The organism is Comamonas odontotermitis, from assembly GCF_014207855.1.
GTDB lineage: Bacteria > Pseudomonadota > Gammaproteobacteria > Burkholderiales > Burkholderiaceae_C > Comamonas > Comamonas odontotermitis_A.
On the sequence record NZ_JACHKZ010000012.1, the window covers coordinates 57,206 to 112,495 of the forward strand.

Annotated in this window: 56 protein-coding genes and 1 riboswitch (2 of these 57 only partly in view); of the genes, 23 read left to right on the forward strand and 33 right to left on the reverse strand. The window is 61.0% G+C overall.

Annotated elements, in window-relative coordinates; genetic code table 11:
• The 4 genes in view from HNP33_RS11195 to HNP33_RS11210 are tightly spaced (at most 32 nt apart) and all read right to left on the reverse strand, a layout consistent with a single transcriptional unit that may run on beyond the window.
• Nucleotides 1-6 carry the beginning of an ABC transporter substrate-binding protein gene (locus tag HNP33_RS11195; protein WP_233464490.1) on the reverse strand. Its footprint begins 1,020 nt before the window's first position, so only the first 6 of its 1,026 coding nucleotides appear in the window; the start codon lies at nt 4-6; its stop codon lies off the left edge, out of view.
• Nucleotides 3-596, reverse strand: coding sequence for a bifunctional adenosylcobinamide kinase/adenosylcobinamide-phosphate guanylyltransferase (locus HNP33_RS11200; RefSeq protein WP_184708418.1), 594 nt, complete (start codon nt 594-596; stop codon nt 3-5). The genes HNP33_RS11195 and HNP33_RS11200 overlap by 4 nt, the downstream gene beginning before the upstream one ends.
• Nucleotides 597-606: 10 nt before the next feature.
• A complete protein-coding gene (locus HNP33_RS11205; RefSeq protein ID WP_184708416.1) occupies nt 607-2,061 on the reverse strand; it encodes a cobyrinate a,c-diamide synthase in 1,455 nt (484 codons plus the stop codon).
• Nucleotides 2,062-2,093: 32 nt separating this feature from the next.
• The gene (locus HNP33_RS11210; protein ID WP_233464495.1) at nt 2,094-3,887 is read right to left on the reverse strand and encodes a TonB-dependent receptor domain-containing protein; all 1,794 of its coding nucleotides are present in this window, start codon (nt 3,885-3,887) and stop codon (nt 2,094-2,096) included.
• 188 nt (nt 3,888-4,075) lie between these two features.
• Nucleotides 4,076-4,325: riboswitch (cobalamin riboswitch) on the reverse strand.
• 36 nt (nt 4,326-4,361) lie between these two features.
• Here HNP33_RS11210 and HNP33_RS11215 point away from each other — a divergent pair.
• From HNP33_RS11215 to HNP33_RS11230, 4 genes are all read left to right on the forward strand, one after another.
• Complete coding sequence (locus tag HNP33_RS11215) at nt 4,362-4,580, forward strand: PspA/IM30 family protein (RefSeq protein ID WP_184708413.1); 219 nt, start codon at nt 4,362-4,364, stop codon at nt 4,578-4,580.
• On the forward strand, nt 4,577-4,951 hold the full coding sequence (locus HNP33_RS11220) for a cell division protein ZapA (protein ID WP_184708411.1): 375 nt from the start codon (nt 4,577-4,579) through the stop codon (nt 4,949-4,951). The genes HNP33_RS11215 and HNP33_RS11220 overlap by 4 nt, the downstream gene beginning before the upstream one ends.
• 1 nt (nt 4,952) lies before the next feature.
• Nucleotides 4,953-5,168, forward strand: coding sequence for a hypothetical protein (locus tag HNP33_RS11225; protein ID WP_184708409.1), 216 nt, complete (start codon nt 4,953-4,955; stop codon nt 5,166-5,168).
• 288 nt (nt 5,169-5,456) lie between these two features.
• Nucleotides 5,457-6,272, forward strand: a complete 816-nt coding sequence (locus HNP33_RS11230) for a sulfite exporter TauE/SafE family protein (RefSeq protein WP_184708407.1) — start codon at nt 5,457-5,459, stop codon at nt 6,270-6,272.
• Between the two features lie 98 nt (nt 6,273-6,370).
• Here the strand turns inward: HNP33_RS11230 and hemN are convergent, their stop codons facing one another.
• Nucleotides 6,371-7,753: an oxygen-independent coproporphyrinogen III oxidase gene (gene hemN, locus HNP33_RS11235; RefSeq protein WP_184708405.1), complete on the reverse strand. Its 1,383-nt coding sequence runs from the start codon at nt 7,751-7,753 to the stop codon at nt 6,371-6,373.
• 156 nt (nt 7,754-7,909) lie between these two features.
• Here hemN and fnr point away from each other — a divergent pair, with 156 nt between their 5' ends.
• Complete coding sequence (gene fnr, locus HNP33_RS11240; protein ID WP_184708403.1) at nt 7,910-8,632, forward strand: fumarate/nitrate reduction transcriptional regulator Fnr; 723 nt, start codon at nt 7,910-7,912, stop codon at nt 8,630-8,632.
• Nucleotides 8,633-8,772: 140 nt separating this feature from the next.
• Complete coding sequence (locus HNP33_RS11245; protein WP_184708401.1) at nt 8,773-9,216, forward strand: universal stress protein; 444 nt, start codon at nt 8,773-8,775, stop codon at nt 9,214-9,216.
• A 183-nt stretch (nt 9,217-9,399) separates the two neighbouring features.
• Here the strand turns inward: HNP33_RS11245 and HNP33_RS11250 are convergent, their stop codons facing one another.
• The 7 genes from HNP33_RS11250 to lgt form a co-directional block, all read right to left on the reverse strand.
• Nucleotides 9,400-10,956, reverse strand: a complete 1,557-nt coding sequence (locus HNP33_RS11250; RefSeq protein WP_184708399.1) for a malonate--CoA ligase — start codon at nt 10,954-10,956, stop codon at nt 9,400-9,402.
• A gap of 64 nt (nt 10,957-11,020) precedes the next feature.
• Entirely contained in the window at nt 11,021-11,812 is a 792-nt protein-coding gene (locus HNP33_RS11255) for an enoyl-CoA hydratase/isomerase family protein (RefSeq protein WP_184708397.1), read from the reverse strand.
• 127 nt (nt 11,813-11,939) lie between these two features.
• Nucleotides 11,940-12,962 carry a Bug family tripartite tricarboxylate transporter substrate binding protein gene (locus tag HNP33_RS11260; protein ID WP_418903838.1) on the reverse strand — a complete coding sequence of 341 codons (1,023 nt, stop codon included), beginning with the start codon at nt 12,960-12,962 and terminating at the stop codon, nt 11,940-11,942.
• Nucleotides 12,963-13,245: 283 nt separating this feature from the next.
• Nucleotides 13,246-14,676 carry a malonyl-CoA decarboxylase gene (locus HNP33_RS11265; RefSeq protein ID WP_184708508.1) on the reverse strand — a complete coding sequence of 477 codons (1,431 nt, stop codon included), beginning with the start codon at nt 14,674-14,676 and terminating at the stop codon, nt 13,246-13,248.
• Nucleotides 14,677-14,732: 56 nt separating this feature from the next.
• Nucleotides 14,733-15,401 (reverse strand): GntR family transcriptional regulator, encoded by a 669-nt coding sequence (locus HNP33_RS11270; protein WP_184708395.1) that lies wholly within the window; start codon nt 15,399-15,401, stop codon nt 14,733-14,735.
• 275 nt (nt 15,402-15,676) lie between these two features.
• On the reverse strand, nt 15,677-16,456 hold the full coding sequence (locus HNP33_RS11275; RefSeq protein ID WP_184708393.1) for a transporter substrate-binding domain-containing protein: 780 nt from the start codon (nt 16,454-16,456) through the stop codon (nt 15,677-15,679).
• 133 nt (nt 16,457-16,589) lie between these two features.
• The gene (gene lgt, locus HNP33_RS11280; protein ID WP_184708391.1) at nt 16,590-17,411 is read right to left on the reverse strand and encodes a prolipoprotein diacylglyceryl transferase; all 822 of its coding nucleotides are present in this window, start codon (nt 17,409-17,411) and stop codon (nt 16,590-16,592) included.
• Between the two features lie 358 nt (nt 17,412-17,769).
• On the opposite strand from lgt, the gene dapA reads away from it, so the two are divergent.
• Nucleotides 17,770-18,666, forward strand: a complete 897-nt coding sequence (gene dapA, locus HNP33_RS11285; protein WP_184708388.1) for a 4-hydroxy-tetrahydrodipicolinate synthase — start codon at nt 17,770-17,772, stop codon at nt 18,664-18,666.
• A 38-nt stretch (nt 18,667-18,704) separates the two neighbouring features.
• A complete protein-coding gene (gene bamC, locus HNP33_RS11290; protein ID WP_184708386.1) occupies nt 18,705-19,811 on the forward strand; it encodes an outer membrane protein assembly factor BamC in 1,107 nt (368 codons plus the stop codon).
• A gap of 396 nt (nt 19,812-20,207) precedes the next feature.
• Here bamC and HNP33_RS11295 read toward each other — a convergent pair whose 3' ends face one another.
• From HNP33_RS11295 to HNP33_RS11305, 3 genes are all read right to left on the reverse strand, one after another.
• Nucleotides 20,208-20,624 (reverse strand): hypothetical protein, encoded by a 417-nt coding sequence (locus tag HNP33_RS11295; protein WP_184708384.1) that lies wholly within the window; start codon nt 20,622-20,624, stop codon nt 20,208-20,210.
• A gap of 203 nt (nt 20,625-20,827) precedes the next feature.
• Nucleotides 20,828-21,373 carry a hypothetical protein gene (locus HNP33_RS11300; RefSeq protein WP_233464491.1) on the reverse strand — a complete coding sequence of 182 codons (546 nt, stop codon included), beginning with the start codon at nt 21,371-21,373 and terminating at the stop codon, nt 20,828-20,830.
• Nucleotides 21,374-21,399: 26 nt separating this feature from the next.
• Nucleotides 21,400-22,554 carry a cupin domain-containing protein gene (locus HNP33_RS11305; protein WP_184708382.1) on the reverse strand — a complete coding sequence of 385 codons (1,155 nt, stop codon included), beginning with the start codon at nt 22,552-22,554 and terminating at the stop codon, nt 21,400-21,402.
• A gap of 53 nt (nt 22,555-22,607) precedes the next feature.
• On the opposite strand from HNP33_RS11305, the gene HNP33_RS11310 reads away from it, so the two are divergent.
• Entirely contained in the window at nt 22,608-23,132 is a 525-nt protein-coding gene (locus tag HNP33_RS11310; RefSeq protein WP_184708380.1) for an FKBP-type peptidyl-prolyl cis-trans isomerase, read from the forward strand.
• A 241-nt stretch (nt 23,133-23,373) separates the two neighbouring features.
• Here the strand turns inward: HNP33_RS11310 and HNP33_RS11315 are convergent, their stop codons facing one another.
• Nucleotides 23,374-25,155, reverse strand: coding sequence for a C13 family peptidase (locus tag HNP33_RS11315; RefSeq protein WP_184708378.1), 1,782 nt, complete (start codon nt 25,153-25,155; stop codon nt 23,374-23,376).
• 284 nt (nt 25,156-25,439) lie between these two features.
• On the opposite strand from HNP33_RS11315, the gene hpaR reads away from it, so the two are divergent.
• The 9 genes from hpaR (at nt 25,440) to hpaH (ending at nt 32,304) form a co-directional block, all read left to right on the forward strand.
• The gene (hpaR, locus tag HNP33_RS11320) at nt 25,440-25,871 is read left to right on the forward strand and encodes a homoprotocatechuate degradation operon regulator HpaR (protein WP_184708376.1); all 432 of its coding nucleotides are present in this window, start codon (nt 25,440-25,442) and stop codon (nt 25,869-25,871) included.
• Nucleotides 25,868-26,527 (forward strand): fumarylacetoacetate hydrolase family protein, encoded by a 660-nt coding sequence (locus tag HNP33_RS11325; RefSeq protein WP_184708374.1) that lies wholly within the window; start codon nt 25,868-25,870, stop codon nt 26,525-26,527. The genes hpaR and HNP33_RS11325 overlap by 4 nt, the downstream gene beginning before the upstream one ends.
• Nucleotides 26,524-27,288, forward strand: a complete 765-nt coding sequence (locus tag HNP33_RS11330; protein WP_184708372.1) for a fumarylacetoacetate hydrolase family protein — start codon at nt 26,524-26,526, stop codon at nt 27,286-27,288. The genes HNP33_RS11325 and HNP33_RS11330 overlap by 4 nt, the downstream gene beginning before the upstream one ends.
• Nucleotides 27,289-27,329: 41 nt before the next feature.
• Nucleotides 27,330-28,787: a 5-carboxymethyl-2-hydroxymuconate semialdehyde dehydrogenase gene (hpaE, locus tag HNP33_RS11335; protein ID WP_184708370.1), complete on the forward strand. Its 1,458-nt coding sequence runs from the start codon at nt 27,330-27,332 to the stop codon at nt 28,785-28,787.
• A gap of 72 nt (nt 28,788-28,859) precedes the next feature.
• Nucleotides 28,860-29,831: a tripartite tricarboxylate transporter substrate binding protein gene (locus HNP33_RS11340; protein WP_184708368.1), complete on the forward strand. Its 972-nt coding sequence runs from the start codon at nt 28,860-28,862 to the stop codon at nt 29,829-29,831.
• An 8-nt stretch (nt 29,832-29,839) separates the two neighbouring features.
• Nucleotides 29,840-30,166: an aromatic ring-opening dioxygenase subunit LigA gene (locus HNP33_RS11345; protein ID WP_184708366.1), complete on the forward strand. Its 327-nt coding sequence runs from the start codon at nt 29,840-29,842 to the stop codon at nt 30,164-30,166.
• Nucleotide 30,167: 1 nt separating this feature from the next.
• Nucleotides 30,168-30,986, forward strand: coding sequence for an extradiol ring-cleavage dioxygenase (locus tag HNP33_RS11350; RefSeq protein WP_184708364.1), 819 nt, complete (start codon nt 30,168-30,170; stop codon nt 30,984-30,986).
• A complete protein-coding gene (locus tag HNP33_RS11355) occupies nt 30,986-31,414 on the forward strand; it encodes a 5-carboxymethyl-2-hydroxymuconate isomerase (RefSeq protein WP_184708362.1) in 429 nt (142 codons plus the stop codon). The genes HNP33_RS11350 and HNP33_RS11355 overlap by 1 nt, the downstream gene beginning before the upstream one ends.
• 56 nt (nt 31,415-31,470) lie before the next feature.
• Nucleotides 31,471-32,304: a 2-oxo-hept-4-ene-1,7-dioate hydratase gene (gene hpaH, locus HNP33_RS11360; RefSeq protein WP_184708360.1), complete on the forward strand. Its 834-nt coding sequence runs from the start codon at nt 31,471-31,473 to the stop codon at nt 32,302-32,304.
• Between the two features lie 111 nt (nt 32,305-32,415).
• Here hpaH and HNP33_RS11365 read toward each other — a convergent pair whose 3' ends face one another.
• The 13 genes from HNP33_RS11365 to HNP33_RS11425 form a co-directional block, all read right to left on the reverse strand.
• On the reverse strand, nt 32,416-33,165 hold the full coding sequence (locus HNP33_RS11365; protein ID WP_184708358.1) for an ABC transporter ATP-binding protein: 750 nt from the start codon (nt 33,163-33,165) through the stop codon (nt 32,416-32,418).
• Entirely contained in the window at nt 33,162-35,054 is a 1,893-nt protein-coding gene (locus tag HNP33_RS11370; RefSeq protein WP_184708355.1) for an ABC transporter permease subunit, read from the reverse strand. The genes HNP33_RS11365 and HNP33_RS11370 overlap by 4 nt, the downstream gene beginning before the upstream one ends.
• Nucleotides 35,051-36,079 (reverse strand): branched-chain amino acid ABC transporter permease, encoded by a 1,029-nt coding sequence (locus HNP33_RS11375; RefSeq protein WP_184708353.1) that lies wholly within the window; start codon nt 36,077-36,079, stop codon nt 35,051-35,053. The genes HNP33_RS11370 and HNP33_RS11375 overlap by 4 nt, the downstream gene beginning before the upstream one ends.
• A 149-nt stretch (nt 36,080-36,228) precedes the next feature.
• Nucleotides 36,229-37,377: an ABC transporter substrate-binding protein gene (locus tag HNP33_RS11380; protein WP_184708351.1), complete on the reverse strand. Its 1,149-nt coding sequence runs from the start codon at nt 37,375-37,377 to the stop codon at nt 36,229-36,231.
• Between the two features lie 143 nt (nt 37,378-37,520).
• Nucleotides 37,521-38,129, reverse strand: coding sequence for a TetR/AcrR family transcriptional regulator (locus tag HNP33_RS11385; RefSeq protein WP_184708349.1), 609 nt, complete (start codon nt 38,127-38,129; stop codon nt 37,521-37,523).
• A 65-nt stretch (nt 38,130-38,194) separates the two neighbouring features.
• Nucleotides 38,195-39,280: a 1,2-phenylacetyl-CoA epoxidase subunit PaaE gene (gene paaE / locus HNP33_RS11390; RefSeq protein WP_184708346.1), complete on the reverse strand. Its 1,086-nt coding sequence runs from the start codon at nt 39,278-39,280 to the stop codon at nt 38,195-38,197.
• A gap of 15 nt (nt 39,281-39,295) precedes the next feature.
• Nucleotides 39,296-39,823, reverse strand: a complete 528-nt coding sequence (gene paaD / locus HNP33_RS11395) for a 1,2-phenylacetyl-CoA epoxidase subunit PaaD (RefSeq protein WP_233464492.1) — start codon at nt 39,821-39,823, stop codon at nt 39,296-39,298.
• Nucleotides 39,823-40,602 carry a 1,2-phenylacetyl-CoA epoxidase subunit PaaC gene (gene paaC / locus HNP33_RS11400; RefSeq protein ID WP_184708343.1) on the reverse strand — a complete coding sequence of 260 codons (780 nt, stop codon included), beginning with the start codon at nt 40,600-40,602 and terminating at the stop codon, nt 39,823-39,825. The genes paaD and paaC overlap by 1 nt, the downstream gene beginning before the upstream one ends.
• A 14-nt stretch (nt 40,603-40,616) precedes the next feature.
• Nucleotides 40,617-40,913, reverse strand: a complete 297-nt coding sequence (gene paaB, locus HNP33_RS11405) for a 1,2-phenylacetyl-CoA epoxidase subunit PaaB (RefSeq protein WP_184708341.1) — start codon at nt 40,911-40,913, stop codon at nt 40,617-40,619.
• A complete protein-coding gene (gene paaA / locus HNP33_RS11410; RefSeq protein ID WP_184708339.1) occupies nt 40,910-41,926 on the reverse strand; it encodes a 1,2-phenylacetyl-CoA epoxidase subunit PaaA in 1,017 nt (338 codons plus the stop codon). The genes paaB and paaA overlap by 4 nt, the downstream gene beginning before the upstream one ends.
• Nucleotides 41,927-41,984: 58 nt before the next feature.
• Nucleotides 41,985-43,301 carry a phenylacetate--CoA ligase PaaK gene (paaK, locus tag HNP33_RS11415; RefSeq protein ID WP_184708337.1) on the reverse strand — a complete coding sequence of 439 codons (1,317 nt, stop codon included), beginning with the start codon at nt 43,299-43,301 and terminating at the stop codon, nt 41,985-41,987.
• A gap of 27 nt (nt 43,302-43,328) precedes the next feature.
• Nucleotides 43,329-43,787 (reverse strand): hydroxyphenylacetyl-CoA thioesterase PaaI, encoded by a 459-nt coding sequence (gene paaI, locus HNP33_RS11420; RefSeq protein ID WP_233464493.1) that lies wholly within the window; start codon nt 43,785-43,787, stop codon nt 43,329-43,331.
• 28 nt (nt 43,788-43,815) lie between these two features.
• Nucleotides 43,816-44,646, reverse strand: coding sequence for an enoyl-CoA hydratase-related protein (locus HNP33_RS11425; RefSeq protein WP_184708335.1), 831 nt, complete (start codon nt 44,644-44,646; stop codon nt 43,816-43,818).
• Nucleotides 44,647-44,886: 240 nt separating this feature from the next.
• On the opposite strand from HNP33_RS11425, the gene paaN reads away from it, so the two are divergent.
• Nucleotides 44,887-46,542, forward strand: a complete 1,656-nt coding sequence (gene paaN / locus HNP33_RS11430) for a phenylacetic acid degradation protein PaaN (RefSeq protein ID WP_184708333.1) — start codon at nt 44,887-44,889, stop codon at nt 46,540-46,542.
• 112 nt (nt 46,543-46,654) lie between these two features.
• On the opposite strand, the gene HNP33_RS11435 is transcribed toward paaN, so the two are convergent.
• Nucleotides 46,655-47,572, reverse strand: a complete 918-nt coding sequence (locus HNP33_RS11435) for a Dyp-type peroxidase (RefSeq protein WP_184708331.1) — start codon at nt 47,570-47,572, stop codon at nt 46,655-46,657.
• A 146-nt stretch (nt 47,573-47,718) separates the two neighbouring features.
• Complete coding sequence (locus HNP33_RS11440; RefSeq protein WP_184708329.1) at nt 47,719-48,408, reverse strand: YceH family protein; 690 nt, start codon at nt 48,406-48,408, stop codon at nt 47,719-47,721.
• Between the two features lie 245 nt (nt 48,409-48,653).
• On the opposite strand from HNP33_RS11440, the gene HNP33_RS11445 reads away from it, so the two are divergent.
• The 3 genes from HNP33_RS11445 to HNP33_RS11455 all read left to right on the forward strand — a co-directional run bounded on the left by HNP33_RS11445 (nt 48,654) and on the right by HNP33_RS11455 (nt 52,102).
• Entirely contained in the window at nt 48,654-49,697 is a 1,044-nt protein-coding gene (locus HNP33_RS11445) for a GlxA family transcriptional regulator (protein ID WP_184708327.1), read from the forward strand.
• Nucleotides 49,698-49,790: 93 nt separating this feature from the next.
• Complete coding sequence (locus HNP33_RS11450) at nt 49,791-50,993, forward strand: MFS transporter (RefSeq protein WP_184708325.1); 1,203 nt, start codon at nt 49,791-49,793, stop codon at nt 50,991-50,993.
• A gap of 209 nt (nt 50,994-51,202) precedes the next feature.
• Entirely contained in the window at nt 51,203-52,102 is a 900-nt protein-coding gene (locus HNP33_RS11455; RefSeq protein ID WP_184708323.1) for an alpha/beta hydrolase, read from the forward strand.
• Nucleotides 52,103-52,202: 100 nt separating this feature from the next.
• On the opposite strand, the gene fumC is transcribed toward HNP33_RS11455, so the two are convergent.
• Together fumC and HNP33_RS11465 are read right to left on the reverse strand one after the other, a co-directional pair.
• Entirely contained in the window at nt 52,203-53,594 is a 1,392-nt protein-coding gene (gene fumC / locus HNP33_RS11460) for a class II fumarate hydratase (RefSeq protein WP_184708321.1), read from the reverse strand.
• A gap of 42 nt (nt 53,595-53,636) precedes the next feature.
• Complete coding sequence (locus tag HNP33_RS11465) at nt 53,637-53,879, reverse strand: DUF6582 domain-containing protein (RefSeq protein WP_184708319.1); 243 nt, start codon at nt 53,877-53,879, stop codon at nt 53,637-53,639.
• A 484-nt stretch (nt 53,880-54,363) separates the two neighbouring features.
• Between HNP33_RS11465 and HNP33_RS11470 the strand changes: the two genes are divergently transcribed.
• Nucleotides 54,364-55,290 carry the 5' portion of a fumarate hydratase gene (locus HNP33_RS11470; protein WP_184708317.1) on the forward strand. 627 nt of this gene lie beyond the right edge of the window, so only the first 927 of its 1,554 coding nucleotides appear in the window; the start codon lies at nt 54,364-54,366; its stop codon lies beyond the right edge, outside the window.

The window sequence follows — 55,290 nt, forward strand, 5'->3', positions numbered from 1 at the left end:
CATCATTTCATCTGCAGAGGCAGCCCCGCCGCCATCAGTGTGACGCGGTTGCACACCGCCGCCGTTTGTTGGTTGAGTACGCCCAGCGCATCGACAAAGGCGCGCACTTCGCGCCCCATCGGAATCACGCCCAGGCCGATCTCGTTGCTGACCAGAATGACGGGGCCGGATGCGCGCTCAATCGCTTCCAAAAAAAGAGCTTGCTGCGCTTTCCAGCTGTGCGCGGGAGTCTGATTTTTCTCAAAATCGGGGGAAGGCATCAGCCAGTTGGTCAGCCACAGCGTGAGGCAATCGACGATCAGCAGGTGCTGCGGCTCGCTGCAGGCGGCTATCGCCTGTGCCACATTGCGCGCCTCTTCCACCGTGGCCAGTTGCGGTACGCGTGCGGCGCGATCACTCTGATGGCGGGCAATGCGGGCTTTCATTTCATCGTCGTAGGCGGTGCCGGTGGCGATCAAACTGGCGGTGTAACCCGCGCCTTGCTGCAGCCACTGGCGCGCCAGCAGCTCTGCTTGCCGTGATTTACCGGATTTTTGCCCGCCCAGCAGCAAGAGCTTGAGCACCGCGCCATCCACTGAAAACGAAGGTTCTGCCATGGTCGCCATCTTATGCAGTCTGGACGGCCGATGCGGCACACACACCTGGCCAGCCCTGCTGTGCAGTTTGCTGCAGGGTCTGCAGTACATCAGCCCCCAGCAGGGCCGCCACGGCCTGCGGACAGGAGGGGAACCACGCATGGAAATAGCTGGCATGGATGCTGCCATGGCAGTACACCGCTTCCCCTTTGCCGCTTTCGGGCTCCTGGCCCGGCCGGCTGCTGCGCGCAACCAGGCCCGCACCACTGTCCAGGCGTGAATAGTGGAAAGTGTGGCCACGCAGCACGCCCCAGGGCGTCGCCAACTGTTGCATGCCCAGGCCCGCCAGGCGTTGCTGCATGCGCGCCTGCGCGGGCAGCAGGCTCCACAGACTGTGCCAGCGGCCTTCCAGATCGGTCAAGCCTTCGGCCAGCGCCACCATGCCGCCGCATTCGGCCCACACGGGTTTGCCTTGATCCACATGCGCCTGCAGATCCAGTTGCAGCCCGGCGTTGGCTTGCAGGGCCTGCAGGTGCAGCTCAGGGTAGCCGCCGGGCAGCCACAAGGCATCGCACGCAGGCAGGCGCTCGCCCGCAATGGGCGAGAAAAATGCCAGCTCCGCCCCCAAGGCGCGCAAGCATTCCAGATTGGCCGCATAGATGAAGCTGAAGGCCGCATCACGTGCCACGGCAATGCGGCGGCCAGCCAGCAGTGCGGGCAACTCGGCTGCATCGTTCTGGGCCGCAAAATCCACCGACCAGCGCTGCTGCCAGTCTGGCCAGGGCAGTTGCCCCAACGGCGTCTGGGCCAGCGCATCGGCCGCTGCATCGAGCCGCTCCAGCGCATCGGGCAGCTCCTGGGCGGCCACCAGGCCCAGGTGGCGCTCCGGCAGCAGGTTGGCGCGCGGGGCACCACCCGCCAGCGCCACCTGGGACATCGCCCCGAGCCAGAGCGCCGGGTCGCGCAGGCCATCGCGTAGCAGTTCGCCGTGGTAGTTGCTTGCTACGCGATTGGCCAGCACTCCGGCAAGCTTCATGTCAGGATCAAAGTGCTGCATGCCATAGGCAATGGCGCCAAAGGTGCCAGCCATGGCCGAGGCGTCGATGACGACGACCACCGATATGCCAAGGGATTTGGCCAGATCAGCGGCGCTGCTTTCGCCATCAAACAATCCCATCACACCTTCGATCAGCAGCACATCATGGCCAAGAGCTGCCTGGTGCAGTCGGGCACGCACATCGCGCTCGCCGCTCATCCAGCGGTCGAGCGTGTGCACATCGCCGCCGCTGGCCAGCCGGTGCCATTGCGGGTCAAGAAAATCAGGCCCGCACTTGAATACCTGCACGCGCCGCCCGGCACGCGCATGCAGACGCGCCAGCGCCGCCGTCACCGTCGTCTTGCCCTGCCCGGACGCGGGCGCCGCCACCAGCAGCGCCACGCACCGGGCGGTTTTCTCGCCATCGGCTCCGCTCACAGACGCATCCATCACCCTGTTTGCTCCTGACGTTCTGGATGCCCTTATTGGGGCATCCACTTGACGCCGATGTACGCGCTACGGCCTTCCGAAGCGTACGTACGTGCGGTTTCGTATTTCTTGTCAGCCAGATTGTTGATGCGGGCGATCAGGCTGAAATCCTTGGCAATCTGCGTGCTGGCCGACAGATTGAACAAGGTGTAGCCACCCAGTACAGTGGTGTTGGCCGCGTTGTCGTAGCGCTTGGCAGTGGCCTGCATTTCAGCGCCGAGGGTCCAGCCAGCCACACGCGTGTCGCCACCGAGGGTGGCAAAGCGCTTGGCACGGCGCGCCAGCAATTTGTCCGTGGTCTGGTCGCGCGGGTTCTGGAAATCCACCGAGCCATGCAGGTTGAACTCGCCCAGCTTGGTGGCGCCGGCCAGCGTGATGCCTTCGAGGCGCGCCTTGCCGACGTTGGAGTAGCAACCGCCATAGGGCCCATTGTTGCCACTGCAAGTGCCTGTACCGCCAACCCAATTGATGAGGTTGGTGACGTTGTTGCGGTACACGGTGGCAGAGAAGCTGTCCGCTCCCTGTGCCCAGCGCAGGCCCAATTCGGCATTCCTGCTTTTCTCCGGCGCGAGCGATGCGTCGCCATACTCGCTGAAGCGCTGGTACAGCGTGGGAGCGCGGAAGGCCGTCCCCACGGTTGCGGTAGCGCGCCAGTTGGGCGCAAATTCGTAGCCATAGGCTGCGCTGCCCGTGGTCTTGCCGCCAAATTCGCTGTCGTCGTCGCGGCGCAGATTGAGCTGCACGGTGTGCGCGCCACTGTGCATGCCATAGCCCAGAGCCAGCGCATTCTGGCTGCGGTCGCGGTCAATGCTGCCATTCACCAGCGAATCCTCGCGGCGCTCCAGCGCGGCCGTCATGGTATGGACGCCGTAACGCCATTCGTTCTGGAACAGGTAGTTGTGCAGGCGCGTATCGGTCTGATAGGGCGACGGCCGGGTCTCGTAGTAATCGCGCGATTGGGTGAGCTGCAGCTTGGTGCTGTAGTGATCGGTCCACTTGGCCTGCCAGTTCAGGCCCAGCGCATACATTTTGTTGATGCTGCGGTCATCTTCCTTGGGAGAGACGTCATAGCCCGAATTCATGTTGCTGGCCATCATGGTAGCTTCCAGCCGGTGCTGCTGGTTGAGCTGGTAGCCCAGGCGTGCGTTGACCGCGTTGTTGCGGTAACCATCCTTGTCGGGGTTGGCGGTAGCGGTGGTGCGGGCATTGAAACCATCCGATTGCGCGCGGTTGAGGCCAATCGAATAGTCCCAGGCGCCTTGGCCGCCAGAGATACCGGCCTCGGCCGTATAAGTGCCACGATTGCCTATGCCAAATCCGACATAAGGCTTGGGCGCACCCTCACCCTTCTTGGTGAAAATCTGCACCACGCCGCCCATGGCGTCTGATCCATACACAGCCGCCGCCGGGCCACGCAGCACTTCGATGCGATCGATGAGCGCCAGCGGAAGGTTTTGCCACGAGGCGCCTCCGGTGGACTGCGAATCGACACGCACCCCATCCACGTACACGGCGGTAAAGCGTGTCTCGGCACCGCGGATGAACACGCTGGTGCTCGTGCCCGGGCCGCCATTGCGGGTCATCTGGATGCCCGGCACACGCGCCAGCACATCGGCCACGCCACCGGGACCCTGACGCTCGATGGTCTTGCTGTCGATGATGGACATATCGGCCGTCAGATCGGACAGCGGCTGCTCGATGCGATTGGCAGTCACTACCATCGCCTCCAGGGTTTTACCCTCTGTTTCATTCGCAGTCTGTGCCTGCACAGAAATGCTGGCGGCCATCAGGGCTGCTGCCACGGCAATGCGGGTGCGCGCCGAGTGAAGCGGAGAAAAAACAATAGCAGAATCGGGCGCACACAGGCGCACCACTGGCGAATGGGAATGCATCTACATCTCAGGCGATGAAGTACCCCGCGCCAGCCTCCCCGCCGGCAAATGGGGAAAAACAGAAGCGGCGCACTCTACAGCGCACCGCTATCCACAGTGTTGGCCGGTATCCGGGCTGACGATGACACAGCGCGCGCCTTCCCAGAGACTTGTTCAAGGTATCCAGTGGCTTAAAGTGCAGGCTGCGGACGGCGCAAAACCGTCGATCGCTTACCGTTGCGGGGGCAGCGCAGGTTGAGCATGGCTTGTAGGGCACAAGCGAACTCCCCTGCTTCCCGTTGAACTGCCAGGATGTGAACCACCGTGGCGAGCACCAACGGGTACAATTTTATCGTCTTTACTGTTGCGCTTTAATAAAACTGTCTCTCTATGGTCACTACGCCTTCTTTGGACCTGATGCTTGAGCGGGTGGAAACTTTGCTGACCCGCTACGAACAACTGCAACGCGCGCATGCCAGCTTGCAGGAACAGGTTGACACCCTCACCCATGAACGCGACTCCCTACAATCGCGCCTGACGGCCGCCCGCTCGCGCGTTGACGCGCTGATCGAACGCCTGCCCAAGACTTTTGACCAGGACGAATCATGAAGCAGCTTGAAGTTCATATCATGCAGCAAAGCTATATGCTGGGCTGCCCCGAAGGCCAGGAAGAGCGGCTGATGGCCGCCGTCAAGCACGTGGACGAAGCCATGTGCGGCATCCGCGACACCGGCAAGATCCGTGGGCGCGAGCGCATCGCCGTGCTGGCAGCCCTCAACATGGCCTTTGATCTGCTCGATCTGAAAACCCAGAACACCGAACTGAGCCAAGAAGCCGAGCAAGCCCGCAACCAGGCGGCGCAGCCAGAGCATGCCGAGCCCACATCTTCCCAGGCGTCACTCGATTGGGAAGAGCCGCGCCTGCAATCCATCATGCAGCGGCTGGATGCAGCCACCGGTCAGCCCGCACAGGCGGCATAGCATGGCGCAAGGCTCTGCCTTGCGCGTTCAACACCAGATCGCTGCCGCATGCAAGCCTTTAGCGGAAAATTGGCCGCTGGCGCAAAGCCAGTATGCAGTTATCGCTATCGTTTTTGCCCAGCCTTTGGACATTGAATTGGTTTTTTACAGCCATCCGCCGCTGGCAACCAGTACAATGGAGGCGTTCGCAGCCCTGCCAGACTTTATAGTTCCTTGAACCAATGCTCTACGAGCACGGGCTTGGTACATCACCTGTTGAGCGTGATCGTCTCGCGTCAGATGAACCCAACGACAGGTTGCCCTTGCCCACCTGAACCCCCGGTTCAGGATGACGGTCTGGTGGATCCGCTGCGAACACCTGTTTTCGGCTTGGCTGGCCCAATGAAAAGCATGAAACCAGCTGCCTTCGACTTCTCCTCTCCGCCGCGGCGGGGCTTCAGGCCACCTGGTTCAGGTGGCCTTTTTACTGAGCGCATCACAGCAACCCTGGTGGATACTGATCGCCATGACTGATCCCATCGTCCTGCTTCCACTCTCGTGTATCGGCTTGATTACAGGCTTTCTCGCGGGCCTGCTGGGCATCGGCGGTGGGATGGTGTTGGTGCCTTTCATGACCTATATCCTGGGCACCCAGGCCGTTGCGCCAGAGCTGGCCATCAAAATGGCCATTGCCACATCGATGGCAACCATCATGTTCACCTCCATCTCCAGCGTGCGCGCCCACCACCAGCGCGGTGCGGTGCGCTGGGACATCGCCCGGCGCCTTGCGCCCGGCATCGTGGCAGGCGGTCTGGTCGCCAGCCTGGGCATCTTTTCACTGCTCAAAGGCCAGTATCTGGGATTGTTCTTCGGGCTGTTTGTCGGCTATTCGGCGCTGCGCATGTTTCGCAAACCCCAACCCTCCGCCACCCGCTCCATGCCCGGCGCAACGGGTCAATTGGCGGCTGGCGGCCTTATTGGCTGCCTCTCTGGGCTGGTGGGCGCTGGTGGCGCCTTCATCAGCGTGCCTTTCATGACCTGGTGCAATGTCCCCATTCACAATGCAGTGGCCACCAGCGCTGCGCTGGGCTTCCCGATTGCCGTGACCAATGTGCTGGGCTTCATGATGGCGGGGCTGCATGTACAGGGGCTGCCACCCCACTCGCTCGGCTATATCTGGCTGCCCGGCCTGCTGGCGGTGTCCGTATGCAGCGTACTGACCGCGCCGCTGGGCGCCAAAGCGGCACACCGCCTGCCGGTCGCCCAGCTCAAAAAGATATTTGGCGGCATTCTACTGTGCCTGGCTGTCTACATGCTCTACAAAAGCCTGAGGGCCTGGTAGCCGGCAAGAGCCTCTTATCCCCGGCAAATCAAAGATTCGCTGCAGGGATGAGGCCCCCCGACGAAGCAACGATGTATCGAGGGTAATGTTGGCAGGTATTAAATGATCTTCGAGAACCGGGCCCGGGTACGATCCGCCTGCAGGTGCTTGTCAAACACCATGGCTACGCCGCGCACAAAATACCAGCCCAGCTCGGTGACAGAAATGGCTTCGTCAGTGATCTGAACCAGTCCCTGCTCCTGCATGCTGCGCAGTTGCACCAGCTCTGCCGCAAAGTACTGGTGAAAATCGATCAACCAGGCCTGCTCCACCGATTCGATCACCAGGCTGCCCTGGCACATCAGGCCCATGATGACGGAGCGGCGCAGCATGTCATCGCGTGAGAGCGCCAGCCCCCGCACCACCGGGATCTGCCCCTGGTCGATCAGGTCGTAATACTCTTCCAGCGTCTTGGCGTTCTGGCTGTAGGTGGCACCTATCTTTCCAATGGCGGACACACCCAGCGCCAGCAGATCGCAATCGGGCTGCGTGCTGTAACCCTGAAAATTGCGGTGCAAACGCCCCTGGCGCTTGGCCACGGCCAGGGCATCGTCGGGCAGCGCGAAGTGGTCCATGCCCACATAGACGTATCCGCCCGCCTGCAGTGCATCCAGCGCCTGCGACAGCATGGTCAGCTTGTCTACCGGTTTGGGAAGATCCTGTACGGCAATGCGGCGCTGGGGTTTGAAGCGCTCAGGCAGATGCGCATAGGCATACAACGCAATACGATCAGGCCGCAACTGACAAACCTGCTCCATCGTACGGGCAAAACTGGCGGGCGTCTGGTGAGGCAGGCCATAGATCAAATCGATGTTGATGGATTCAAAGCCAATATCGCGCGCCTGCGCCATCAAGGCAAAAACCTGCTCTGAGGGTTGCTCGCGGTGCACTGCCTTTTGCACCTGCGGGTCAAAATCCTGAACGCCAAAACTCAGGCGGTTGAAGCCCAATTGAAACAGATGCGCGAGGCGTGCTGCACTCACCGTCCGCGGGTCGACCTCGATCGAATACTCCCCCCCTGGCTGCAGATCAAATCGGCTTTTGATCATGTCCATCAGGCGTGAAAGCCCTGCATCGGAGAGGAAGGTAGGCGAGCCGCCTCCCAGGTGCAGCTGGCTGACAAGCTGGCGCCCCGGGCAATAGGCCAGTTGCAAACTCAGCTCGCGCTCCAGATAATCAAGGTATTCGTCGGCTCGCTCGGCGTGCCTGGTGATGATCTTGTTACAGGCGCAGTAATAGCACAGCGATTCGCAAAACGGAATGTGCACATACAGCGACAAGGGCACAAGGCGGGTTCCCAATCCGGTCCGCCGTTGCTCCAAGGCCTGTTTGTAGCCATTCGCACCAAAGGCTTCAACAAATCGGTCTGCGGTAGGATACGAAGTGTAACGGGGGCCTGGCACATCGAACCGGCGTAACAAATCGGGGGTCAGGGAAATCATGTTCTCAATTCCGTGCGGATGCCCCAATGTGCCGCAAGCAGCTGTCTACGTCCTTGACTTACATCAAGAGTGATTTTTTTGACTCCGTAGACAATGGATGCATTCCAATAACCGCTGCCCTCCCGCGCGATCTTTTTTGTAAACGGATACTGACTCATGACAGCCAACACAATCAAAGTGGTCTGCTCCAACTGCAACCTGCGAGAGCTGTGCATGCCCGTGGGCCTGTCTTCCGAACAGATGGATCGAATCGACGAAATGGTGGCCACGCGCCGCAAGATCAAACGCGGAGGCGCGCTGTTTCGCAATGGTGAGGCTTTTACGTCGCTGTACGCGATCCGCACCGGGTTTTTCAAGACCAGTGTGGCCACTGAAGATGGCCGTGACCAGGTCACCGGCTTTCAAATGGCCGGCGAAATCATTGGGCTTGACGGTATCGTCAACGACCAGCATTCGTGCGATGCGATTGCACTGGAAGATGCAGAAGTCTGCGTCATGCCCTACTCGAAGCTGGAAGAGTTGTCGCGCGAAGTGAATGCCCTGCAGCACCATGTGCACAAGGTGATGAGCCGTGAGATCGTGCGTGAGCATGGCGTGATGCTGCTGCTGGGCAGCATGCGTGCCGAAGAACGCCTGGCCGCATTCCTGCTTAATCTGGTGCAGCGTCTGCATGCACGCGGCTTCTCGCAGTCCGAGCTGATTTTGCGCATGACGCGGGAAGAGATCGGCAGCTATCTGGGCCTGAAGCTGGAAACCGTGAGCCGCACTTTCTCCAAATTTGCAGACGATGGCGTCATCGAAGTCAAGCAGCGTCATGTACGCATCCTCGATACCCACAAGCTGCAGAGCATGATCAACAGCCAGCAGTGCGCGGCCTGATTTCATCCACTCATCGCCCTGCAAACCGCAAACACATGCTGCCATTGCCGGTTCTGGCTCAGGGCATGGCGGCCCGGGCCTCAATGCGGTAAGGTCAATACATGCAACCACCTCGGTTGCCCACTCGAAAGGAGCTGCAGATGTACAACCATATCCTGCTCGCCACCGACGGATCCGAGCTGTCCGACAAGGCCGTGCAACACGCACTGGCACTCGCCAAGCTGGGGCAGACCCAGATCACCGTGGTCAATATTTCTCCCAACTACCCGCGCAGCTATTTTGAAGGCAGCGCAATCGTCGACGTCAAAGAGGTGGAGCGAATCCAGCAAAGCTGGCTCGATGCAGCCCAGGCCGTGGTCGACAAGGTGGTGGCCCAGGGCACTGCGGCTGGTGTGCCGGTCAAAGGTGTCGTGGTGCAGTCCGACCTAGTAGCCGAGTCATTGCTCAAGACCGCTGAAAAAGAACACTGTGACCTGATCGTCATGGCTTCGCACGGCTACCGTGGCATCAAGCGCCTGCTGCTGGGCAGCGAAACCCAGCATGTACTCACGCATGCCACGATTCCGGTGCTCGTACTGCGCTGAGTTTCGGGCAAATCTGGCTTGCTGCTCAAAGTAGGACAAGGACAGGTACTTTGTTGTCAGTAGCGAAGTGAATGGCAGATTGAAGTGCCGTCCACTCAGAAAAAAGAGAAGGCTTTGAGCCTTCTCTTTTGCTTGGTGGCGCCGACAGCCTTCATTCCTCGGGCTTGAAGGCACACAGGCCTTTCAGCCTTTGAATAGATCCTGGTACTGCGCGCGCAGCAGGTTCTTTTGCACCTTGCCCATGGTATTGCGCGGCAGCTCGTTCACGACAAAGCAGCGCTTGGGAATCTTGAAATTGGCCAACTGCTTTTTGAGCGTGGCAATGATGCCTTCCGCATCTGCCATCTGGCCCGGCTTGGCAATGACCACGGCCACTCCCACTTCACCGAAATCAGGGTGCGGCACGCCGACCAGGGCGCTTTCCGCCACTCCGGGCAGTTCGTTGATGAAGCCCTCGATCTCTGCAGGATAGACGTTGTATCCGCCTGAGATGATCAAATCCTTGCTGCGGCCCACAATGGTCACGTAGCCGCGCGCATCCACCTTGCCGACATCGCCCGTCTTGAACCAGGCATCCTTCGTGAACTCTTCGGCGGTCTTTTCGGGCATGCGCCAGTAGCCACTGAAGACATTGGGGCCTCGCACCTGGATATTGCCGATCTCACCTACCGGCACCGGCTGGCCATCGTCGCCCTGCACACGCACGCCCACACCCGGCAGAGGAAAGCCGACAGTACCGCCGCGCCGCTCATCCTGCCCGTCATAGCGGCTGTCGGCGCGATAGGGGTTGGAGACAAGCATGATGGTTTCGCTCATGCCATAGCGCTCCAGAATGGTATGGCCGGTGCGCTCCTGCCATTCACGGAAGGTTTCGATCAGCAGCGGTGCGGAGCCGGAGATGAAGAGGCGCATGTTCCGGGTCGCGGTCTTGGTGAGCGAAGGCTCGGCCAGCATGCGTACATACAGGGTGGGCACGCCCATGAAAACGGTAGCGCGCTCCATCGCCGCGATCACGGCCTTGGGCTCGAATTTGGAGAACCAGAGCATCTTGCTGCCATTGAGCAGCGCCGCATGGATGGCAACGAAGAGGCCATGCACATGAAAGATTGGCAGTGCATGGATCAGCACATCGCCCGCCCTCCAGCCCCAATAGTCTTTCAGCATCACCGCGTTGCTGAGCAGATTGCCATGGCTCAGCATGGCGCCCTTGCTGCGCCCGGTAGTGCCACTGGTGTACAGGATGGCAGCCATGTCATCGGACTGCCTGACGGCGGGCTCGTGCGTGTCGGCACAGTGCACGGCGCGCTCCAGCAGGGTGCCGCTGCGGTCATCGCCCAGTGTGAACACGCTTTGCGTGCCGCACTGGAAGGCAATCTTGGACACCCAGCCAAAGTTCTGCGGCGAACACACCACCACGGCCGGTTCGGCATTGGTGATGAAATACTCGATCTCGGCACTTTGGTAGGCGGTGTTCAGGGGCAGGAAAACGTAGCCCGCACGCAGGGTGGCCAGGTACAGCGCCATCGCTTCCACCGATTTTTCCACCTGCACCGCCACGCGGCTGCCAGAGGGGATGTTCAGGCTGCCCAACAGATTGGCGATGCGGGCACTCATGCGGTCGAGGTCGCGCCAGCTGTAGTTCAGCGGCTCACCACTGGCCGATGTGGTCTCCACTGCGATCGTATCCAGGTCTTGGGGAAAGGCTGCGCGCAGCGCGCTAAACAAGTTGTCGTTTTTCATGTCTGTCTCTGGGTTGGTTAGGTCATGGACGTCATGGGCGCCTTGGGCGTCTTGGCAGGCGCCGTTAAAATCGGGGAGCACGCTTGCCCACAAAGGCAGCAATGCCCTCGCGGTGCTCGGTGGAATCGGCATAGGCATAGGGTTGTGACAGAGCGGGTGCCGCCATGTCGCCTGCCGCCAGCGCGCGCAAGGTCTGTTTGTTGAGCCGCGCAGCCTGGGGGGCGAGGCTTGCCACGCGCTGCACGGTTTCGGCAACATGCGCAGCCAGGGCGTCAGGGTCTGTGCAGCGGCTGACAAAACCGGCGGTCTGCATCTGGTCCGCATCAAACACCGCTGCTTCGAGCAGCATCTGCCGGGCTTTCATCGCTCCCACCTGGCTGGCCACCAGCGCAGCTTCCTTGGGTGCCATCGGAAAGCCCAACTTGGCAATGGGTGCGCCAAACCTGGCATTGGTGGCGGCAATGCGGATGTCACAGCAACTGGCAATCTCTACCCCGGCGCCCATGCAGGCGCCGCGGATGGCTGCGATGATGGGAACGTCGCAGCGGAGCATGGCATCCAGGGCGGTCCAGACTTCGCCTTCGTGAAACGCTGCCAGGGTTTCGGGTGCGAAGCGAAAGCTCTCGTATTCCGAGATGTCTCCGCCAGCACAGAACGCATCCCCTTCGCCTTCAATCACAATGCAACGCACATCTGAATTGCGCTGCAAGCTCTCAAAAACGGAGCGCAATGCGCGCCACATGCCGCGCGACATGGCATTAAGCTTGCCCGGATGGCTGAGCACCACGCGCACGGTGTGCGCATGGGCCCGGCCATCCGCCGACACCCATGTCTCCTGCCTGATCTGACCTGTCATCACCCCACTCCAGTGTGATTCCATTTCCGCATCTAACAATGGCCTACTGGCTTCGCTGGCAGCGTGTCTACCAAGCCTTCACCTTGCCTTTTCACCATTGGTTGATGAAAAATTGGAATGCATGCCTTTATTCGATCTTGGCGCCGGAGGCCTTGACCACCGCCGCCCAGCGCTTGACCTCTTCATTCACAAAGGTCGCAAATTGCGGCTGCGTCATGCTGCCATAGTCCGCACCGTTTTTCGCCCAGACCGCTTTGATTTCTTCAGAAGCCCCCATTCGCTTGACCTCTTCCACCATGCGGGCCTGCACTTCGGGCGAGGTACCCTTGATGGCCCACAGGCCATACCAGGTAGTGACGTTGTAGTCGGGCAGCCCCACTTCAGCAGCGCAAGGCACATCGGGCAGCGAAGGGTTGCGCTTGTCACCTGCCACCATCAGGCATTTGATGCGGCCTGCAGCAATGTGCGCGGCCGATGAGCCCAGGCCGTCAAACAGCATGTCCACATTGCCCGCTATCAAATCCTGCAGTGCCGGCCCAGCCCCTTTGTAGGGCACATGCATGATGTCGGTCTTGCTTTGTATCTTGAACAACTCGCCCGCCAAGTGGTGGCTGGAGCCCGCACCTGCCGATGCGAATGTCATCTTTCCGGGGTTGGCCCTGAGCTGGGCCAACAACTCCTGCATGTTCTTGATCGGGAGTTTCTTGGGATTGATGACCAGTACCTGCGGCACTGTCGCCAACAGGGCCAGTGGCACCAGATCCTTTTGAATGTCGTAATCGAGCTTGGGGTAGACGGAGGGCGCGATCACATGGTGCGTGCCGCCCATGAAAAAGGTGTAGCCATCGTGCGGCTGGCGCGCCGCATAACTGGCCCCCAGGGTGCCACCCGCGCCGCCCTTGTTGTCGATGACCAGGGTTTTGCCGGTGGTCTTGGAGAACTGCGAGGACAGCGGACGCGCGAACGCATCCGTGCCACCGCCGGCAGGAAAGGGAACGACCCAGGTGACCGGCTTGCTTGGCCAGTCTTTGGCCGGTTCCGCCATTGCCCATAGCGGCAGGCCGCCAGCCGCCATGCCTGCGGCCATCTGGCCCAGGAACTGCCGACGCGGCAAGGGGTGGAAATGAATCCCGGGATTGCACTTGCTCATATTTGTCTCCTTGCTATTTTTTGCTACAGCGTGGTGGAACCTGTCCCGGCTCTCTGCTGCAGCCTGTCTCCTGCACTACCAGGCCAGCCCGGCGGATGGATGGGCCAGCTTCGATGCTCCTTCTTCATTGCCTCAAAGGGCAAATTGCAACCAATCATTCACCAATGAGAGCTGCGCGCTTGCGGTTGTTGGATTTGAAGCCTTTTTTCATTGAAAACCCAATAAAAGCAAGCACAATCAGCTATTGTTTTTGAATCAGCACACCATGCTTTCACAAACCAGTTCAGGCCTTGGCCTGTGATTCAACAGCCGGTGATACCGGCACCTTGCCTTGGGCCAGCAGGCTGCGGTGTTTGTCCAGGCGCTTCAAGTCATACAGGTAGTTCACCATCAACCCATAGGATTGCTTGACGCCTTTGGCTGATGGGTCGCCTGCCCAGTTGAGCCGCTCCACCCGAGCGCCATTGCCCAGGTGGAAACGCGCCACCGGATCCACAGGCCGGCCCTGCTCCATGGTCTTGCCCAGGTAAACAGCAGCTGCGTGGATCAGCAGCTTGGCCTGCGCGCTATCTGCCGCAAGCTCGGTGGGCTTGTCATACACAGCCAACCATTGCGCACTGTCCAATGCCTCATTGCCCACCGCTTTTGCCAGATCTGCCCGAAGGCGCTTGTCTGCGCTTTCCCAGACGGAGTCTGCATGCTTGCCCAGCCAGTGGCGAAAACCTGGAATCGGCGAGAGGGTCGCAAAGGTGCGCAGCTTGGGAAACTCCTGCAGCAGCTGCTCCACCACGTTCTTGATGAGCGAATCGCCAAAGCTCACGCCGCGCAATCCTGTCTGGGTGTTGCTGATGGAATAGAAGATGGCCGTGCTCGCCTTGGTCAGATCGGCCGCGGCAGCCGCTTCGTCCAGCAGCGGCGTGATGGAATCGGACATCTTGCCGACCAGCGCCACCTCCACAAAGATCAGTGGCTCGCCCGGCAGGCGTGGGTGGAAGAAGCCATAGCAGCGGCGGTCGCTGTCGAGCCGGTTTTTCAGATCGGCCCAGCTGCGGATATCGTGCACCGCTTCGTATTTGATGAGTTTTTCCAGCAGCGATGCGGGCGAATCCCAGTTGAGGCTGCGCATTTCCAGAAACGCCACATCAAACCAGGTGGAGAACAGGTACTCCAGATCGGCATCGAGCGTACCGAGCCATTCCTCGGTTTTGAGCAGCGGCAGCAGATCGGCTCGCAGATCCAGCAAAAAACGCATACCCTGTGGCGGCACGGCAAAGCGCTGCAACAGGCGCATGCGCGGTGTCAGCAAGGCGCGGCGCAGATGTTTTTCGGCGGCGCCCATGCCAGACGTGCCCAGCGCGTCTTCATAACGCTGACGCGCCTGCTGAATCTTGGCCACATCAGGAACAAATTGCTCGCACAGCAAGCGCCACAGATCCTGCCGCTCCGCCGGTGCCGCACCGGCATACCACTGCATCACCTGCTCGGCCAGGCGCCCTCCCTCCACATCGCTCACCTCACTGGCAGCAGCCCCTTGCAGATCGGCCAACACACGGCGCAGCTCGCGCGGCGACAGAGCCTCGGCTCCACGGCGCAGGGTGGCTTTGAGGCGCTCGGTCGTGTTGCGCCCCCCTTCGGGGGCATCGTTGCCCAGCTCGGCAGGAATGCCGACTGAGCGCAACCAAGCCGCACTTTTTTGCAACCAACCGGAGGCCATTGCCCCGATATCGGAGGCAGTGCTTGCTGCGGTTTCAGTGGATTCAGAGGTCTTGGTCATAAGGCAATTCTTGACAGGGACAGGGTGGTCATACGCTGCAGAGCCTTGCGCTGCTGCAGCAAATGGTTGCGCATGGCTTGCTCGGCGGCGTCGGCATTGCCCGCCACCATGGCTTCGTAAATATGGAGGTGCTCCTGCAGGCTGCCCGCGAGGCGACCGGGCGCGCTGAGCTGCTGCAAACGTGCCAGCCGCAGGATACGGCGCAGATCGGCAATGGTCTGCGCTAGCCAACGGTTATCGGCCAATGTGATGAAAGCCTCGTGAATCTGGTGGTTCATGCGGTAATAGCCCGCGATATCACCCGATTGGGCGCAGTGGGTGAGCTGCTCGTGCATCACGTCGAGCACGGCGCGGTCCGCAGCGCTCAGCTTGTGGGTGGCTTCAAACGCGGCCCGCCCTTCAAGCAGGGCAATCACCGGAAAGATGTCGTCGAGGTCACGGTCGGTGATCCTCTCAACAAAGCAGCCCCGGCGCGGTTCATGTCGAAGCAAGCCCTCCGACACCAGCAGCTTGAGCGCCTCGCGCAATGGCGTGCGTGACACCTCCAGCTGATCGCACAGGGCCTTCTCATCCAGCAGCTCGCCAGGCTCCAGGGCACCCGCAAAAATGAGGTCGCGCACCTGGGTAGCGACGGTGTCATGCAAGGGTTGCGCGGCTGTGGCCATTTACGTGCTTCCTCAAGACAATGCGGAATCCGCGACGGCAGGAAACTCTGTCCAGACATGCGAGCGGCGGTATGCACGGGCATGTCGAACTCAGCAACTATTGCGTGCGGCTGCTGTAATTATGAAAAATAACACAGCATTCTGGATTGCGTATTTACACCAAGTCCCCACTGTTACCGTTGCCCAACCAGCTCGGATCCGGCCTTAGGCTTTGAATGGCCCTGGCAATAAAAAAAGCAGGCACAAAGGCCTGCTTGGGAATGAGCGATGAAAGATCAGTCCTTGCCGTAAGGATCAAAATCAAAGTACTTGTCGGCGATCTTCTTGTAGGTGCCGTTGGCGCGAATCGCAGCGATCGCGTCGTTCAGTTCTTTTTTCAGCTCTGGCTGGCCCTTGCGCAGGGCGATGCTTGCACCTTCGCCAAAAATCTTCTTGTCGACCAGGGTGTCGCTGACGAATTCGAACTTCTGGCCTTCAGGCTTTTTCAGGAAACCATAGGCAATTTCCACGCTGTCGGCCACTGAGCCATCGAGGCGGCCCGAGTTGATGTCGAGGTACACAGGATCACGACCCGGGTAGGACACCACTTCGGCGCCTGCAGGCTTCAGATAGGCGAGCGCCCATTTCTCCTGAATGCTGGCCTTGAGCACCCCGATCTTCTTGCCCTTGAGCGACTCGGGGCCGGTGTACTTGAAGCCCTTGGGCATCACGACGCGGGCACCGGTGTGGTAGTACTTGTTGGTGAAATCCACCACGCGGGCGCGATCCTCGGTCTTGGCCATGGAGCTGATGATCACATCGTATTTCTTGGCCTGCAGCCCGGGAATCATGCCATCCCACACCTGCTCAACAAACACGCACTTGCGCTTGATCTGCTCACACACCGCGTTGGCGATGTCGATGTCAAAACCTGCGGGCTGACCCGACGGCAGCTTGTAGGTGAAGGGTTCGTACGACAGATCGACAGCCACCTTCAGATCCTGCTGGGCCGACGCCTTTGCAGACAGGCCCATCAGCGCACAGGCAGCCAGGGTAACAGCCAAAACTTTCTTCATTCCACGACTCCAAGAACTAGACGTATGAGGGGGATGGTGCCATTGACGCAGCCATTGACAGGTCCGCGCACGGCAGCCTTTGTTTGAAACAAACGGTCAGTATAGTGCCGGCCAGGCGCCCGCCACGCGTTTGTCATGCCGCATCCGCAATGGGCTGGCCTCGGCCACGGTTCCACAAAAAGAGGCCAAACAGCACCATGGGAACGCACAGCCACTGGCCCATGCTCATGCCTAGCGAGAGCAGACCCAGAAAATCGTCTGGCTCGCGGAAGTACTCGGCAATGAAGCGCAGCACGCCATATCCCACCATGAAGGCGCCTGCCACCTGCCCCTCTGCGCGCGACTTGCGCGAATACCACCACAGCAGCACGAACAGCAGCACGCCTTCCAGCAGAAACTGGTAGATCTGCGAGGGGTGGCGCGGCAGCATCGACCCGCTTTGCGGAAACACCATGGCCCAAGGCAGCTCAGGGCTGGCAAAGCGGCCCCACAACTCGCCATTGATGAAGTTGCCAATACGGCCCGATGCCAGGCCCAGCGGAATACAAGGAGCGACGAAATCCGCCACCTGCAGCCAAGGCCGCCCCTTGAGCCTGGCAAACAGCAGCATGGACACGATCACGCCAATCAGGCCGCCATGAAAGCTCATGCCGCCTTGCCAGATGGCAAACACTTCCAGCGGGTGGCTCAGGTAGTACCCCGGTTTGTAGAACAGGCAGTAACCCAGGCGCCCGCCTGCAATCACACCCAGCACACCATAGAACAAAATATCTTCCACATCCTTGCGCACCCAGCGCGATGGTGTGGTGATTGATGCGAAAGGCTGATCCTTGAGGCGGCGAATACCCAGCAGCAGGAACAGGCCAAAGGCCACCAGGTAGGTCAGGCCATACCAATGCACGGCCAGCGGGCCGATCTTGATGGCGATGGGATCAAATTGGGGATACATCAGCATGGCAGGCATTGTGCCGTAGAACTTTTGCCGCCCCATGAGAACGTGTTTCCGATCTCCACGCAACCAGCACGATGCAATCAAGCGGCTCCGAAACAGCACCTGCGGTTTGCCCCCTGGCAGCGGCAGGGAACAACCGGGGGTGAGCGCATTCAATTACATATTCACTGGCAGTGTTTTGCTCTATCAATCTTCGTCATTTTGACAAAAATATGTAGTCAATTTCGACGATTTGAATTTATTTCATTTAATTTTCAATGCAATATGTCATAGCACCTCTCCGCCAGAGATATACTGCCCGAGCGAATGCAGTCCCGCACTCGCTAGAATCCCTTTTTCCGCCACGAGCGTACACATTGCTATGACCTCCACCAGCGTTCCTCTGACCGGTAGTATTGTTGCCCTGATCACCCCCATGCATGCCGATGGCAGCGTGGATTACGGCAGCCTGCGAAAACTGATCGACTGGCATATTGCCGAGGGTACGAATTGCATCGGCGTGGTCGGCACCTCCGGCGAATCGCCCACAGTCACCGTGGAAGAGCACATGGAGATCATCCGCGTGGCCGTGGAACAGGCCGACAAGCGCGTCCCCATCATGGCCGGCTGCGGCGCCAACTCCACCCATGAAGCAATCACGCTGGCCAAGTATGCCAAGAGCGTGGGAGCAGACAGTCAGCTGCAGGTCGTCCCCTACTACAACAAGCCGACACAGGAAGGCCAGTACCAGCACTTCAAGGCCATTGCAGAGGCGGTGGGCGATCTGCCGATCTTCCTGTACAACGTACCCGGCCGTACCGTGGCCGACATGCAGTACGAGACCGTGCTGCGCCTGGCCGAGCTGCCCGGCATTGTCGGCATCAAGGAAGCGACCGGAAACATCGAGCGCGCGCAATGGTTGATCAAGGACGCGCCTGCAGGTTTTGGCATCTACTCGGGCGATGATCCTACCGCGGTCGCCCTCATGCTGTGTGGTGGCCATGGCAACGTGAGCGTGACTGCCAACGTCGCGCCACGGCTGATGAGCCAGTTGTGCGAGGCGGCAATTGCCAGGGATGTGCGACGGGCTATGGAAATTCAGAATAAACTGCTGCCGCTGCACAAGAGCCTGTTCTTGGAGGCCAACCCCATTCCTGTAAAGTGGGCGGCCAACAAGATGGGACTGTGTGGCCCAACCCTGCGCCTGCCAATGACTGAGCTCTCACCCAGCCTGCATGGCACGGTGGAAGCTGCGATGCGTGAAGTCGGCCTGCTATAACAAGGCTTTCACGCGTTGCCTCTGTTAAGGATTTGAACGTGAATTCCCTCGCAAAACTCAGCGTCCTCGGCCTGTCGATCACATTGGCTGCCTGCAGCAGTACCAGCGACCTGCTCTCTGGTGACAAGATCGACTACAAGAGTGCCTCCAAAGGCCCGACGCTGGAAGTGCCTCCTGACCTCACCCAGCTGTCCAAGGACTCGCGCTATGTGGTGCCCGGCGGCACCGTGTCGGCAGCCGCCTACCAGGTGCAGCAGGACAACAAGCCCAAGGGGCAGGTCAATGCAGCCGTCAGCAAGATCGGCGATGTGCAGATCGAGCGCGACGGCAACCAGCGCTGGCTGGTGATCGACCGCTCTGCCGACAAGGTATGGGAACCCGTCAAGGATTTCTGGCAGGAAAGCGGCTTCTCGCTGACCATTGATCGCCCGGACATCGGCATCATGGAAACCGACTGGGCCGAAAACCGCGCCAAGCTGCCGCAGGATTTCATCCGCAAGTCGATCGGCAAGATCTTCGATTCAATCTATTCGACCGGCGAGCAGGACAAGTTCCGCACCCGCATCGAGCGCCGCCCCGACGGCAAGACGGAAATCTACGTGAGCCACCGCGGCATGGAAGAAGTCTATTCCAACAAGGAAAAGGACAGCACCATATGGCAGCCGCGCAAAGCCGACCCGGAGTTGGAGACCGAATTCCTGCGTCGCATCATGGTCAAGCTGGGCGTGAGTGAAGAGCAATCCAAGGCGATTGCAGCGGCTCCGCTGGCGCCTGTCACCACCTCCAAGATCGCCACGCAAAATGGCGCCCCGGTGCTGGAAGTGGCCGATCCGTTCGACCGTACCTGGCGCCGCGTTGGTCTGGCGCTTGATCGCACGGGCTTCACCGTCGAGGACCGCGACCGCAGCCAGGGCATCTACTACGTGCGCTATATCGACCCAACCGATCTGAACAAGAAGCCCGATGGATTCTTTGCCAAGATCTTCAACCGCAACCCCGATGCGCCCGAGCCAATCAAGTACCGCATCCAGGTCAAGAGCGACAACGCCACCAGTGTGGTTTCCGTGCTGAGCGCAAGTGGCCAGGCGGACACATCGGCCAATGCCCAGCGCATTGTGAAGGTGCTGGCCGAAGACATGAAGTAAGCCTGCAAAAGCATCTGCCAAGCCCAAGCCACTGCCTCACCGCAGTGGCTTTTTCATTGCCATGCCTATATTGCTTGGGGTTCCGATCCGGCAAATATGCCGCCCACAAGGAGCGCCGCAGCGCCTTTGGGCCTGTACTACACTGCGTTTGGAATTCACTGCCAGCGCAATACCACCGCACACAGTAGCGCCACGCACAGCGGCTTCTTTTTCGATAGCAAAATCGCTTCTATCGCACAAAGCGCACCACCCGCCGCAGCCTGCGCCCCTTATGGAACAGCACAGAGAGGAGAGCCTCGAAGGGAGACTCCCAAAAAGCAAAAGCCCGCGCGAAGCACGGGCTTGGTCGATTGGCTGATGCCACCTGCGACCCAAGGTCGCAGGCAACGCAGTCAATTACTTGGTGGCAGCATCCTTGGCAGCGGTAGCGGCGTTCGAGGCGGCGTCTGCGGCAGCCTTGGCAGCCTCTGCAGCAGCAGCGCCTGCGTCCTTGGCGGCATCCTTGGCAGCGTCTGCAGCGTTGCCAGCAGCAGCGGCTGCATCCTTGGCAACTTCCTTGGTGGCGTCAGCAGCAGCAGCACCAGCGTCCTTGGCTGCATCAACAGCGTTCGAAGCAGCGGTACCAGCAGCAGCGGCTGCGTCCTTGGCTGCATCAGCGGCAGCGTTGGCAGCATCCTTGGCGGCTTCAGCAGCAGGTGCTGGAGCAGGAGCCTCAACAGGAGCTGGTGCAGGAGCAGCAGCTTCTTCCTTCTTGCCGCAAGCGGCCAGTGCAACAGCAGCGATCAACGAAGCGAGAACAACGGACTTCTTCATTTGGATATTCCTAACCACGGTGGATTCTTTTGATTCAAGCCAAAGGCAAACAATTTGCCTGAAGCAGAGCGTGCACAGCACTTGGCGTCTAACGCACGGAACTCGTTGTAGGATTATAGGGATTACCCGAGAATGCAGACTATGCCTGCGTTGCCGTTGTTGTTGCTGCTTAGCAACGATTTAACGAACTTGACGAACTTCGCTTACAAGCCGAGAACGCTGGCCGCCAGCCCCGGCGTGCTCTGGTGCCTGATCCATTCCTGCAGCATTTCACCCTGGGGCACGATGCTTGCCCGCTCTGCGCTGGCCACACCGATGCAGCGCTCCATATCCAGCCGCTCTACCACCCATTGCGGCGACCACAGCATGCTGGGAACCAGTGACACATCGCGCGCCAGCATTCTGCGGCATTGCAGCTTATGGTCCCAGACCGTGCGCCACTGCATCCAGCGGGGATGGCGCCGCGGCAGCGCATCAAAGCGATAAGCCAGCACGGTCATGAGGCGCCCATGGCGGGCCCACTGCTGCAGCAACTCAGTAGCCGCAAGCGTGCCCCATGGCCAGTCGGCGAAATCAGGGTCGGCCACGATCAACTCGGGCCAGCGCTCCTCGGCTGCGCGTTGCAAAAAATGCAGCACATGGCTGTCAAAAGCAGCCCTGCCCTCGAATCTGCCACCACCCAGCGCAGCCGCAGTTGTGGCCTCACTGGCGGAAGAAGTTGGAGATGGTGGAGGTAGGGGTTCTGCCATGTTCATTACCGCATATACGTTACCGGTTACCGCGAGACAGCGTGGGCCCAGCCGTCTTCGCACCACTGTGACAGCAAAGACAGGGCATCATCGCTGGCCCCGCTCACATCGCGGCGATCAAGGTGGCGCGTATCTGCAAGCTTCTTCATTAGTGTGAAATCCCGCCCTCCGGCCCTGTAACTTTCACCATTGATGAAGACGTGCTGGCCGTCATACATCATGCGTGTCTTGCGGTCCAAAGCCACGGCCTCAAGCATTGCAGGGCTGTCCTCGGGCTCGAACCAGACATTGGCCTTGGGCTCGGTGAGCGACTCGCCCAGCGCCCGGGCCAGCGCCAGTGGCTCTGACAGACGCGTTTCTAGCGCGGCGCGGGCAAATTCCAGCATTTCGGGTGGAATGGCACCGGGAGTTTCTACCGCGGCCTGCTTGGGATCCTTGTAGATCGGTGTGGCCGCGCGCGCATCGGTATCACCGTCATCCATATCGTCAACATCGGACAGGCGCATCAGCAAATCACCCGCCAGCTCGTGCTGCGCAGGCGAGCGGAAACCGATGGAATACGTCATGCACTCGCCTTCGGCCACTCCATCGTGGGCATAGCGAGGCGGCAGGTACAGCATGTCGCCCGGCTCCAGCAGGTATTCCTCCTCCGCCTCGAACTCGGCCAGTATCTTGAGAGGAATGCCGTCCTTGAGCGTCAGGTTCTTCTGCTTGCCGATGCGCCAGCGGCGCTTGCCATGCGCCTGCAGCAAAAACACGTCGTAGCTGTCAAAATGCGGCCCCACGCCGCCGCCATTGCTCGCATAGCTGATCATCAGATCGTCCAGGCGCGCCGCAGGCACAAAGGCAAAGCGCTGCAGCAATTGATGCGCCGCAGCATTGTGCAGATCAACGCCCTGCACCAGCAAGGTCCAATCCTCCGTCTTGAGCGAGGGAATCGCACGACGGCTGAACGGCCCGTGCTTGACGCTCCATGCGCCACTCTTTTGCTGGATCAGGCGCGACTCCACGCCCTCCTGCCCCGCCAGTTCAAACAGCTCTGCACGCGGCAGCGGCAGTTGCAGGTTTTTCCAATCGGTCACAGCGCCGCGCACCAGCAGCGGCTTTTTCTGCCAGTAACGGCGCATGAACTGGGCTGGAGAGAGTCCGCCGAGCAACGGCAGTGCTTGTTCGATTTGCATGGATTTCCCGGTATTGCAATGGCACCAGACGGCCAAACTGCGACAATTGTCCTATGGAAATCACTGATCAATGCGTGGTCGCGCTGACCTGGACCCTCAAAGACACACTGGGCGAGGAGCTGGATGTGCTCGACGAGCCCGTGGAATTCCTCGTCGGCGGCAATGATTTGCTCTCCCGCGTGGAACAGGCCTTGCAAGGCCACACTGTGGGCGACCGCCTGCAACTGCACCTGGAGCCCGAAGACGCCTTTGGCGATTACGATGAGGAAAAGGTCTTTCTGGAGCCCCGTGCCCTCTTCCCCAAGGATCTGGAAGAAGGCATGACCATCGACGGCCATGCCCTGCCCAAAGGCACCAACCCAGATGCGCCGCGCGACATGCTCTACACCGTGACCGAGCTGTACCCCGAGCATGTGGTGCTGGACGGCAACCACCCGCTTGCCGGCATCGCCATCCGCCTGGACATCAAGGTGGAAGCCGTGCGCGAGGCCACCGAGGAAGAAATTGGCAACGGCACCTGTGGTACCGGCTTTTTCAAGGTGCAGCCGCAGGCGCCCGGCAATAACCTGCTGCACTGAGCTGCAACACACAGCTATCCGTTACTAGCCACCAGCTGCTCTGTTTCTTGCAGCAAGAAAGCCGCAACCGGTTATCCGGATTGCGGCTTTTTCAATGGTTTCGGCCCCCAAGTGTCTGGCTTGCGAGCGGCAAATCATCATTATTGGCAGCAAGTACGGCTCTGCCCGGCCTGAACCGGCTGGCAATCGTGCTCCATGCTCGGTATTGAACAAAGCCTGCGAAGTAGTTTCATAAAAGCATTCACTTGCCCCGCGCCGCAAACCAAGCATCCACCTCCTTCTGAAAGGCGGGTTGCACAGCCATTTGCGGTTCGGAGTGCTCCACTGCCGCCGCAGGCTTGTCGAGCAGCGGTTTTGTGTCGTCAGCACCAGCAACGCTGGCAACATTGGCGGCAGGCTCTGCCCCCGCCTGCTCTGCAGCGGGCAGCTTGGCCTCCCACTGCTCCACCAGAGTTTTGGCCTGGCCAAAGGCATCACTCAGATTGGTCGCCTTCGGCAAGCTTTCCTTGAACAAGGCGCGCCCAAAATAGGTAAAGTCATTTTCATCAGCGCAACCAAAAGATGTGCGGTCCGCGCGCGATGCCGTCAGCACCCAGGTGGTAGGGCCTTGCAGCGGCTCGATGAAACCGCCCGAATAGCAGGCCGAGACCACCACGACCTGTTTGCGGATACCCGATGCCTTCAGCAGCTCACCCAACCGTCTGGCCGAGAGTTGCGGAATCTGCAGGCCACGCATGCCCAGCTGCAGATCGTGCTCGCGCGAGCCATGGCTGGTCAGGTATACAAACAACAGGTCGCGTTCCTTGTTCATCTTCTGGCCCAGCGCCCCCAAGGCGCGCTCGATACTGGCAGTAGTAGCCAGCGGCAGGCGGGCGACAGAGCTGCGGCTGTTGGCCAGCAGCATGCTGCGCCCCTGGGTGCCGTAACGCTGGCCAAACTGCTGGCTGATGTACTCGGCCTCACGGCGGAACACTTCCTGCGTGCCATCGCCCGCGATGAAGAGCGCATACATCTGCGCAGCCGCGCCATCACTGGGCTGCAGTGCCGCCATCTGCTGGGCCAGCAGGGCATTTTGCGCGTACAAGGCCTGTTCATTGTTGCGCGCGGCCTGCTCGGGGCTGTTGTCCTCCGGAATGCCAGACTCTGCTGCGTTCACCAACCTGCCCCGTCGCCATTGACCGGTCTGCACCGCCTTGCCACTTGTAGCAGGGGTCAAGGTGCCGCGGCCATGCGGCTGGTCTTTGGCGAACTGGCCTTCGTACACATCGCCATTGGCATACACCATGCGGCCCTTGCCATAGGCTGCCGCCGCATAGAGCGCGCCGGTATAGCGATCTCCGTTGGGATAGTCGATCTCGCCCTCATCAGCGCCAGAGCCATCAAAATCTGCGCGAATGCGTTTGCCGTCTGCCAGGCGCAATTCGCCCTTGCCCTTGAACTCGCCGTCACGCATTTCCCCCTTGAACACCATGCCCCCGGGATAGGTCGCCTCCATCAGACCATTGGCCTGAAAGTTTTTGAAGGGGCCGGTCATGGTCTGCCCGCTGGCGTCAGTCAAGGTGCCGCGCACGAACTGGCCCTTCTCGAACCGACCTTCGTAGCGGTTGCCGTTGTTGCCCGAGAGCACGCCCTGCCCATCGTATTCACCGTCGACAAAGTTGCCCTCGTACACTTCGCCGTCCTTGCTGGCATAGCGCCCCGGGCCGTTCAGATCACCGTCCTTGAACAGGCCCTGGTACACGCCATACGCCAAGGTGAGCGTGCCCTGCCCTTCCATGCGGCCGTGGTGAAATGCGCCTTCGTAGCGCCGCAATTCGTTCCACACGATGCGCCCCGTACCGTCAAGCAGGCCATCCTTGAGCGGGCCGTAATACTTGCCGCCATCGGGTAACACCAGCACAGGTGTTTCTGCAGGCGCACCGGGGACGGCTTCGGGCTGCGCAGCGTACAGATGGCAGACCACCGCCATGCAGGCGGCAAGCACGGCAGGACGAAAGAAGAAGTGAAGCGGACGGGTATTCATCAAGTGGTATCCGGTACAAGGTGTAGAAACCTGAAAAGCACTGTGCCACAGCTGCAGAGTCTGACGGATATGCATGTTGGAAGCACCCCACGCCACAGAACGGATTGCAGCCGGTACAACGGGCCGCAGCCCGGCGCAGGCTGCGGGAAGAAACGCGCGCAGAACCTGCTGGCCTTCTCCTTGCCTCCAGGCAGCAGTCCTGCACAGATTTTCAGGCGCCCTCTGGTTTATCCGCATAAATACCGTTTGCATTTAGGGCGAAATTTATTTAACCTATTAAATAAATGAAGACCTCACTCAAACACCGCAACCTGCCCAGCCTGCTTTTGCAGGCGCGGGAATCGATCATGGGGCATACGCGACCGTTTCTGCGCGCGCATGGCCTGTCCGATCAGCAATGGCGTGTATTGCGGGTGCTGGGCAACGGCGAAGCGCTGGAAACAGGAAAAGTGGCCCAGCAAGCCTTTCTCCTCGGCCCCAGCCTGACAGGCGTGCTCAGCCGCATGGAACGCGACGGTCTGATCGAGCGCCAAAAGGACCCCGCGGACCAGCGCCGCTCGGTGGTCAGCGCCACCCCGCACGGCCTGAATCTGGCTCGCCAGCTCTCCAAGGACATTGCCCGCCACTATCAGGGGCTGGAGCAGGCCTTTGGCAAGGACCAGCTCGAAGCGCTCTACCAACTGCTTGATGAATTGATTGCACTGGAGCATTCATGATCGCCAGCTTTCCTGCAGCACGCGCCACGGTGTATGGTGTGCTGCTCAACGACCGCTCCACCCTGCAGCGCCTCATGCCGCAATTCGATAGCGCTCCCTACAAGGCAGCGCCCCGCGCCCCGGTGCTTTACATCAAGCCACGCAACACCTTTGCAGGCAACCACGCTGCGGTGGCCATTCCTGCCGATCCTGGCGAAGTGCGCATCGATGCCACGATTGGTCTGGTGATCGGCAGCACGGCTACCCGCGTGTCCGCAAGCAAAGCCATGGAACATGTGGCAGGTTTTGTAGTGGTAAGCGATGTCACGCTGCCGCACGAGAACTACTATCGCCCCGCCATCCGCCAGCGCGACCGCGACGGTTTTTGCCCCATGGGCGAGGTGGTAGCGGCCCGTTATTTTGATTTAAATCAAGCAACGCTGCACATCGAAATCAACGGCAAACCGGTGTACGAGCGCCGCCTTGACCAGTTGGTACGTCCGGCGGCCCAGTTGATTGCCGATGTGACGGAATTCATGACCTTGTCTGTAGGGGATGTTCTGCTGCTGGGCGCGGGCGAAGGATCACCGGTTGCCAGACCGGGCGATGCGGTGCGGATTACCGTACCGGGCCTCGGCACGCTTAACCATACTGTGGCTCTGGAGACGCAGCCATGAAGCACGGACGAGTTGTCTACCAAGGCCAGGTCTTGGCCGTAACCGAAAGTGCCGATGGCCGCGTGCAACTGCCCGATGGCAGCATCGTCGCAGAGACCGCCGTGCAGTGGCTTCCGCCCATGGATTTCGGCACCATCTTCGCGCTGGGCCTGAACTACGCTGACCATGCCAAGGAAATCGCCTTCAACAAGGCCCCTGAGGAGCCACTGGTGTTCCTCAAAGGCCCCAATGCGCTGAACGGCCACCGCTGTCACACACGCCGCCCGGCCGATGTCACCTATATGCACTTCGAGTGCGAGCTGGGCGTGGTGATCGGCAAGACCTGCCGCAACGTCAAAAGGGAGGATGCCTACAGCGTGGTTGCTGGTTATGTGACGGCGAACGACTATGCGATCCGCGACTACCTGGAGAACTATTACCGCCCCAACCTGCGTGTCAAGAACCGTGACGGCGCCACCCCCGTAGGGCCCTGGCTCGTGGACGCAACCGATATCGCCGACCCGATGAACCTGCGCCTGCGTAGTTGGGTCAATGGCGAATTGAAGCAAGACGGCAATACAGCCGACATGGTGCACAGCATTCCTGCGCTGATCGCACACCTGTCGAGCATGATGACCTTGAACCCCGGCGACCTCATCCTCACCGGCACGCCCGACGGCGTAGCCGACTCCAGGGTGGGCGACGAAATCGTGACCGAGATCGAAGGCGTTGGACGCCTCGTGAATTTCATTGGTGGTGATGAACTGTTAAGCGGGCACTAAAACCGCAAATACGTTCTTAAGCCACCGCAGGAGACACAAGCATGCGTATTGACCATTTGATCGACGGCAAGAGCATTGCCGGCAAGGATTATTTCGAAACCATCAACCCCGCCACGCAAGAAGTGCTGGCCGAAGTCGCCTCTGGCGGCGCAGCCGAGGTTGAATCGGCGGTTGCAGCAGCCAAGGAGGCGTTTCCCAAGTGGGCAAATACCCCCGCTACCGAGCGCGCCAAGCTGGTGCGCAAGCTTGGTGATTTGATTGCCCAGCATGTGCCCGAGATTGCCGAGACCGAGACCAACGACTGCGGCCAGGTGATTGCGCAAACCGGCAAGCAACTGGTACCGCGAGCAGCTGACAACTTCTACTACTTTGCCGAGATGTGCACGCGGGTCGATGGCCACACCTACCCGACGCCCACCCATCTGAACTACACGCTTTTCCACCCAGTAGGTGTGTGCGCGCTGATCTCGCCGTGGAACGTTCCGTTCATGACGGCGACCTGGAAGGTCGCGCCCTGCCTGGCCTTCGGCAACACCGCCGTGCTCAAGATGAGTGAGCTCTCTCCCATGACGGCCGCCCGCCTGGGCGAGCTGGCCCTGGAGGCAGGCATTCCTGCAGGCGTGCTCAACCTGGTGCATGGCTATGGCAAGGATGCAGGCGAGCCGCTGGTGGCACACCACGACGTGCGTGCCGTCTCGTTCACGGGATCGACACAGACCGGCAACCGCATCGTACAGGCGGCGGGCCTCAAGAAATTCAGCATGGAACTGGGCGGAAAGAGCCCCTTCGTAGTCTTTGACGATGCCGATTTTGATCGCGCACTGGATGCCGCGCTGTTCATGATCTTCTCCAACAATGGCGAGCGCTGCACCGCAGGCAGCCGCATCCTGGTGCACAAAGGCATCTACGTGAAGTTCGTCGACCGATTCGCCGAACGGGCCCGGCGCATCCAGGTGGGCGACCCGCTCGACGAAAAAACCATCGTCGGCCCCATGATCAGCCAGGCACATCTGGCCAAGGTGCGCCATTACATAGAGCTGGGCCTCAAGGAAGGCGCGAGCATGCTGTGCGGTGGCCTGGACGCCCCTGTGGTACCCGACCGCGTGAAAAAGGGCAACTACGTGCTACCTACCGTGTTTGCCGAGGTGAACAACCGCATGCGCATCGCCCAGGATGAAATCTTCGGTCCGGTGGCCTGCATCATCCCGTTCAGCGATGAGGCTGAGGCCATACGCCTGGCCAACGACACACAGTACGGGCTCTCCAGCTACGTATGGACCGAAAACATCGGCAGAGCCCACCGTGTGGCTGCGGCCATCGAGGCGGGCATGTGCTTTGTCAACAGCCAGAATGTGCGCGACCTGCGCCAGCCGTTTGGCGGTACCAAGGCATCAGGTACCGGTCGTGAAGGTGGAACCTGGAGCTACGAAGTGTTCTGCGAACCCAAGAATGTGGCCGTCTCCATGGGCTCGCACCACATTCCGCATTGGGGAGCGTGAATGGAGCACTCCTCAAAGAACATTCACCACAGCCACAGAGCGTAGCCGACATAAGAAATGAAGGAGACATAGATGCAACGCCGCCAATTCATCCAATCCGCTATTGGCACGATTGCCACGCTGCCTGCGTGGCAGCCCGCCCGTGCAGACGCCTGGCCCAGCCGCCCGGTGCGCATCATCGTTCCATTCACGCCAGGGGGAACGACGGATGTGGTGACGCGCCTGGTCGGCAATGAACTGGGCAAAAGCCTCGGGCAATCGGTGATCGTGGAGAACAAGCCGGGCGCAGGCACCGTGATCGGCGTAGACACCGTGGCCAAGGCTGTACCCGACGGCTACACCTTCGGCACCATCGCCAACAGCTTCACGGCCAATAAAACCCTGGTCAAGAACCTGCCCTACGACAGCGCCATGGATCTGCGCCCCGTGGCACTGATGGGGCTGTCGGAGCACGTGCTGACCACCCATCCTGCCAGCGGACTCAAGACTCTTGCAGATCTGAAAAAAGCAGCGCTGACCAAGCCGGGCACGCTCAGCTACGCATCGTTTGGCAACGGCACCTCGGCCCACCTGTCGGGGGCCTTGCTCTGCCAGATACTGGGCATCGACATGGTGCATGTGCCCTACAAGGGCCAGGGCCCGGCCATGGCAGATCTGATCGGCGGGCAGGTAACCGTCATGTTTGGCAACTGGCCCGAATTCCGAGGCCAGATCGCCAGCGGCAAACTGACGGCATTGGGCATGGCTACCTTGCAGCGATCGCAGTTTGCGCCCGATGTGCCCACCCTTGCGGAACAGGGCGCAGCGCTGGAATCCAATTCCTGGCAGGGCCTGCTGGCGCCCGCCAGAACCAGCGATGCCATCGTGCAGCGCCTGAACCAGGATGTGAACCGCGCACTGGCAAGCGCTGCTGTCGTCAAAACGTTCCACGAGGGCGGCATCGTCTCGAAGGCTGGTAGCGTGGAGCAGTTTGCGGCATTCATCCGCAGCGAAGAAGAGAAATACGCCAGGATCATCCGCGCTGCCAACATCAGCGTTGGCTAGGAGGTCTCATGAGCCTGTATGCGATGCAGAAATTCCTGTTCCACCTGAACCGCGAGCCCGAAGTGCAACGCCGCTACCGTGATGACCGCGAAGCGCTGCTGGCCGGTTATTCGCTGAGCGATGAGGAGCGCGATGCCATCATTCGCGGCGATATCGGCAAGCTGTATGTGCTGGGCTGCAACGGCCAATTGCTCATGCACTTTGCCCCCTTGCTGGGCATGGCCTGGGCTGATTACCTGCAGGCCATGCGCGATGGGGTTGCAAAGTACGGCCCGGTGCGCGCCGGCGTATACGTCATGACAACGGCAGTGGACGAGAAAGTGGCGGGGGTGTGAAATGAGTCTGGTTTTTGCAGGCGTGTGCAGCCACGCCCCCGGGATCACCGGCCGTGCCCATCTGGCCGATCCGGCAGTGAAGGACGCATTCCACGCCGCATTCCATGGCATGGGGGCGCAGCTCGCTACAGCCCGGCCCGATGCGGTCATCATCATCGCGGCCGAGCACTTTGCGAACTTCTTCATGAACAACATGCCCGCCTATGCCATCGGCATGGCCGAGCAGTACGAGGGTCCCATCGAAGACCCGGCATGGCTGGGCATTGAAAAGCGCACGATTCCCGGCAACCCCGATCTGTCCCGCCGCATCATCACCGAAGTGCTGCAGACCGTGGACGTTGCGTTTGCCGAAGAATGGAAGTTCGACCACGGCATCATGGTGCCGCTGCACTTTCTCACCCCGCATTTCAGTACCGACATCATTCCTGTCAATATCAACTGCCAGGGGCCGCCGCTGACGCCGCTGCACCGCGCCTGGGCTTTTGGCGAAGCACTGCGCCGCGCCTGCGACAAGGCACCAGAGCGCATTGCGATCATCGGCACAGGCGGCATCTCGCACTGGCCCGCAACGCCTGATTCCGGCAAGATCAACTGGGAGTGGGATCAGCAGTTCATGGATCGCTGGTGCCGCAACGACAAGGAAGCCATGCTTGGCTACACCGATGCCGAGACCTACCGCGATGGTGGCCAGGGCGGGTTCGAAATTCGCACCTTCATCAGCGTAGCGGCCGCCGCACGCGGGCCTGGCCGCGTGCTGTACTGCGAGCCGATCCCCATCTTTGCGGTAAGTTGTACCGCTGCCACCATGGAGGTGCTTTGATGCCCCATGTCGTCGTACTCTACACCGGCAATCTGGAACAGCGCAGTGACATGGCAGCCCTGTGCCGCAGCCTCGCTGACACCATGCTGACCGTTCGCGCCGAAGACGGCAGCCAGGTATTCCCCACCGGAGGCACGCGCGTGTATGCCTACCCAGCACCGCACTTTGCCGTGGCCGATGGTGGTGCGGCGGGCAAGGCGGCAGGTGGCGATGGCGACTACCACTTCGTCTACATCAATCTGCGCATGGGCAAGGGGCGATCCGACGCGGTCAAGACCAAAACAGGCGACGCGCTACTGGCCTGCGCCAAAGCACACTTCGCCAACCTGTTTGACAAACGGCACATGGGCCTGACCGTGCAGGTCGATGAAAGCCCTGGCCAGGTCTATGACGGCAAGCACAGCAGCTTGCACCCTCTTTTCAGATAAAGCCGTGAGGGGCTTCGCAGGCCCCATGTCACGCATTAAAGCAACGAACGATTGAGATGTTTACCCAAGAGCTTCTTTCCCAACTCGCCCAGGAACTTGACCAGAGCGAGAAAACGCGCGTACAGATCGAGCATTTCTCCAAACGCCACCCCGGCATGACGGTGGACGATGGCTACCGCGTGGCACGCGAATGGGTGCGGCTGCAGACCGCAGCTGGCCGCAAGATCATCGGCCACAAAATCGGACTTACCTCGCGCGCCATGCAACTGTCCAGCCAGATCGACGAGCCCGATTACGGCACTTTGCTCGACAACATGCTGTACACCTGTAGCAATGGCCAGGTGCTGGACATTCCCATCCAGAATTTCATCGCACCGCGTGTAGAAGTGGAGCTGGCCTTTGTGCTGAAAAAGCCGCTCAAAGGCCCAGGCCTTGCGGGCGGCAGGCAGCTTGGCATTGCCGATGTACTTGATGCCACCGACTATGTGACGCCCGCTATCGAAATCATCGATGCGCGCATTGAACAGCTGGACCGCCACACCAAGGCCATGCGCAAGGTGTACGACACCATCAGTGACAACGCCGCCAATGCCGGCATCGTCATCGGCGCCGGACGCGCCGCGCCTGCCAGCCTGGATTTACCATGGTGCGGAGCCATTCTGCGCCAGAACGGTGTAGTGGAAGAGACAGGCCTGGCCGCAGGCGTACAAGGCCACCCCGCCGTGGGCGTGGCCTGGCTGGCCAACAAGCTGGCGCCGTGGGGCGAGTTCTTGAACGCAGGCGAAATCGTTCTGGCTGGCTCTTTCACCCGCCCTGTTGCGGCCAAGGCGAGAGATGTATTCGAAGCCGACTACGGCCAACTGGGCAAGCTGGAATTCCGCTTCGTATAAGCAGACAGTAAAAAGAGAGAGCTGGCAGCGTACGCTGCCAGCTCTCTCTTTTTTCGGGGATTCTCGACAGCAGGTCGGAACCACGCACCAATGGATCAACGGACCAGCCGATCAATGTGCGGCAACCTCCTGCCGTCCCGCGCCCAGATAGGTATCGATGATGCGCTGGTCGTGCAGCAAATCGCGTGCATTGCCGCTGAGCGCCACGGCCCCCATCTCCAGCACATAGGCGCGGTCTGCCACCTTCAATGCGGCTCGTGCATTCTGCTCCACCAGCAGCACCGATACGCCGCGATCACGCAGCGAAGCCACCACCTGCAGCACCTCGCGCACGATCAATGGTGCCAGTCCCAGCGATGGCTCATCAAGCATCAACAGGCGCGGCTTGGCCATCAATGCGCGGCCAATGGCCAGCATCTGCCGCTCGCCGCCCGACAAGGTGGATGCCATCTGCGCCCGGCGCTCCTGCAGGCGCGGAAAGATGTCAAACACCTCCTGCAGACGCGCCCCCTGGTCACGTTCTCCCTTGCGCCACAGCGAGAACCCGCCCAGCCGCAGATTGTCTTCTACCGACATCTCGCCAAACAATTCACGCTTTTCCGGCACCAGGCCCACGCCCTGCGCCACCATGGCTTCCACCGTGGGGCGAACGATCACACCACCCGACAAGGACACCTGGCCCTTTGAAGGCAGCAGGCCCATGGCCGCCGAGAGCAACGTGGTCTTGCCCGCGCCATTGGGGCCGATCACCGTCACGATCTCGCCAGCTGCCACATGCAGGTCAACCTGGTGCACGGCCTCCACAGGCCCGTACGATACGCACAACTGCGACAGCTGCAACAGATGAGGGGTGCTGCTCATACGGCCACCTCATCTTCATCAGCACCGCCCAGATAGGCGTCCAGCACACGCTGGTTCGATTGAATTTCGGCGGGCGTGCCCGTGGCGATCACGGTGCCGAACTCCAGCACCGTGATGCGGTCGGCCAGATTCATCACAAACTCCATGTCATGCTCTACCACCAGAATACCCAGCCCCTCGGCGCGCAACTGGCGAAGCAGCTGAGCGAGCGATTGCTTTTCCAGGTGCCGCAGGCCCGCGGCAGGCTCATCCAATAGCAAGGCTGCGGGCTGGCCTGCCAGGGCTCGGGCGATTTCGACAATGCGCTGCTGGCCCAAGGCCAACGACCCCGCAGGCACATCGGCAAACGCGCCCAGGCCACAACGCTCGATCTGCCTGCGCGCCTCTGCCAGCAACGACGCCTCCTCGTGCCTGTCCAGCCGTACCATGGACGCCAACCAGCCCTTGTGCGCACGCAGATGGGCACCCAAGGCCACGTTCTCCAGCACCGTGCGCTGGCCGAGCAGCCGCACATGCTGGAACGTACGCCCCAGGCCCAGTGCGGCAAACCTGCGCGACGGCGCATCGGCCATCACCTGGCCCATCAGTTGCACCTGCCCTTCGGTCGGCGAATCCACACCCGAGATCATGTTGAAGAACGTACTCTTGCCCGCGCCGTTTGGCCCGATCAACGCATGCACCTCACCCGCCTTCAATGACATGGACACATCATTGTTCGCCACCAGGCCGCCAAAGCGCTTGGTCACATGCTCAGCTGCCAGCAAAGTGGTGCCTGCAGTGGGAGCCGCGCGCTGGTCCAGCGGATGGGGCGAAGCCTGAACCTGTCTGCCCGCAGGCTGCCTGACCCAGCGCGCGGTCAAACGCTGCAAGGTGGGCCACAGCCCCTGGTCAAAACGCTGCAGCACCAGCACCATCAGCAAGCCGAATACGATCACTTCAAAATTGCCGCTGGTGCCCAGCAGGGTTGGCAGAATGTCTTGCAGCTTCTCTTTCAACAAAGTGATCAAGGTGGCGCCCAGCACCGCGCCCCACAGGTGGCCCGCGCCCCCCACGACGGCCATGAACAGATACTCGATACCAATATTCAGGTTGAAGGGCGCAGGGCTGACAAAGCGCTGCATGTGCGCATACAGCCAGCCAGACAGAGTGGCCAGCAGCGCAGCCAGCACGAACAGCTTGACGCGATGGCGCGCGGTGTTGATGCCCATGGATTCGGCCATCACCTGCCCCCCCTTGAGCGAGCGGATCGCCCGGCCCTCGCGCGAATCAAGCAGATTGCTCAGCAGCCACAGCGCCACCAGCAGCACGGCCCAGACCAGCACGCCCATGACCCGAGGCGACGCGAAAGAGACACCCGCTATCACCAATGGAGGAATACCTGTGATGCCCGTCTGGCCACCCAGAAATTCCATGTTGCCAAACAGGTAGTACAGGCTCAGGCCCCAGGCAATCGTGCACAGTGGCAGATAGTGCCCCTGAAGCTTGACGGTGACGGCACCCAGCACCCAGGCAACGACGAAGGTGATGACGAAACCCAATACCAGGCCCACCCACGGCAGGCCCGCAGCCCCAACAGCGCCACCGAAAAACTGCACCGCCACTGGCGACGTGCAGGCCCAACCCGTGGCATAGGCACCGATGCCGACAAAGGCCGCCTGTCCAAACGATGTCATGCCGCCCACCCCGGTCAGCAGCACTAGGCCCGCAGCCACCATGGCATAAAGACCAATGTAGCTCAGGATCACCACGGTGAAATCGGGCAGGAATCCCCAGGCCAGTGCAAACAGCACAATGGCGGCGGCGGTGAGCATCCGGGGAGTGACAACACCTGCAGCCCCAGCGGGCGCAGAGCTGGCCATGGGGCCAGATTTGGGTACTGGCGCACTCATTCTTCTTCCTCCACATGGTGGCTGTTGCGCGATCTCCACCACAGCACTGGAATAATCATCGCAAACACCAGCACCTCCTTGTATGCGCTGGCCCAGAAGGTGGAAAAGGACTCCAGCAGCCCTACCAGCAGCGCGCCCGCCAGTGCCAGCGGATAGCTGGCAAGACCGCCGATGATGGCCGCCACAAAGCCTTTGAGCCCCACCATGAATCCGGTGTCGTAGTACACCGTAGTGAGCGGCGCGATCAACAGGCCCGAAATGGCGCCGATCAAGGCTGCCAGCGCAAAGCTCAGATCACCCGCTAGCGCGGTTGGGATGCCCATCAGGCGAGCGCCCACCCGGTTGATGGCCGTCGCGCGCAAGGCCTTGCCAAGCATTGAGCGCTCAAAGAACACGAACAGCGATACCACCAGTACCAGCGCAACACCCAGCACCACCAGCGACTGGCCCGAAATGGAGATATCCGCAATATCGAACTTGGATTCCGAGAATGGTGTGGTACGTGAGCCTTCTGCACCAAAGAACAGCAGGCCCAGGCCCACCAACACCCCGTGAAGCGCGACCGAGATGATCAGCAGCAGCAGCACCGAAGCATTCGCCACCGGCCGGTACGCCACACGGTAGAGCAATGGGCCCATCGGCATCACCAGCACCAGAGCAGTGATCGACTGCAGCAGCAGCGAACCGGGCTTGACGCCCAGGGCCAGCACAGCTGCCACGGCGGGAAAGCCAACGCACCACAGCAGGGTTGCGGGCCAACTACCGCGCTGTCCGGAGCGGGCGCGCCACAACTCGGCCGCCAGCGCAACAGCAGCCATCGCCAGCAACAGCCACAGCGTAGATGGCGTCTTGCCCGCTTGCATCATGGCCATGGTGAGCGCCCCATAGGCGACGAACTCTCCCTGCGGGATAAAAATGATGCGGGTGACTGAAAACACCAGCACCAGGGCCACCGCCATCAGTCCGTAGATGGCGCCGTTGACGATGCCGTCCTGCCCTAACAGCAAGGCAATTTGCAAATCCATAGTCGACTTTCGAAAACGCGGAAAGATGAAACACCCCGAAGCTGCCGGGCAGCGCCCTGCAATGGAAACGACAACCCCATCTGCAAAACGGCTCTTGCGGGCCGCCTCGCAGATGGGGCCGCGCCTGTTTCATGTGTTGCAGGCGTATATCAGGGCTGGTATTTCCAGGTCCCGTTTTCGATCTTGACCATCACTACACCATTCTGGATGCCCAGATGGTCGGTGGGTGACATGGAGAAGATGCCGTGTGCGCCGGGCACATTCTTGGTCTGCTCCAGGGCATCGCGCAAAGCCGCACGGAACTCCGGCGTGCCGGGCTGCGCCTTCTTCAGCGCCTCTGGCACGGCAGCAAACAGAACCTTGCCTGCATCCCACGCATGGGCGCCAAAGGTCGCTGCGGTGCCCTTGCCATACTTGCCTTCATAGGCCTTGACGTAGTCCACGCCCTCCCTCTTGACCGGATTGCTGTCAGGCAACTGATCGGCCACCAACACCGGGCCCGCAGGCAGGAAGGTACCTTCCACATCCTTGCCACCTACGCGCAGAAAATCGGCATTGGCCACACCGTGGGTCTGGTAGTACTTGCCCTTGTAGCCACGTTCTTTGAGGGTTTTCTCCGGCAGGGCCGCTGGTGTGCCCGAACCGGCCACCAGCACTGCATCGGGCTTGGCGGCCATCAGCTTCAATGCCTGACCGGTCACCGAGGTGTCAGCGCGCGAGAAGGCCTCGGTCGCCACGATCTTCAGGCCCTTAGCTTCTCCGGCCTTTTTGAACTCCTGCAACCAGCTCTCGCCGTAGGCGTCGTTGAAACCGATGTAGCCAACGGTCTTGACGCCACTCTTGACCATGTGGTCTGCGATGGCGCCCGCCATCAGCCCGTCGTTCTGGGGCGTCTTGAAGACCCATTTCTTCTTGTCGTCCATCGGCTCGATGATCTTGGCGGAAGCAGCCAGGGTGATCATGGGAGTCTTGCCTTCTGCCACCACGTCGATCATTGCCAGCGAATTGGGCGTGATGCTGGAGCCGATGATGATGTCGGCCTTGCTCTCGCTGATCAGCTTGCGGGTATTGGAGACAGCTGCGGTGGTATCGGACGCATCATCGAGAATGATGTAGTTGACCTTCTGCCCGCCAATGGTCTGCGGCATCAGCGCAATCGTGTTTTTCTCGGGAATGCCCAACGATGCAGCAGGCCCTGTGGCCGAGAGCACCACACCTACATTGATGTCGGCCCAGGCCGAACCCCAGGTTGCGACCAATGCGGCGGCAACGATTCCCAGTTTTGCAAAGCGCTTCATATATTGTCTCCTTTGGCTCTTACTAAACAACCCCTACGATTGCGATGATGGCTGCGATGCAATGGGCAATGTCGGTGCGAAATCCATGGCTATCACAACGGCACAACAATTTAACTTATTAAATAATTTTTCACCAGTATTTTTCAGCGTTTCTGACCTGGGGTTTGCACTGCCCCCAAACCTCCGAGAAACAGATCGGCCACAACGGGCGCCATGGTGTCGTAGCTCAAGGCACCATGGGGCTTGAGCCAGGTAAACATCCAGTTCATCATGCCGAACAGCAGCATGGTGAGCGCCTTGGTCAAACCCGCCTGATCTGTCTGGGGGCGCAGCTCACGCACCGCGCGTGCCACGCTCTCCACCACCTGGCGTTCGCCATTCAGTATTCGCTCCTGATCCTCTTCATTCAAGAAACGCACGTCTTCTGTCAGCACCCGGTGCTCGTTGATGGCATGGGCATACTCCTGCACAAAGCGCTCGATCAACAAGCGCAGGCGCGGCTCGGCAGGCAGTTGCGGGTCTACGCCATCCACCAGCGCAATCAGCCGCGTAATATGCGCATCGCAAATCTCGAGCAGCAGCGCATTCTTGTCCTTGAAATAGTGGTAGAGCGCCGGCTTGGAGAGGCCGCAGGCGCTCGCCACTTCGTTCATCGAGGTTGCCGCGTAACCAGCGCGGGCAAACAACTCCGCCGCCTGGTGCAGGATATGTTCTCTCTGGTCTTCGTAACCGGGTGCCCGTCCTCGAGCCATGGCGTCTTTCCTTGTTGATGGTGGTGGCGCTCATCATGCCTCAAACCATTCTCCCCTCCGGGGTGTCAGCGCTCATCAAACGAGAGCACAACGCGCTCTGTCAGCGGGTGCGCCTGGCAGGTAAGAATGAAGCCATCGGCCACTTCCTTTTTGTCCAGCGCAAAGTTGCGCTCCATGCGCACCTCGCCCTCCACCAGCTTGGCGCGGCAGGTGCCGCACACACCAGAGGTACATGAATAGGGTACCTCCAAGCCAGCTGCAGATGCCGCATCGAGAATGCTGGGTTGCCCTTTGGTGAACGGAATCTCACGCGACAGCCCGTCGCGGATGATCACGATGCGTGCAGCTTCGGCATCCCCTGGCTTGGCTTCGTGCACCACAGCGCCCACGGTGCCAGCGGCCTGCAGTGCCACACCAAAGCGCTCGATATGAATGCGCTCTTCTGAAACCCCCGCCGCCAGCAAGGCAGCTTCGGCCTCGTCGTTCATCTGGAAAGGACCACAGACATAGACATGGTCAATGCCCCCGGCCGGTACCACGCTTGCCAGAAATTCACCGATCTTTTCGCGGTTCATCGTGCCACTATTGATCGGCGCATCGGTGTGTTCGTCCGAGAACACGTGCTGCAGCACCAGGCGCGACATGTAGCGGTTCTTGAGGTCTTCGATCTCTTCCTTGAACATGGTCGAGCGCAACGCGCGGTTGCCATAGATCAGCGTGAAGCGGCTGGCGGGTTCACGGGCCAGCACGGTCTTCATGATCGAGAGAATCGGCGTGATGCCGCTGCCACCGGCAATACCCACATGGTGGCGCGCCGCGTCGCTTTCGATGGGTACAAAGAACCGCCCTTGCGGCGCCATCACCTGGATGGTATCGCCAGGTTGAAGGTGCTCGTTGATCCAGTTGGAGAACACGCCACCGCGCACCTTGCGCACGCCCACGCGCAGCTCACCGTCGTCCACGCCTGCGCAGATCGAATAGGAGCGTCGCAGATCCTGACCTTCGATATTGGCACGCAAGGTCAGGTACTGCCCTTGGGTAAAGCCAAACACTTCACGAAGGTCCTGCGGCACGTCAAACGAAACTACCACCGCCTCTTGCGTGTCGGGCTCGATCTTGCGCACACGCAGCGGATGGAAACTGATGCTCATAGTGCATTCCTCAACTCAAATAGGCTTGAAGTGCTCGAATGGTTCGCGGCAGGCCAGGCACCGGTACAGGGCCTTGCAGGCCGTGGCTCCAAAGGCGGACAGCCGCTCTGTCTGCGCGCTGCCGCAGCGTGGGCAGGCCGGTGTTGCGATGTTCATGCTGCGGCCAAAAAACCGGATTGGCACCGCTGCGTCCTTGTCCACCATGCCTGGGGGCGCGATACCGTACTGTGCCAGCTTGCGCCTGCCTTCTGCACTGATCCAGTCCGTCGTCCAGGCCGGTGCCCGGCGCAGGCTCACCCGTGCGGGCCCCAGGCCTGCAGCATCAATGGCTGCCAGCACATCGCTCTCGATCACCTCGGTCGCAGGGCAGCCCGAGTAGGTCGGTGTCAGCACGATCTCCAGCCCCGCCTCCCCGGCAACCACGTCGCGCACGATGCCCAGGTCGCACACCGATACAGCTGGCACCTCGGGATCCAGCACGGTGTGGAGCACTTTCCAGGCGGCACTCACCCGGGCTTCCTGCGCAAGGTCAGCGGCATGCATCACCATGCTCCTGCTGGAAAGGCGCGCTGCAGGTATTGCATGTCGGCCAGGATGAAGCCCATGTGTTCGCTATGGCGTCCACGCTTGCCTTCGCTCAGAAACTGTGACGGAGCCGGCTCTGCCAACCGAGCCTCGGCCAACACTTCGCGCATTTGTGCGTACCAGTCGTCCTGCAGTGCAGACCAGCGCGGGCCCCAGCCAGCGTCTGCCGCAGCCTCGTCCGCAGCGTCGGTATCGAACAGCTCAGGCGCATACCGCCACAGCTGCTTGATCGCGCGCTCCATGCGAGTGCGTGACTCGTCCGTTCCGTCCCCCAGCCGCACGACCCAATCCGCAGAGTGCTGCTGGTGGTAGCGCACTTCCTTCACGGCCTTGGCGGCAATGGCACGCAGCTCCTCATGGCTGCTCTCCACGCTCACCCGCTCCCACAGCAGCTTCAGCCAGGTGGCAATCATGGTGTTGCGCAGTACGGAGAATGCAAAGTCCCCGCGCGGCAGCTCGGCCAGCGTCACGTTGAAGTAATCGCGTTCATTGCGCAGGAAAGCCAGCTGGTCTTCGTCATGGCCGCCCCCCTCCACCTGCCCGGCCAGGGTGAGCACGGCGCGCGCCTGCCCGATCAGATCGAGCGCAATGTTGGACATGGCAATGTCTTCTTCCAGGATCGGCGCATGGCCGCACCACTCGCTGACGCGCTGGGCCAGGATCAGGCAGCTGTCGCCAATACGCAGCAGGTATTGCGTCGCAGGTGTGAGTGCTAGTTGTATGGATTCAGCAGGCATGGTCTCTCCCGGGATCACATGTGATCCACTTCCTTGGGCAACTGGAAGAAGGTGGGGTGGCGATACACCTTGTCTTCCGCCGGATCAAAATACATGTCCTTGTCGCCGGGATCGCTCGCCACAATCTGTTCGGATTGCACCACCCACACGCTGCAGCCCTCTTGGCGACGGGTGTACACATCACGCGCCATCTGGATGGCCATCTTGGCGTCTGCCGCATGCAGGCTGCCGCAGTGCTTGTGGTCCAGGCCCGCCTTGCTGCGCACAAATACTTCCCACAGGGGCCATTCCTTTTTGATGCTGTCGTTCATGCGGCCTCCTTGATGGCGCGACTCTGTTGTTTGCGGGCATGGGCCAGCGCTGCTTCGCGCACCCAGGCCCCGTTGTCCCAGGCTTGCACACGGGCGCCCAACCGCTCCTGGTTGCAAGGCCCGTCTCCGGCAATCACGCGCCAGAATTCATCCCAATCGATGGGCCCATGGTCATGGGCACCACGCGCCTCGTTCCACTTCAGCTCCGGATCCGGCAAGGTGACTCCCAGGATCTGCGCCTGCTCCACGGTTGCATCGATGAACTTCTGGCGCAGCTCATCGTTGGAGACGCGCTTGATGCCCCAGCGCATCGATTGCGCACTGTTGGGCGATTGGTCATCGGGTGGGCCGAACATCATGATCGATGGCCACCACCAGCGATTGACCGCATCCTGCACCATGTCCTTCTGTGCCTGGGTGCCGTTCTTCATCATCGTGAGCAACGCATCAAACCCTTGGCGCTGGTGAAAGCTCTCCTCACGGCAGATGCGGATCATGGCGCGCGCATACGGTGCATACGAGCAGCGGCAGATCGGCACCTGGTTCATGATGGCTGCGCCATCCACCAGCCAGCCAATGGTGCCGATATCCGCCCACGTCAGTGTGGGGTAGTTGAAGATTGAGCTGTACTTGGCCTTGCCGCTGTGCAGCGCGTCGAGCATCTGGTCGCGCGATGTGCCCAGCGTTTCTGCCGCCGCGTACAGGTACAGGCCATGACCGCCCTCGTCCTGCACCTTCGCCAGCAGAATCGCCTTGCGCTTGAGAGTGGGCGCACGGCTGATCCAATTGCCCTCGGGCAGCATGCCGACGATCTCCGAGTGCGCATGCTGGCTGATCTGGCGCAGCAAGGTCTTGCGGTAGTGGTCGGGCATCCAGTCCTTGGCTTCGATGAACTCGCCCGCGTCGATACGCTCGTCAAAGCGCTCCTGCAGACGTGCCTCTTCGGCGGATCGGACGGGCTTGTTGCCGTCCCCCGGCTCTTTACCCATGGTATCCATGGCTTGGGTGTACATGGTGAACCTCCTCAAATGTGTATGCGATCAGGTAAGTGCGCCTGTCTGGCGAACCCGCTCAGCGCGGCCGTTTGTCAAACACGCGCCGGGCCTTGCCGGTCTGCGTACGCTCGATGCCATCCGGGTCGAACACCCTCACTACCGTGGAGATGCCCACCAGCGTTTTGACGCGGTGCTGCACCCATTGCGCGATTTCACTGCGCTCGCCATCTGCCATGCCGCGCAGCGCGGGAACCAGTTCGCAATGCACCTCCACGGTGTCAAGCAGCCCTTCGCGGCTGATGTGCAACTGGTACACGCCGGTGAGCTTCTGGTGCGCCAGCACGATCTCTTCCACCTGGGTGGGAAAGACATTGACGCCTCGGATGATCATCATGTCGTCGCTGCGGCCCACGATCTTGCCCATGCGCCGGAAGGAGCGCGCCGTCGGCGGCAGCAGGCGTGTCAGATCGCGTGTGCGATAGCGGATGATGGGCATGGCCTCCTTGGACAGCGAGGTGAAGACCAGCTCGCCCTCTTCGCCATCGGCCACTACTTCGCCAGTGTCCGGGTTGATGATCTCGGGGTAGAAATGGTCTTCCCAGATGACCGGGCCGTCCTTGGTTTCCACGCATTCGCTGGCCACGCCAGGGCCCATCACTTCAGACAGGCCGTAGATATCCACCGCATCCAGGCCCGCCTTGTGCTCGATATCCTTGCGCATGGCTTCGGTCCAGGGCTCGGCGCCAAAGATGCCGATCTTGATCGAACTGGCGGCGGCATCCAGCCCCTGCCGCTGGAACTCTTCCACCAGCACCTGCATGTAGCTGGGCGTGACCATGATGATGTCAGGCTTGAAATCGGTGATCAGTTGCACCTGCTTTTCCGTCTGCCCTCCCGACATGGGCACCACGGTACAACCGGCACGTTCAGCGCCGTAGTGCGCGCCCAGGCCGCCGGTAAACAGGCCATAGCCGTAGGCCACATGCACCATGTCGCCCTGGCGTCCGCCAGCCGCACGGATGGAACGCGCCACCAGGTCGGCCCAGGTGTTGATGTCCTTGAGCGTATAACCCACCACCGTCGGCTTTCCCGTCGTGCCGCTGGAGGCATGCACGCGCGCCACTTGGTTGCGCGGCACGGCAAACATTCCGAAGGGGTAGTTGTCGCGCAACTCCTTCTTGGTGGTAAATGGGAAACGGGCCAGGTCCTTGAGGCTTTTCAAGTCTGACGGATGCACGCCCTTGGCATCAAAGGCCTGACGGTAGTGCGGCACGTTGTCATAGGCATGCTGCAGCGACCAGCGCAGGCGTTGCAACTGCAAGGCCTCGATTTCATCGCGGCTCGCGGTCTCGATGGGATCGAAGACACTGGCTGGGGAAACACGGTCATTCATGGTGAGAACCTCTTGGCATCTTGGCAGTCAGTCTTGGACGGGCACCGTCGGCCTGCCCTTCATCCGGTACGAACGGCCGCGGAACAAGGCAATCACCTCACCCGCCTGGTTGCAGATTCGTACGTCATACACACCCGTGCGGCCCGCCTGTGAAACCTCTCTGGCTGCGGCCACCAGCACATCCCCCGGCTTGCCTGGTGCCACAAAATCCACCGACAGGCCCGATGCCACCGTCATTTCGTTGTAGCTGTTGCAGGCATAGGCAAAGGCGGTATCGCCCAAGGTGGTGATATAGCCGCCATGGCAGATGTCAAAGCCATTGAGCATGTCACTGCGCACCGCCATCTCGATGGTGGCCTCGCCCGGCGCCATGTGGGTTACGCGCATGTCCAAGCCCTGCGCAGCCCGGTCGCGGGCAAACATGCCATCGCGCACATGCTCGGCGAGCTGCTGCGAAGTCATCGTGGTGGAAGCGGTGGCATCCATGGTCAATCTCCAAAAGGAACGGGATGCATCAGCGGTCGCTGAAAGCGGGAGCACGTTTGGCCATGAAGGCCGATACCCCTTCCAGATAGTCATGGGCGCAGCCCAGACGCTTTTGCTCGCGCGCCTCCAGTGCCAGCGATGCGGAAAATTCGAGGTTGTCCGCGGCGTCCATGGCGCGGCGCGTGGTCACCAGCGCCTGCGTCGGCATGGCAGCAAGGCGATTGGCGAGAATTTCCACTTCCGTCCAAAAGGCGGAATCCGGCACGCAACGCCAGATGAGCCCGATGCGCTCTGCCTCGGCTGCGGGTAGCTTGTCGCCTAGCAGCGCCAGGCCGAGCGCACGCTGACGACCCACCAGGCGCGGCAACAGCCAAGTGCCGCCACTGTCGGGCAACAAGCCGATCTTGGTAAAGGCCTGGATGAAATTGGCCGACTCTGCCGCCACCACCAGATCGCAGCACAGCGCAATATTGGCGCCAGCGCCAGCCGCTACGCCATTGACCGCCGCAATCACAGGAACGGGCATGGCGCGCAGTTGCTCGCACAAAGGCTTGTAATGGCGCGCGATCAGCACACTCAAATCCGTGGGCGCCTGGCCTGCAGGGGCCGGCGCTGCGCCCTCATCGGCCAGGTCTTGCCCGGCACAGAAACCTCGCCCCGCCCCCGTCAGTACCACACAGCGCACTTCGGCGTCAGCAGCCGCTGCCTGCAAGGCAGATGCCAGCGCACGATGCATGGCCTGGGTGAAGCTGTTGAGAGCCTGCGGGCGATTGAGTGTGATGATGCATACGCCGCCCCGGCGCTCTTGCAGCACCAGCGGTTCGCCGGATGGATTCGTGGTTGGGCTCGCTTCTGGCATGTCCGTGCTTTCTACAACGTGGTACCTGGCTGGCTTTTGTCGTTGATGCTGGTCAAAATTCAGCAAATCTCTTTGACCGACCGTTCGGTAAATAATATACTAACTCTCAGGTGTTGATGCAAGTCATAAAAGACTCAGAGAAAACCCGCATTTGCCAAAAATTTGTTTTGGCTCATGCCACGGCCCTTTGGCATCCATTGCAGCATTCGCACCCTACAACCATCCACCCCGGAGACCTGCATGACCTTGTTTGACAAGCACCGAGCCTTGCTGGACCAAGCCGTCCACGCTGCCAAGACCCGCGAATACTGGAGCGCCTTTCCCGAAAACCCTTCACCCAAGGTGTATGGCGAAACCGCGCAGGCCGACGGCCAGGCAGCCACCCAGGCATATTTCAACGGCGACTTTCCGCTCCAGCAGACCGCAACACGCAGCTGGGTAGCCACCGAGCAATCGCCGTATGGCGTGGCATTGAATGTGCGCTACCCCGATTGCGCGCCAGCAGATCTGGTGGCTGCAGCACAGGCAGCAGAGTCGGCATGGCAGGCGCTGGGTGCGCAAGGCCGCGTCGGCCTGCTGCTGGAGGCACTCACCCGCATCCACCAGCGCACGCACGAGATCACCCATGCCGTCATGCTGACCAGTGGCCAGGGCCCGATGATGGCCTTCCAGGCGGGCGGCCCGCATGCGCAGGACCGAGCCCTCGAAGCCATTGCGTATGCATGGATGGCGCAAGCCGACATTCCTGCCACGGCGCACTGGGAAAAGCCGCAGGGCAAGAACCCACCCCTGGTGATGCAAAAGCATTTTGAGGTGGTGGGCCGTGGCATCGGCCTGGTGCTGGGTTGCGCCACCTTCCCCACCTGGAACACCTATCCCGGGCTGTTCGCCAGTCTGGCGACCGGCAATCCGGTCATCGTCAAGCCGCACCCCAATGCCGTGTTGCCCATGGCGATCACGATCGCCATCCTGCGCGACGTACTGCGCGAGCAAGGTATTGACCCCAATGTGGTGCAGTTGGGCCTGTGCCCCCGTAACGAAGACACGCAGGCGCTCGCAACCAACCCTGCTGTAGCGCTGATCGACTTTACCGGCAGCACCGCCTTCGGCAACTGGCTGCAGAGCAATGCCAAACAGGCGCGCCTGTATGCCGAGATGGCAGGGGTCAACACCGTCATTCTCGAATCAGCCGGTGACTATGCAGCCACGATGAAGAACCTCGCCTTCACGCTGGCGCTGTACAGCGGGCAGATGTGCACCACGACGCAGAACATTCTGATCCCGCAAGACGGCATCGCCACCAACGAAGGGCACAAGAGCTTTGACCAGATCGGCCAGGATCTGGGCGCAGCGCTGGCAGCCCTGCTGGAAGATCCTCGCGTGGCCACTGCCGTGCTGGGGGCGATTGCATCGCCTGCCACATCAGAGCGAATTACGGCATCTGCACAAGTGGGCCGTTTAGTACACGCTTCACAAAAGATAGCGCATCCGCAGTTTCCACAAGCGGTATTGCAGACGCCACAACTGGTCGCGCTGACCGAGGCCGACAGCGCCATCTACAACCAGGAATGCTTTGGCCCGGTGGCCTATCTGGTGGCGGTCAAGGATGGTGCGTCAGCCCTGACCGTTGCGCAAAATACCTTGCAGCAGCATGGCGCGCTCACGCTGGGCGTGTACTCACAGAACCCGGCATATATCGATCAGGCGGTGCGGGTCAGCCTGCGTGGCAAGGTGGCACTGTCCATCAATCTGACACAGGGCATTTACGTCAACCAGTCGGCGGCGTTCTCTGATTTCCATGCCACTGGCGGCAATCCGGCTGCCAATGCCAGCTACACCAATCTGGCCTTTGTGGCAGACCGCTTTGTGGTGGTGCAACGCCGCGCCCATGTGTAACGCGGTCTATCGATGAAAAAAGCTGCCAGTGCCCATTGATCGGGCGCTGGCAGCTATCATTTTTCTAATCTAGACATCACGGCCATGGTGGCCGGCGCCTTTTGTCTGGCGCTTACATATCCAGGGCGCGCAGATCCAGCTTGCCGTCCTTCATCGGCGGGCACCAGTAGTACGAGTTCTTTACCGGATTGGACATCTGGAACAGGCCATCGACAATGCCATCCTCCTCGCCCGCCATGCGGCGCATCTGCGCCTCAAAAGCGTAGAAGCTGCGGCCAAAACCCGCAAAGATGGTGCCGATCTCGTCGCTGCCATCTGCCTTTACACGCCACCAGGGCATGTTGCGGCGCAGGATGAACGCCTCGGGCGTGAAGCTCTCCTGCGCGGTACGCTTGACGTGGGCGGACTCGGGCGCATCTTCCAGTTCTTCGTTGTCCGACAGACGGCGGCCGATCATGTGATCCTTTTGCAGGGCCGTCATGCGTGCAAAGGCTTCCTGGTCGTGCAGCCATTCCTGCACCGCAAAGTAGCTGCCGCCATCGAGGCCCTGTCCCATTCCATCAGCAATGGCTGCATGCACGGCCTCGCCGTCCTTCGGGTTCTCGGTGCCGTCTTCATAACCTGTCAGATCGCGGACCACATCCCTGCCATTCCATCCGTGGCGGAAGCAATCGAGCACCTGAACGCAGGTGAATGCAGGCGCCAGAAAAGCAGCCGCCTCGCGCGATGCCTTGAGCAGGTCACCCTGCTCGGCGCCGCGCAGCCACAGACACAGCGCGTGCGGCGTCAGTGGCAACTCGCCCTGGGGGCCCTTGATGGAGGGAAAGTTGCGCAGCCCCGGCACCTGCACGCCCAGCAATTGGGCCAGCGACTCGCCCACGGCCACCACGGCGTTCACGCCATCGGCCCAGCTCTGCAACTGGCCAAGGGCCTTGCGCACGGCTGCCGCGTCACCGGACACGTTCCAAAATTGATAGCGGCTGACCGCAGGCAGATCTTGCAGGATTCCTGGCTGGTGTAATGGCTTCATGGCATCTTCAAGTGAATTGGCTGGCATGCATCCCTTTGCGCATACCCACCGTGGTGATGTTCAACCGCCCATTGTGTACCAGTCTGGCTTCATGAGCGGCTTCTTCGGCTTTGAGCTGCCTGACTGCCAGACCGTCTCAATGGCGCTCAGGCTTCATCACTTGCGGGTTGCGAGGGGCTCTCTACGCCCAACGCATCGCACAGCTGCTGCACGGTGGCACGCAGTTGGGCAACTTCCGCCTCCAGGGTTTCCACACGGTGCTGCAGGCCGGCAGATGCAGGGGCGCTGCCGGCTGCGCTTTGCAGCGCAGCCACATCAATGGGGCCGCACAGCAGATGTGCCCAGCGCTGCTCGCGCGCGCCCGGTGCCCGTGGCAATTGCTGCACCAGCGGGCCGCCCTTTTCTTCGCTGCGCTCGCGCAACTCGTCCAAAAAGGCTTCGACCGAAGAGATATCGGCAAAGCGGTGCCAGCGCTCGGAATTGATACGCAGCTCCCCAGCAGTCTGCGGGCCGCGCAGCATCAAGAGCGACAGCAGCACCGCCGACTGATCGGGTACGCCCACGCCGCGCGGAAAGTTGTGCTCCCAGCGGGTGGATCGGCTACCGCTGATCTGCACCGCCAACCCCTGCTGGCGCAACTCGTCCAGCGCCTCTGCGGCTTCGCCTTCGGTCACCTCCATCACGGGGTCGCGGCTGGATTTCTGGTTGCAACCGGTGACCAGCGCGTTGAGCGTGAGCGGGTAGCTGTCCGGCACAGTGCGGGCTTTTTCCATCAGGGTGGCAAGCACGCGAGCCTTGATGAAAGTCAATGGGGTCGAGCGATGATCGAAAGGCATAGGGGTTTCCTGAAAATATTGCGCACATCGTAAACAGGTTCCGATTCCATTTCCGCTCCACCCGGCTGCTTTGGGGGCATTGCCAACCAGCTTGACCACGGCGCCTTTCCGATGGTGTGTGGCCGCGGCAACGCCGCTGCCGGCCTGAGCGGGGGTAGCGCCATGCTGCCCTCGTTGCAGCAATTGGCAGAATCTGTGCGATCAATGTCATTGCTGACAAGGCATTTCTTACGCACACTGGCGGCATGCCCTCCGCCCAACCACCCAACTCAAACGCAGCCGCCTGCGCCGCCCAACCCGGCCACCGCGTGGTCTGCGTGGCCTACCCCCGCGCGATGAGCCTGGACATTACCGGCCCCATGCAGGTGTTTGCCACCGCCAACGATGTGCGCGGGCGCCAGGGCCTGCCCGGGTTTTACCAGCTGACTTTTGCCGGGTTGGAAAAGGGGAAGGTCACGCTGTCGTGCGGGCTGCAGATGGTTGCCAGCCACGGCCTGCGCCAGTTGCGCCTTGCCGCCAACACCACGGTTCTGATCCCCGGTGGCGACGGCATCGAGGACGCGCAGCACAACGCAGCGCTGCGCCAGTGGGTGCAGCGCGTGGCGCCCAAGGTGCAGCGGCTTGGCTCCGTATGCTCAGGAGCCCTGGTGCTGGCGCGCGCGGGCCTGCTCGATGGCCTGCCCGCCACCACACACTGGTGCCGCCTGCAGGAGCTGGCGGGGCTTGCACGCGACATCCATATCGATGGTGACCGGCTCCACACCTACGATGCCGCCCATCCGCAGCAACGGCATATCTTCACATCGGCAGGGGTCACCTCGGGTATCGATCTGGCTATCAGCCTGGTGGAGGCTGATCTGGGCCGCGCCATGGCGCTGGCCGTAGCGCGGCAGTTGGTGATGTTTGTGCGCAGGCCGGGCGGGCAGGCCCAGTTCAGCCCATTGCTGGCCGCCGAAACCACTCAAGCGCCGCGCCTCGCCCGGCTTCTGGAATGGATTCCCAGCCGCCTGGGCGACGACCTGGGCATCGAGCAACTCGCGGCCCAGGCCTGCTTGCCGCCGCGTACCCTGGCCCGCGTGTTCCAGCAGGAATTGGGGACCTCGCCCGGCAGATATGTGGAGCGTGTGCGGGTCGAAGCCGCTGTCACCTTGCTGAGCCAGCGGCAGGCGTCGATCGCCACCGTGGCGCGGCTGTGCGGTTTCGGCCATCCAGAAAACCTGCGCCGCAGCTTTCACAAGACGCTGGCTGTCAGCCCGCAGGCCTTTGCCGAACGCTTTGGCGCTGGCTAGCCCTGCTGGCATTTCCCTTTCCAACTAAAACCTGCCCTGGCGCTTGCCACCAGGGCGCAGCAGGCTCATTTTTGATAACCAGGAAAGCTCCGTATGCTCGTACGCCGCCACCCCCAACTGCTCACGCTCAGCATCGCCCAGGCGTTGTACTGGTCGTGCTCCATCATCGGCATCGCGCTCACGGCACTGGTGGGCCAGCGTCTGGCTCCATGGCCCGTGCTCGCCACCGTGCCGCTGACCTTGCTTGTCGCAGGCAACCTGCTGGCAATTGGGCGCCTGTCGCGCTGGATGCAGCGCCATGGCCGCGCGCGCGGCCTGCAATATGGCGCACTGATGGGCGTTGCCGCTGGTCTGCTGGCGGCCTGGGCGGTATACATCGGCAGTTTTGCGCTGTTCTGTGCCGCCATGGTGCTGCTGGGCTGCTACCAGGCATCAGCCGGGTTTTACCGTTTTGCGGCACTTGATGGCATGGAGCCGCAGCACAAGGGCAGCGCCGCAGCCTGGGTACTGGCCGGAGGCATCGCAGCCGCCGTGCTCGCACCCAGCCTGGCTATCCATGCCTCAGGGGCGCTTTCCACGCCCATGGCAGGGGCCTATGTGGCGATTGCCGCCCTCGCGCTGCTGGCCTGCGCGCTGCTGCAGCGCCTTCCAGCCAGCCTCAAAGCGCCCATGGCCGGTGCATCCTCCACGGGCTCCAACGCCATCGTATCGCGCCGTCAATTGTGGCAGCGCCCTGCCATCCGCCAGGCCATCATGCTCAGCGCCTGCGGCCACGGCTTGATGATTCTGGTGATGAATGCCACACCACTGGCCATGCATGGCGCGGGGCATTCGCTCGCAAACTCTACCCACGTCATTCAATGGCATGTGCTGGGCATGTTTGTGCCGTCGCTCGTTGCTGGCAAGGCGGTGGATCGGTTTGGTGCACGCCGCATCGCCTGGCTGGGAGCGGCGATGCTGGCCATCAGCGCTGCAGTGGCATTGACAGGGCAGGCTTTCTTTCCGTTCCTTGTCAGCTCCCTGCTGCTGGGCGCAGGCTGGAACCTGATGATTCTTGCAGGAACGACCCTGCTGTCACAGGCTTGCACCCCGCAAGAGGCTCCGCAGGCCCAACCTTTGATGGAATGGGCCAACAATGGCAGCGCAGCCGCCATGTCCTTCAGCTGCGGCGTACTGATTCAGACCTTGGGCTGGTCTGCGATCAACGCAGTCATGCTGCTGGTGCTGACAGCACTGGCCTGCGCCCTGCTGCGCCAGGCCCGTCAACCCGTGCTGGCGCGTCCGTCTGCGGACTGAGGCGCGCGGGGCAGTAGGCTTGTCGTGCCCCCTGGGCATGTGCAAAGGCATCAAATTCAATAGCAAACACCGCCATCAGGCGGCTACTGAACAGCCCCAAAACGGCCGCTCTTCGCGTCGCGTGAGCGACTGGCAGTCCGCCCGAAAAGGCGTTCCGGGAGACTTCCACCCTCTACAGTGCATCGGCAATAACACCACCAGGAGACGCCATGTACACCCCATCCCCTTCATACCGTTCACTCCGCATCGCCGGATGGATCGCGGCAGCAGGCATTGCCTTCTGCGCCGCGCCAGTCTGGGCAGGCACCATTGAGGCAGCCGAATTCAACAGCCCCACCTTGCAGCACAGCTGGACCTACAACGTTTATCTGCCCACCGGCTATGACGCCAACAGCAAGCTACGCTACCCCGTGATGTACCTGTTGCACGGCAACGATGGCGCGCGCAATGACTGGCCCGTCAAAGGCAACCTGCTGCAGACGGCCGACCAACTGATCCAGACCGGCCAGATCCCGCCCGCCATCATCGTGATGCCCGATGCAGGCACCACCTGGTATGTCGATCTGAAGGAAAAGATGGAAACCGCCTTCTTCAACGATCTCGTGCCACATGTCGAAGGCAGGTACCGCACCCTCAAGACCCGCGACGGCCGCGTGATCGGTGGCCTGTCGATGGGCGGCTACGGTGCGCTGCGTTACGTGCTCAAGTACCCCGAGAAGTTCCAGGCCGCTGCGCTGCTGAGCCCGGCCATCTACAACCCTGAGCCTCCCGCCGATTCTTCCGCCCGCTTCGTGAAGGTGTTTGCCGAGCCCAATACCGACGGCGCATATAGCCGAACAGTCTGGCAAAGCTATAACTACCCGGTGCTGTGGGAGCAGTTCCTGGCCAAAAAGGTCAGCGTGCCGATGTATATCAACAGCGGTGATGACGATGAATTCATGATCGAATCCGAAGCCACCCAGCTCTACAGCCTGCTGCGCAAGAACAAGCAACCGGCAGAGCTGCGCATCGTCAACGGCAAACACGAATGGCCGGTGTGGGAGAGCACCGTGGGCGATGCGCTCAAATATGTGTTCCGCACCGTGCGCCGCCCGCAGGCAGACCAATAGTCAAATAGTCACCCGCCTCCCCCCCAACGGCTTGCTGACCTGAAGCGGCCATGCAAAAAGGGATCCGGCCAGGATCCCTTTGTCACATCCACAACCGTACTTACAAGTTGCCGACCATCTGCTCAGGTACTACCCATTGGTCGAACTGCTCGGCCGTCACATGGCCGCTGGCAATCGCCGCGTCACGCAAACTGGAGCCTTCCTTGTGCGCCTTCTTGGCGATGAAGGCTGCCTTGTCGTAGCCGATGTGGGTGTTCAGCGCCGTCACCAGCATCAGCGAACGCCCAACCAGCTCTGCAATGCGCTCGCGGTTGGGTTCGATCCCCACGGCGCAATGCTCATTGAAGCTGACCATGCCATCGGCCAGCAACCGCACGCTTTGCAGGAAGTTGTGCGCTACCAGCGGACGGAACACATTGAGCTCGAAATTGCCCGATGCACCACCAAAGTTGATGGCCACGTCGTTGCCGAACACCTGGGCACACAGCATGGTCATGGCTTCGCACTGCGTGGGATTGACCTTGCCAGGCATGATGGAGGAGCCCGGCTCGTTCTCGGGAATGGAGAGCTCGCCCAGGCCGCTGCGCGGGCCACTGGCCAGCCATCGCACATCGTTGGCAATCTTCATCAGGCTGGCGGCCAAAGTCTTGAGGGCGCCATGCGCATGCACCAGGCCATCGCAACTGGCCAGCGATTCAAACTTGTTCGGTGAGGTGATGAAGGGGTAGCCGGTGATGGCTGCCAGCTCCTGGGCCACGCCTTCCGCGTAGCCCTTGGGCGCATTCAAGCCCGTACCCACTGCCGTACCACCCAACGCCAACTCGTACAAATGCGGCAGCGCAGCCTTGATGTGGCGCTCGCCATGCTCCAGCTGCGCCACCCACCCCGATATCTCCTGCCCCAGTGTCAGTGGCGTCGCATCCTGCAGATGGGTGCGGCCGATCTTGACAATGTCGGCAAATTCGATGCTCTTGGCCTTGAGCGTACGGTGCAGTTGTGCAACCGCAGGCAGCAGCTTTTGCCCCACCGCCGTCACCGCCGCCACATGCATTGCGGTGGGATAGACGTCGTTGCTCGACTGGCTTTTGTTCACATCGTCATTGGGATGCACCAGGCGCGATTCGCCGCGCTCACCACCGAGCAGCTCGCTCGCACGGTTGGCCAGTACCTCGTTGACATTCATGTTGGTCTGCGTGCCCGAGCCGGTCTGCCACACCACCAGCGGAAACTCATCCGGGTGCTGGCCGGCAATCACTTCATCCGCCGCAGCCACGATGGCCCGCGTCTTCTTTTCCTCCAGCAGGCCCAGCTTGTGGTTGACCGTGGCAGAGGCCTTCTTGACCTGGGCCAGCGCATGAATGATTTCACGCGGCTGGTGCTCGCCACTGATATTGAAGTTCTGGATCGAGCGTTGCGTCTGCGCGCCCCACAGCTTGTTACTGGGAACATCGATCAAACCGAACGTATCTTTTTCCTGCCGAACCGCCGCCATGAAATGACTCCTGATGAAAAATGATGAATCCTGCCCCTGTGCTCAGCCCTTGCCCAATTCACGCCAGCTCTTTTCACTGATGGCAACGCCGAACTTTCGGGCCGCACTCTGTATACGCGACCATGCATGGTCGCGCTCATCATCGCTGACCTCGCCCACCTGGTTGAAACGGGCAACCGCGTTGCGCACATGGGATGCATCTTCCAGCGGCAATTTGCGTTGGCGGGAAAAGGCGAATTCGCCAGCTGGCAACGCATTGCGGTGCTTGGTATCCAGTTCACTCATGGCAACCTCCCTGGTCCTTGAGCCGCGAGGCAGCTATCGCCACCTTCCACGCTTGTTGATTGCAGCATGCTTCACATACCTGCGGCTGACAGCAAAAGCCGCCAATTCATCATCCTGGTTTGCAATGGACGAATGAACGCCTGCGAGGAGCCAGCCTTGGCCACAAATCTTCAATCTCGGCATCCAACCACCTCCCCGATACGAAACAAGAGAGTTCCATGCGATGAACCCGCTGGCATGGGCAGCAGGCAGTGAAACCCTCGGCAGACGCCGCCGGGACACGGAACAGGACAACTCCGGTTGTCCTTTTTTGCTACCCGCTTCCTATGAAACCCTGTCACAGACCACATTTCATGCCAGACATTCCCGACAGTCTTATAGAAGAGTTCTCGGACATTGCCTGCACGGAAATCCGAGTAGCGTCGATAATTAGCGGGTTTTCCCGCGCCAGCCAGGCGCCCCCAATAACCCGAGAAGCTTCACGATGACCACCTCCATCCGCCAGCAGGACCTGATCGACTCGATCGCAGGCGCCCTCCAGTACATCAGCTACTACCACACGCCCGACTTCATCCAGCACCTGGCCCGCGCCTACGAGCGCGAGCAGAGCCCGGCGGCCAAGGATGCGATGGCCCAGATCCTGACCAACTCCAAGATGAGCGCCACCGGCCAGCGCCCCATCTGCCAGGACACCGGTATCGTGAACGTGTTCCTCAAGGTAGGTATGGATGTCAAGTGGGAAGGCTTCACCATGGGCCTGGAAGACGCCATCAACGAAGGCGTGCGCCGCGGCTACAACCACCCTGACAACACGCTGCGCGCCTCTGTCGTGGCCGATCCGCAGTTTGCCCGCAAGAACACCAAGGACAACACGCCTGCCGTCATCAACGTGCAGATCGTGCCCGGCGACAAGCTCGACGTGACCGTGGCAGCCAAGGGCGGCGGCTCGGAGAACAAATCCAAGATGATCATGATGAACCCGAGCGACAACCTCGTCGACTGGGTTCTGAAGACCGTGCCCACCATGGGCGCTGGCTGGTGCCCACCGGGCATGCTGGGCATCGGCATCGGCGGTACCGCCGAAAAGGCCGTCCTCCTGGCCAAGGAAAGCCTGATGGAAGACCTGAACATGTACGAGCTGCAGCAGAAGGCGGCTCGGGGCGAAAAGCTCGATCAGGTCGAGGAACTGCGTCTGGAACTCTTCGAGAAGGTCAATGCCCTGGGCATTGGCGCGCAAGGCCTGGGTGGCCTCACCACTGTGCTGGATGTCAAGATCAACATGTACCCCACGCACGCGGCCTCCAAGCCCGTGGCCATGATCCCCAACTGCGCAGCCACGCGCCACGCTCACTTTGTGATGGACGGCTCCGGCCCCGTGTACCTGGAAGCACCTTCGCTGGACCTGTGGCCC

What these genes read in the sequence shown, in the direction of transcription:
- HNP33_RS11200 (WP_184708418.1), bottom strand. Translation starts at nt 596, where the DNA reads ATGGCAGAACCTTCGTTTTCAGTGGATGGCGCGGTGCTCAAGCTCTTG.
- HNP33_RS11205 (WP_184708416.1), bottom strand. Translation starts at nt 2,061, where the DNA reads ATGGATGCGTCTGTGAGCGGAGCCGATGGCGAGAAAACCGCCCGGTGC.
- HNP33_RS11210 (WP_233464495.1), bottom strand. Translation starts at nt 3,887, where the DNA reads ATGGCCGCCAGCATTTCTGTGCAGGCACAGACTGCGAATGAAACAGAG.
- HNP33_RS11215 (WP_184708413.1), top strand. Translation starts at nt 4,362, where the DNA reads ATGGTCACTACGCCTTCTTTGGACCTGATGCTTGAGCGGGTGGAAACT.
- HNP33_RS11220 (WP_184708411.1), top strand. Translation starts at nt 4,577, where the DNA reads ATGAAGCAGCTTGAAGTTCATATCATGCAGCAAAGCTATATGCTGGGC.
- HNP33_RS11225 (WP_184708409.1), top strand. Translation starts at nt 4,953, where the DNA reads ATGGCGCAAGGCTCTGCCTTGCGCGTTCAACACCAGATCGCTGCCGCA.
- HNP33_RS11230 (WP_184708407.1), top strand. Translation starts at nt 5,457, where the DNA reads ATGACTGATCCCATCGTCCTGCTTCCACTCTCGTGTATCGGCTTGATT.
- hemN (WP_184708405.1), bottom strand. Translation starts at nt 7,753, where the DNA reads ATGATTTCCCTGACCCCCGATTTGTTACGCCGGTTCGATGTGCCAGGC.
- fnr (WP_184708403.1), top strand. Translation starts at nt 7,910, where the DNA reads ATGACAGCCAACACAATCAAAGTGGTCTGCTCCAACTGCAACCTGCGA.
- HNP33_RS11245 (WP_184708401.1), top strand. Translation starts at nt 8,773, where the DNA reads ATGTACAACCATATCCTGCTCGCCACCGACGGATCCGAGCTGTCCGAC.
- HNP33_RS11250 (WP_184708399.1), bottom strand. Translation starts at nt 10,956, where the DNA reads ATGAAAAACGACAACTTGTTTAGCGCGCTGCGCGCAGCCTTTCCCCAA.
- HNP33_RS11255 (WP_184708397.1), bottom strand. Translation starts at nt 11,812, where the DNA reads ATGACAGGTCAGATCAGGCAGGAGACATGGGTGTCGGCGGATGGCCGG.
- HNP33_RS11260 (WP_418903838.1), bottom strand. Translation starts at nt 12,962, where the DNA reads ATGAGCAAGTGCAATCCCGGGATTCATTTCCACCCCTTGCCGCGTCGG.
- HNP33_RS11265 (WP_184708508.1), bottom strand. Translation starts at nt 14,676, where the DNA reads ATGGCCTCCGGTTGGTTGCAAAAAAGTGCGGCTTGGTTGCGCTCAGTC.
- HNP33_RS11270 (WP_184708395.1), bottom strand. Translation starts at nt 15,401, where the DNA reads ATGGCCACAGCCGCGCAACCCTTGCATGACACCGTCGCTACCCAGGTG.
- HNP33_RS11275 (WP_184708393.1), bottom strand. Translation starts at nt 16,456, where the DNA reads ATGAAGAAAGTTTTGGCTGTTACCCTGGCTGCCTGTGCGCTGATGGGC.
- lgt (WP_184708391.1), bottom strand. Translation starts at nt 17,411, where the DNA reads ATGCTGATGTATCCCCAATTTGATCCCATCGCCATCAAGATCGGCCCG.
- dapA (WP_184708388.1), top strand. Translation starts at nt 17,770, where the DNA reads ATGACCTCCACCAGCGTTCCTCTGACCGGTAGTATTGTTGCCCTGATC.
- HNP33_RS11295 (WP_184708384.1), bottom strand. Translation starts at nt 20,624, where the DNA reads ATGAAGAAGTCCGTTGTTCTCGCTTCGTTGATCGCTGCTGTTGCACTG.
- HNP33_RS11300 (WP_233464491.1), bottom strand. Translation starts at nt 21,373, where the DNA reads ATGGCAGAACCCCTACCTCCACCATCTCCAACTTCTTCCGCCAGTGAG.
- HNP33_RS11305 (WP_184708382.1), bottom strand. Translation starts at nt 22,554, where the DNA reads ATGCAAATCGAACAAGCACTGCCGTTGCTCGGCGGACTCTCTCCAGCC.
- HNP33_RS11310 (WP_184708380.1), top strand. Translation starts at nt 22,608, where the DNA reads ATGGAAATCACTGATCAATGCGTGGTCGCGCTGACCTGGACCCTCAAA.
- HNP33_RS11315 (WP_184708378.1), bottom strand. Translation starts at nt 25,155, where the DNA reads ATGAATACCCGTCCGCTTCACTTCTTCTTTCGTCCTGCCGTGCTTGCC.
- hpaR (WP_184708376.1), top strand. Translation starts at nt 25,440, where the DNA reads ATGAAGACCTCACTCAAACACCGCAACCTGCCCAGCCTGCTTTTGCAG.
- HNP33_RS11325 (WP_184708374.1), top strand. Translation starts at nt 25,868, where the DNA reads ATGATCGCCAGCTTTCCTGCAGCACGCGCCACGGTGTATGGTGTGCTG.
- HNP33_RS11330 (WP_184708372.1), top strand. Translation starts at nt 26,524, where the DNA reads ATGAAGCACGGACGAGTTGTCTACCAAGGCCAGGTCTTGGCCGTAACC.
- hpaE (WP_184708370.1), top strand. Translation starts at nt 27,330, where the DNA reads ATGCGTATTGACCATTTGATCGACGGCAAGAGCATTGCCGGCAAGGAT.
- HNP33_RS11340 (WP_184708368.1), top strand. Translation starts at nt 28,860, where the DNA reads ATGCAACGCCGCCAATTCATCCAATCCGCTATTGGCACGATTGCCACG.
- HNP33_RS11345 (WP_184708366.1), top strand. Translation starts at nt 29,840, where the DNA reads ATGAGCCTGTATGCGATGCAGAAATTCCTGTTCCACCTGAACCGCGAG.
- HNP33_RS11350 (WP_184708364.1), top strand. Translation starts at nt 30,168, where the DNA reads ATGAGTCTGGTTTTTGCAGGCGTGTGCAGCCACGCCCCCGGGATCACC.
- HNP33_RS11355 (WP_184708362.1), top strand. Translation starts at nt 30,986, where the DNA reads ATGCCCCATGTCGTCGTACTCTACACCGGCAATCTGGAACAGCGCAGT.
- hpaH (WP_184708360.1), top strand. Translation starts at nt 31,471, where the DNA reads ATGTTTACCCAAGAGCTTCTTTCCCAACTCGCCCAGGAACTTGACCAG.
- HNP33_RS11365 (WP_184708358.1), bottom strand. Translation starts at nt 33,165, where the DNA reads ATGAGCAGCACCCCTCATCTGTTGCAGCTGTCGCAGTTGTGCGTATCG.
- HNP33_RS11370 (WP_184708355.1), bottom strand. Translation starts at nt 35,054, where the DNA reads ATGAGTGCGCCAGTACCCAAATCTGGCCCCATGGCCAGCTCTGCGCCC.
- HNP33_RS11375 (WP_184708353.1), bottom strand. Translation starts at nt 36,079, where the DNA reads ATGGATTTGCAAATTGCCTTGCTGTTAGGGCAGGACGGCATCGTCAAC.
- HNP33_RS11380 (WP_184708351.1), bottom strand. Translation starts at nt 37,377, where the DNA reads ATGAAGCGCTTTGCAAAACTGGGAATCGTTGCCGCCGCATTGGTCGCA.
- HNP33_RS11385 (WP_184708349.1), bottom strand. Translation starts at nt 38,129, where the DNA reads ATGGCTCGAGGACGGGCACCCGGTTACGAAGACCAGAGAGAACATATC.
- paaE (WP_184708346.1), bottom strand. Translation starts at nt 39,280, where the DNA reads ATGAGCATCAGTTTCCATCCGCTGCGTGTGCGCAAGATCGAGCCCGAC.
- paaD (WP_233464492.1), bottom strand. Translation starts at nt 39,823, where the DNA reads ATGCATGCCGCTGACCTTGCGCAGGAAGCCCGGGTGAGTGCCGCCTGG.
- paaC (WP_184708343.1), bottom strand. Translation starts at nt 40,602, where the DNA reads ATGCCTGCTGAATCCATACAACTAGCACTCACACCTGCGACGCAATAC.
- paaB (WP_184708341.1), bottom strand. Translation starts at nt 40,913, where the DNA reads ATGAACGACAGCATCAAAAAGGAATGGCCCCTGTGGGAAGTATTTGTG.
- paaA (WP_184708339.1), bottom strand. Translation starts at nt 41,926, where the DNA reads ATGTACACCCAAGCCATGGATACCATGGGTAAAGAGCCGGGGGACGGC.
- paaK (WP_184708337.1), bottom strand. Translation starts at nt 43,301, where the DNA reads ATGAATGACCGTGTTTCCCCAGCCAGTGTCTTCGATCCCATCGAGACC.
- paaI (WP_233464493.1), bottom strand. Translation starts at nt 43,787, where the DNA reads ATGGATGCCACCGCTTCCACCACGATGACTTCGCAGCAGCTCGCCGAG.
- HNP33_RS11425 (WP_184708335.1), bottom strand. Translation starts at nt 44,646, where the DNA reads ATGCCAGAAGCGAGCCCAACCACGAATCCATCCGGCGAACCGCTGGTG.
- paaN (WP_184708333.1), top strand. Translation starts at nt 44,887, where the DNA reads ATGACCTTGTTTGACAAGCACCGAGCCTTGCTGGACCAAGCCGTCCAC.
- HNP33_RS11435 (WP_184708331.1), bottom strand. Translation starts at nt 47,572, where the DNA reads ATGAAGCCATTACACCAGCCAGGAATCCTGCAAGATCTGCCTGCGGTC.
- HNP33_RS11440 (WP_184708329.1), bottom strand. Translation starts at nt 48,408, where the DNA reads ATGCCTTTCGATCATCGCTCGACCCCATTGACTTTCATCAAGGCTCGC.
- HNP33_RS11445 (WP_184708327.1), top strand. Translation starts at nt 48,654, where the DNA reads ATGCCCTCCGCCCAACCACCCAACTCAAACGCAGCCGCCTGCGCCGCC.
- HNP33_RS11450 (WP_184708325.1), top strand. Translation starts at nt 49,791, where the DNA reads ATGCTCGTACGCCGCCACCCCCAACTGCTCACGCTCAGCATCGCCCAG.
- HNP33_RS11455 (WP_184708323.1), top strand. Translation starts at nt 51,203, where the DNA reads ATGTACACCCCATCCCCTTCATACCGTTCACTCCGCATCGCCGGATGG.
- fumC (WP_184708321.1), bottom strand. Translation starts at nt 53,594, where the DNA reads ATGGCGGCGGTTCGGCAGGAAAAAGATACGTTCGGTTTGATCGATGTT.
- HNP33_RS11465 (WP_184708319.1), bottom strand. Translation starts at nt 53,879, where the DNA reads ATGAGTGAACTGGATACCAAGCACCGCAATGCGTTGCCAGCTGGCGAA.